The sequence below is a fragment of the Rhizobium mongolense subsp. loessense genome (assembly GCF_900099775.1).
Lineage (GTDB): Bacteria > Pseudomonadota > Alphaproteobacteria > Rhizobiales > Rhizobiaceae > Rhizobium > Rhizobium loessense.
Map to the genome: position 1 here is coordinate 56,467 of NZ_FMTM01000004.1, position 57,671 is coordinate 114,137.

The 57,671-nt window shown below is 59.7% G+C and carries 44 protein-coding genes and 5 pseudogenes (2 of these 49 only partly in view); 30 read left to right on the forward strand and 19 right to left on the reverse strand.

Going from position 1 to position 57,671, the window contains the following annotated elements:
- The 7 genes from BLP23_RS15200 to BLP23_RS15240 form a co-directional block, all read right to left on the reverse strand.
- Positions 1-593, reverse strand: the 5' portion of a protein-coding gene (locus BLP23_RS15200; RefSeq protein ID WP_092585645.1) for an LLM class flavin-dependent oxidoreductase. It extends 511 nt beyond the left edge of the window; only the first 593 of its 1,104 coding nucleotides appear in the window; the start codon lies at positions 591-593; the stop codon falls past the left edge of the window.
- Between the two features lie 131 nt (positions 594-724).
- Positions 725-1,816 carry an LLM class flavin-dependent oxidoreductase gene (locus BLP23_RS15205; protein ID WP_092585646.1) on the reverse strand — a complete coding sequence of 364 codons (1,092 nt, stop codon included), beginning with the start codon at positions 1,814-1,816 and terminating at the stop codon, positions 725-727.
- Complete coding sequence (locus BLP23_RS15210; protein ID WP_092585647.1) at positions 1,813-3,534, reverse strand: dipeptide ABC transporter ATP-binding protein; 1,722 nt, start codon at positions 3,532-3,534, stop codon at positions 1,813-1,815. Before BLP23_RS15210 ends, BLP23_RS15205 begins: the two co-directional genes overlap by 4 nt.
- Positions 3,513-4,361 (reverse strand): ABC transporter permease, encoded by an 849-nt coding sequence (locus tag BLP23_RS15215; RefSeq protein WP_092585648.1) that lies wholly within the window; start codon positions 4,359-4,361, stop codon positions 3,513-3,515. The genes BLP23_RS15210 and BLP23_RS15215 overlap by 22 nt, the downstream gene beginning before the upstream one ends.
- On the reverse strand, positions 4,358-5,368 hold the full coding sequence (locus tag BLP23_RS15220; protein ID WP_092585649.1) for an ABC transporter permease: 1,011 nt from the start codon (positions 5,366-5,368) through the stop codon (positions 4,358-4,360). The genes BLP23_RS15215 and BLP23_RS15220 overlap by 4 nt, the downstream gene beginning before the upstream one ends.
- Positions 5,369-5,401: 33 nt before the next feature.
- Positions 5,402-7,048, reverse strand: coding sequence for an ABC transporter substrate-binding protein (locus BLP23_RS15225; protein WP_092585650.1), 1,647 nt, complete (start codon positions 7,046-7,048; stop codon positions 5,402-5,404).
- Between the two features lie 1,401 nt (positions 7,049-8,449).
- A complete protein-coding gene (locus BLP23_RS15240; protein WP_092585652.1) occupies positions 8,450-9,421 on the reverse strand; it encodes an acyltransferase in 972 nt (323 codons plus the stop codon).
- Here BLP23_RS15240 and BLP23_RS15245 point away from each other — a divergent pair.
- Both BLP23_RS15245 and BLP23_RS15250 read left to right on the forward strand, forming a co-directional pair.
- Positions 9,413-9,628, forward strand: coding sequence for a hypothetical protein (locus tag BLP23_RS15245; RefSeq protein ID WP_092585653.1), 216 nt, complete (start codon positions 9,413-9,415; stop codon positions 9,626-9,628). The two genes, BLP23_RS15240 and BLP23_RS15245, sit on opposite strands and share 9 nt — an antisense overlap.
- 343 nt (positions 9,629-9,971) lie before the next feature.
- Positions 9,972-10,178 (forward strand): hypothetical protein, encoded by a 207-nt coding sequence (locus BLP23_RS15250; protein WP_092585654.1) that lies wholly within the window; start codon positions 9,972-9,974, stop codon positions 10,176-10,178.
- 685 nt (positions 10,179-10,863) lie between these two features.
- Here BLP23_RS15250 and BLP23_RS34545 read toward each other — a convergent pair.
- Positions 10,864-11,177, reverse strand: a pseudogene (locus BLP23_RS34545) (IS5/IS1182 family transposase); the annotation flags it as partial.
- A 288-nt stretch (positions 11,178-11,465) separates the two neighbouring features.
- Here BLP23_RS34545 and BLP23_RS15265 point away from each other — a divergent pair.
- Complete coding sequence (locus BLP23_RS15265; protein ID WP_167363897.1) at positions 11,466-12,656, forward strand: aminotransferase class I/II-fold pyridoxal phosphate-dependent enzyme; 1,191 nt, start codon at positions 11,466-11,468, stop codon at positions 12,654-12,656.
- Positions 12,657-13,164: 508 nt separating this feature from the next.
- Here the strand turns inward: BLP23_RS15265 and BLP23_RS15270 are convergent.
- The 3 genes from BLP23_RS15270 to BLP23_RS15280 form a co-directional block, all read right to left on the reverse strand.
- Positions 13,165-16,014, reverse strand: coding sequence for an ATP-binding protein (locus BLP23_RS15270; protein ID WP_092585657.1), 2,850 nt, complete (start codon positions 16,012-16,014; stop codon positions 13,165-13,167).
- A 95-nt stretch (positions 16,015-16,109) separates the two neighbouring features.
- Entirely contained in the window at positions 16,110-16,529 is a 420-nt protein-coding gene (locus BLP23_RS15275; RefSeq protein ID WP_208603158.1) for an Ohr family peroxiredoxin, read from the reverse strand.
- 78 nt (positions 16,530-16,607) lie between these two features.
- A complete protein-coding gene (locus BLP23_RS15280; RefSeq protein ID WP_092585659.1) occupies positions 16,608-17,915 on the reverse strand; it encodes an epoxide hydrolase family protein in 1,308 nt (435 codons plus the stop codon).
- 330 nt (positions 17,916-18,245) lie between these two features.
- Between BLP23_RS15280 and BLP23_RS15285 the strand changes: the two genes are divergently transcribed.
- The 3 genes and pseudogenes from BLP23_RS15285 to BLP23_RS15295 form a co-directional block, all read left to right on the forward strand.
- Positions 18,246-18,641 carry an Ohr family peroxiredoxin gene (locus tag BLP23_RS15285; protein ID WP_092585660.1) on the forward strand — a complete coding sequence of 132 codons (396 nt, stop codon included), beginning with the start codon at positions 18,246-18,248 and terminating at the stop codon, positions 18,639-18,641.
- 100 nt (positions 18,642-18,741) lie between these two features.
- Positions 18,742-19,764 (forward strand): DUF3095 family protein, encoded by a 1,023-nt coding sequence (locus BLP23_RS15290; protein ID WP_092585661.1) that lies wholly within the window; start codon positions 18,742-18,744, stop codon positions 19,762-19,764.
- A gap of 532 nt (positions 19,765-20,296) precedes the next feature.
- Positions 20,297-21,074: pseudogene (locus BLP23_RS15295) on the forward strand (adenylate/guanylate cyclase domain-containing protein); the annotation flags it as partial.
- A 362-nt stretch (positions 21,075-21,436) separates the two neighbouring features.
- On the opposite strand, the gene BLP23_RS15300 reads toward BLP23_RS15295, so the two are convergent.
- Both BLP23_RS15300 and BLP23_RS15305 read right to left on the reverse strand, forming a co-directional pair.
- Positions 21,437-21,940 (reverse strand): SRPBCC family protein, encoded by a 504-nt coding sequence (locus tag BLP23_RS15300; protein WP_092585662.1) that lies wholly within the window; start codon positions 21,938-21,940, stop codon positions 21,437-21,439.
- The gene (locus BLP23_RS15305) at positions 21,924-22,280 is read right to left on the reverse strand and encodes an ArsR/SmtB family transcription factor (RefSeq protein ID WP_092585663.1); all 357 of its coding nucleotides are present in this window, start codon (positions 22,278-22,280) and stop codon (positions 21,924-21,926) included. The genes BLP23_RS15300 and BLP23_RS15305 overlap by 17 nt, the downstream gene beginning before the upstream one ends.
- 111 nt (positions 22,281-22,391) lie before the next feature.
- On the opposite strand from BLP23_RS15305, the pseudogene BLP23_RS15310 reads away from it, so the two are divergent.
- The 8 genes and pseudogenes from BLP23_RS15310 to BLP23_RS35300 form a co-directional block, all read left to right on the forward strand.
- Positions 22,392-22,523: pseudogene (locus tag BLP23_RS15310) on the forward strand (ATP-binding protein); the annotation flags it as partial.
- A gap of 231 nt (positions 22,524-22,754) precedes the next feature.
- Complete coding sequence (locus tag BLP23_RS15315) at positions 22,755-23,765, forward strand: LacI family DNA-binding transcriptional regulator (protein ID WP_092585664.1); 1,011 nt, start codon at positions 22,755-22,757, stop codon at positions 23,763-23,765.
- Positions 23,766-23,812: 47 nt separating this feature from the next.
- On the forward strand, positions 23,813-25,105 hold the full coding sequence (locus BLP23_RS15320; RefSeq protein WP_092585665.1) for an ABC transporter substrate-binding protein: 1,293 nt from the start codon (positions 23,813-23,815) through the stop codon (positions 25,103-25,105).
- A gap of 71 nt (positions 25,106-25,176) precedes the next feature.
- Positions 25,177-26,109: a carbohydrate ABC transporter permease gene (locus BLP23_RS15325; RefSeq protein WP_092585666.1), complete on the forward strand. Its 933-nt coding sequence runs from the start codon at positions 25,177-25,179 to the stop codon at positions 26,107-26,109.
- Positions 26,102-26,995, forward strand: a complete 894-nt coding sequence (locus tag BLP23_RS15330; protein ID WP_092585667.1) for a carbohydrate ABC transporter permease — start codon at positions 26,102-26,104, stop codon at positions 26,993-26,995. Before BLP23_RS15325 ends, BLP23_RS15330 begins: the two co-directional genes overlap by 8 nt.
- Positions 26,996-26,997: 2 nt before the next feature.
- Positions 26,998-28,698, forward strand: a complete 1,701-nt coding sequence (locus tag BLP23_RS15335) for a beta-fructofuranosidase (protein WP_092585668.1) — start codon at positions 26,998-27,000, stop codon at positions 28,696-28,698.
- A gap of 13 nt (positions 28,699-28,711) precedes the next feature.
- Positions 28,712-29,758, forward strand: a complete 1,047-nt coding sequence (locus BLP23_RS15340; protein ID WP_092585669.1) for an ABC transporter ATP-binding protein — start codon at positions 28,712-28,714, stop codon at positions 29,756-29,758.
- Positions 29,755-29,949, forward strand: a pseudogene (locus tag BLP23_RS35300) (integrase core domain-containing protein); the annotation flags it as partial. The gene BLP23_RS15340 and the pseudogene BLP23_RS35300, both read left to right, overlap by 4 nt.
- Before the next feature lie 602 nt (positions 29,950-30,551).
- On the opposite strand, the gene BLP23_RS15355 reads toward BLP23_RS35300, so the two are convergent.
- A complete protein-coding gene (locus BLP23_RS15355) occupies positions 30,552-30,785 on the reverse strand; it encodes a hypothetical protein (protein ID WP_092585671.1) in 234 nt (77 codons plus the stop codon).
- A 140-nt stretch (positions 30,786-30,925) separates the two neighbouring features.
- Between BLP23_RS15355 and BLP23_RS34550 the strand changes: the two are divergent.
- Positions 30,926-31,088: pseudogene (locus BLP23_RS34550) on the forward strand (IS110 family transposase); the annotation flags it as partial.
- Between the two features lie 193 nt (positions 31,089-31,281).
- On the opposite strand, the gene BLP23_RS34960 reads toward BLP23_RS34550, so the two are convergent.
- The 4 genes from BLP23_RS34960 to tauA form a co-directional block, all read right to left on the reverse strand.
- Complete coding sequence (locus BLP23_RS34960; RefSeq protein ID WP_267890083.1) at positions 31,282-31,407, reverse strand: hypothetical protein; 126 nt, start codon at positions 31,405-31,407, stop codon at positions 31,282-31,284.
- A gap of 37 nt (positions 31,408-31,444) precedes the next feature.
- Positions 31,445-32,230, reverse strand: a complete 786-nt coding sequence (locus BLP23_RS15360) for an ABC transporter permease subunit (protein WP_092586095.1) — start codon at positions 32,228-32,230, stop codon at positions 31,445-31,447.
- A gap of 65 nt (positions 32,231-32,295) precedes the next feature.
- Positions 32,296-33,084, reverse strand: coding sequence for a taurine ABC transporter ATP-binding protein (locus tag BLP23_RS15365; protein ID WP_092585672.1), 789 nt, complete (start codon positions 33,082-33,084; stop codon positions 32,296-32,298).
- A 60-nt stretch (positions 33,085-33,144) separates the two neighbouring features.
- A complete protein-coding gene (gene tauA / locus BLP23_RS15370; RefSeq protein ID WP_092585673.1) occupies positions 33,145-34,161 on the reverse strand; it encodes a taurine ABC transporter substrate-binding protein in 1,017 nt (338 codons plus the stop codon).
- Between the two features lie 381 nt (positions 34,162-34,542).
- Here tauA and BLP23_RS15375 point away from each other — a divergent pair, with 381 nt between their 5' ends.
- From BLP23_RS15375 to BLP23_RS15410, 8 genes are all read left to right on the forward strand, one after another.
- Complete coding sequence (locus BLP23_RS15375; RefSeq protein ID WP_092585674.1) at positions 34,543-35,016, forward strand: Hsp20 family protein; 474 nt, start codon at positions 34,543-34,545, stop codon at positions 35,014-35,016.
- A gap of 85 nt (positions 35,017-35,101) precedes the next feature.
- Positions 35,102-35,611, forward strand: a complete 510-nt coding sequence (locus tag BLP23_RS15380; RefSeq protein WP_092585675.1) for an Hsp20/alpha crystallin family protein — start codon at positions 35,102-35,104, stop codon at positions 35,609-35,611.
- 71 nt (positions 35,612-35,682) lie between these two features.
- Positions 35,683-36,105 (forward strand): NADH dehydrogenase ubiquinone Fe-S protein 4, encoded by a 423-nt coding sequence (locus BLP23_RS15385; RefSeq protein WP_092585676.1) that lies wholly within the window; start codon positions 35,683-35,685, stop codon positions 36,103-36,105.
- A gap of 659 nt (positions 36,106-36,764) precedes the next feature.
- Entirely contained in the window at positions 36,765-38,111 is a 1,347-nt protein-coding gene (locus BLP23_RS15390) for a Do family serine endopeptidase (RefSeq protein ID WP_092585677.1), read from the forward strand.
- A gap of 620 nt (positions 38,112-38,731) precedes the next feature.
- Complete coding sequence (locus BLP23_RS15395; protein ID WP_092585678.1) at positions 38,732-39,826, forward strand: glycosyltransferase family 4 protein; 1,095 nt, start codon at positions 38,732-38,734, stop codon at positions 39,824-39,826.
- An 11-nt stretch (positions 39,827-39,837) separates the two neighbouring features.
- Positions 39,838-42,039: an amylo-alpha-1,6-glucosidase gene (locus BLP23_RS15400; RefSeq protein ID WP_092585679.1), complete on the forward strand. Its 2,202-nt coding sequence runs from the start codon at positions 39,838-39,840 to the stop codon at positions 42,037-42,039.
- Positions 42,040-42,734: 695 nt separating this feature from the next.
- Positions 42,735-44,495 carry a polysaccharide lyase family 7 protein gene (locus tag BLP23_RS15405; RefSeq protein ID WP_167363898.1) on the forward strand — a complete coding sequence of 587 codons (1,761 nt, stop codon included), beginning with the start codon at positions 42,735-42,737 and terminating at the stop codon, positions 44,493-44,495.
- 338 nt (positions 44,496-44,833) lie between these two features.
- Positions 44,834-45,097, forward strand: coding sequence for a hypothetical protein (locus BLP23_RS15410; RefSeq protein ID WP_092585681.1), 264 nt, complete (start codon positions 44,834-44,836; stop codon positions 45,095-45,097).
- Between the two features lie 39 nt (positions 45,098-45,136).
- Here the strand turns inward: BLP23_RS15410 and BLP23_RS15415 are convergent, their stop codons facing one another.
- Positions 45,137-46,114, reverse strand: coding sequence for an alginate lyase family protein (locus BLP23_RS15415; RefSeq protein WP_167363899.1), 978 nt, complete (start codon positions 46,112-46,114; stop codon positions 45,137-45,139).
- Between the two features lie 1,030 nt (positions 46,115-47,144).
- Here BLP23_RS15415 and BLP23_RS15420 point away from each other — a divergent pair.
- The 7 genes in view from BLP23_RS15420 to BLP23_RS15450 are tightly spaced (at most 48 nt apart) and all read left to right on the forward strand, a layout consistent with a single transcriptional unit that may run on beyond the window.
- Positions 47,145-48,461: a nucleotide sugar dehydrogenase gene (locus BLP23_RS15420; protein WP_233426717.1), complete on the forward strand. Its 1,317-nt coding sequence runs from the start codon at positions 47,145-47,147 to the stop codon at positions 48,459-48,461.
- A gap of 6 nt (positions 48,462-48,467) precedes the next feature.
- Positions 48,468-49,997, forward strand: coding sequence for a glycosyltransferase (locus BLP23_RS15425; protein WP_022713803.1), 1,530 nt, complete (start codon positions 48,468-48,470; stop codon positions 49,995-49,997).
- A complete protein-coding gene (locus BLP23_RS15430) occupies positions 49,997-51,040 on the forward strand; it encodes a PilZ domain-containing protein (RefSeq protein WP_092585684.1) in 1,044 nt (347 codons plus the stop codon). The genes BLP23_RS15425 and BLP23_RS15430 overlap by 1 nt, the downstream gene beginning before the upstream one ends.
- Before the next feature lie 48 nt (positions 51,041-51,088).
- Entirely contained in the window at positions 51,089-52,579 is a 1,491-nt protein-coding gene (locus BLP23_RS15435; protein WP_167363900.1) for a mannose-1-phosphate guanylyltransferase/mannose-6-phosphate isomerase, read from the forward strand.
- 44 nt (positions 52,580-52,623) lie between these two features.
- Positions 52,624-53,595: a hypothetical protein gene (locus BLP23_RS15440; protein ID WP_139187068.1), complete on the forward strand. Its 972-nt coding sequence runs from the start codon at positions 52,624-52,626 to the stop codon at positions 53,593-53,595.
- Positions 53,596-53,607: 12 nt separating this feature from the next.
- Positions 53,608-57,357 carry a right-handed parallel beta-helix repeat-containing protein gene (locus tag BLP23_RS15445; RefSeq protein WP_092585687.1) on the forward strand — a complete coding sequence of 1,250 codons (3,750 nt, stop codon included), beginning with the start codon at positions 53,608-53,610 and terminating at the stop codon, positions 57,355-57,357.
- 4 nt (positions 57,358-57,361) lie between these two features.
- Positions 57,362-57,671, forward strand: partial view of a tetratricopeptide repeat protein gene (locus tag BLP23_RS15450; protein ID WP_167363901.1) — the 5' portion only. Its footprint extends 2,708 nt past the window's final position; 310 of the gene's 3,018 nt are visible here — the first part of the coding sequence; the start codon lies at positions 57,362-57,364; the stop codon falls past the right edge of the window.

The following is a 57,671-nucleotide window of genomic DNA, read 5'->3' on the forward strand; positions in this document are numbered from 1 at the left end:
GGCTCTCCCCAGAGCCCGAAAATGTCGCACAGCGAACCTCCGATCCGGTAGGCGGCGTCCGACGAGCCGCCGAGCGAAATGGGAATAAGCCCATGCGTCGGGCGCACGGCGCTGCGGAATTGCTTGAACTGATAGTACTTGCCGTCAAAATCGAAGGGGTCTGTGGACGTCCAGGCGAGACGCAGAATGCGAATATACTCTTCCTGCCGCTCGTAGCGCTCCTCCTTGTTGAGGAAGTCACCTTCACGAGCCTGCTCGTCGTCACTGCCGCCGGCAATGAAGTGGACGACGACCCGGCCGCCGCTCAACTGATCGAGTGTTGCAAGCGACTTGGCTGCGACCGTTGGATAGACGGTGTTTGGCCGGAGTGCGACGATGATCTTGATGTTCTTCGTGTGCGCCAGGACCGTGGCGCCGATCGTAAACGGGTCGAACGATGACGAGGAATAGGGGATAAGCGTGTAGTTGAAGCCGTAGTCATCGAGCGCGCGGGCGTATCGTTCAAGGAAACGCGGATCCACCGGCGCGTCGGGAAGAGGGTTGAGGTCGCTCGAAGCGTTGGGAAAGCTGACGCTGATGAATTCCGCGGGCATGCGAGCTCCTTTGAACTTTTCGACGATTGGAGTGACGATAGGACGCGCCCTGTCGGTGAGGAAGACAGGTCTTTTCTTTTTACAGTTAAACTATAGAAAATATAAACTAAGCTCGGTGCTTCGCGACGCAGTTAGGATCCAGGCGACCAGCCGAGGCTCAGAGCCACAGTGTCCGTAAAGTCCGTCAGCAGCCGCACGTTCTCGGCAAGGCCGAAGGCAGGCGGCAGGAAGAGCACGACCTCATCGGTGGCGGCCAGGCCCGGATCGTTCAAAACTGCCTCGATTACCTGGTCGGGAGTTCCGTGGAAGACAGGGGAGATCTGACTTCCCGGTGGCTGATTGGTCCGCGCCGTCGGATCGAGCGCACCCTTCGGCCGAGAAGCGGCAATACCCAGGGTGCGGCGTTCGAGGTCGTAGGTGGCGTATTTCTCCCGAAGCTCGGCCGTGGTGCCGACGAGGACCGAGGCGGCGACGGCGACCGGTGGCGGCTCCGTGACCCACGTCCGGCGCCAGGTGCTGCGATAGGCTTCGATGATGCGCGCCTGGTATGCGCCAAAGGTCTCGCCTTCTGCGTGGTCGTGCTGGACGGTGCCGGAGATAAGGCCGATCCCGAGTTCCGCGGCCTGCACGGCCGAGCCGAGGCTGGCGGAACCCTGCCGGATACGGGAACGCAAGGTCGGGCTATGCGGCGTCACGCGGAGGCCGGTGCCTTCCGGGGCGCCTTGGCCGGACCCTGCGACGGTGTGAAGGATCTCGCCGGAGATCGCGGCGAGGAAGCGGGCCTGCCGTCGCTTGGCCTCTGTGCGCGCGTCTGTATCGACCGCGCCGAAGACGGCGTCGAACGCCGCGTTGGCGCCCGTCGAGATCGCGAGCTCCAGCCGACCGTCGATCAGCAGGTCCGTCGTGCCCGCCGCTTCCGCGAGCAGAATGGGGTCCTGGTAGCGCATCGGGATGACCGCCGAGCCGAGCGTGATATCCTTCGTATGCTGGCCGGCCGCCGCAAAGAACGGGAGCGGCGAAGACAAATAGTGGTCAAAGTGCCGCTGATAGGCCCAGCCCGACTGGTAGCCTAGCCGCTCGGCAACCTTGAACAGCTCGATTCCGTCGCGCAGCCCCTGTGCCGGTCCCGCCTCATCATTGAAGGATACCCGGGTGTTGAAGCCGATCCGACGCTTGGCCCGAAACGATGCAGGTAACGCACCGGCAGGCGCGGTGATGGTCATGCGATCTGTTCCTGATTGATGATCCGCCGGGCCTGCCGATTTGACAGGCGGGCGCTGGGGGCGGCGCCGGACGGGATCGATTTCAGCAGCGATACGGTATAGGGCTGCTGCGGGTTGTCGAATACGTCGGCAATCGTCCCCTCTTCGACAATGCGCCCGCGCTGCATCACCGAGACGGTGTGGGCGAGTTGACGCACCAGGGCCAGATCGTGGGAGACGAACACATAGGTCAGGCCAAGGTTCGCCTGCAGCGACAGCAACACTTCGACGATGTCGGCCTGGACGCTGACGTCGAGCGCGGACGTGGGCTCGTCGAGCACGATCACATCAGGCTTGAGGACCAGCGCGCGGGCAATGGCGACGCGTTGGCGCTGGCCGCCCGACAAGGCTTCCGGTTTGCGGGAAAGCAGATGCTCGCCGAGCCCGACATTGGCGAGCGCCTCGCGAACCCGCTTGACACGCTCTTTGGCGGCTCCGATCTTGAACCGGTCAAGCGGCTCACGCACCAGTTGCTCGACCTTCCATGTCGGGTCGAGCGAGGTGAAGGGGTTCTGGTAGACGAGCTGAAGATGGCGCCACATCGAACGCAGCGACTGGCGCGAGCGACCGGTAACCTGATCTCCGGCGACTGTGATTTTTCCGCCATCGGGCTGCTCGAGCCCAAGAAGCAGCCGAATGGCCGTCGTCTTGCCGGAGCCCGATTCACCGACAAGCGCATGCGTGGTGCCGGCTGCGACGGTGAATGAGACGTCGTCGACGGCCGTCAGCACCTTGCCATCGACCGCGAAGGTCTTCGTGACGGCACTGACATTGATCTTCGGTGGCTTGCCGCCGGTATTTAGGGAACGGAAGCCGGGGTCGCGCAATCTGGCGTATCGGTCCGGGTTCAGGGCCGGAACGTCAGCGTGGAGTTTCCTTGCATAGTCCGACGCAGGTGAGGAGAAGACGGCCGAGGTGCTGCCGGACTCCTGGACGACGCCATTCTTGAGAACCACCAGCGAATCCGTCCGCTCGGCGGCGATCGCCAGATCATGCGTGATGAGAAGCAGGCTGATATCGAGTTCCTGCTGCAACCGGGAGAGCAGGTCGAGAATCCGCTTCTGGATCGTGACGTCCAGGGCGGAGGTGGGCTCGTCGGCGATGAGCAGCGATGGCCGCGGAAGTACAGCAAGCCCGATCAGCACGCGCTGCAGCATGCCGCCCGACAGCTGGTGCGGATAGGAATCGTACACGCGCTGGGGATTGTCGAGCCCGACCTGCGCGAACATCTCCAGAATGAGCCTCTTGCGGGTTGCCTTGTCAGCCTCGTCGAGGAGTACCGCCGCTTCCATCGCCTGGGCGCCGATCGTCCGCACCGGATTGAGAGAATTGCCTGGGTCCTGTGGGACGAAGCCGATGGCCCGTCCCCGAAGCGGCCGGAAAAGACGCTCCGGCAGCCCCAGCACGTCCTTGTCGTCGAAGGTGACGCGACCGGTGGCATGCGCCCCGCCGGCCAGCAGCCGCAGCACCGCGCGGGCGATGGTCGATTTGCCCGAGCCGGATTCGCCGATGAGCGCGAGGCTCTTGCCGCGGCCGAGTTCGAACCCGACGTCGCTGACGACCTCCTGCGGCCCGTAGCGGACCGACAGGCCGTCAACCCGGAGAACTGGGGCCGGCCGCTGCGGCGCATTGATTTCGAGGCGGGTGAGAGTGGAGGTCAGTCTGTCTTGCGGAGCCATCTGCTGATCCTGTTCACTGAGAGGACGGTGGCGATCGTGACGAAGGCGGGCGCGTAAACCAGCCATGGCCATTTGAGGTAATCCTTGCCGATCGCGATCAGCAGGCCCCAGTCGGAGGCGGGCGGCGGGTCGCCATAGCCGAGGAAAGCGAGGCTGGCGATAATCAGGATCGAGTCGCCGAACTGCAGCACTGCAAGCGGCAGCACGGAGCGCGATGCGTTCGGCAGCACGTGGCGCGACAGGATGTGCCAGCGCGAGCCCCCGAGGAGAAAGGAAGATTCGACGAATGTCGCCTGCCGGGTCTTGATCACTTCCGAGCGCATCACCCGGGCGAAGAGGGCGACAGCCGAAACACCCGTCGCGATGGCGGCATTCGTCGTGTCGAAGCCGATCGCGGTTACGACGATGACGGCGAGCAGGAATTTCGGAATTGCCAGCAGCACGTCGACCAGGCGGGCAAAAACGGTATCTACCCAGCCGCCCAAGAAGCCTGCCAGCAGGCCGATGAGGCCGCCGGCGAAGACACCGATGACGACGGCGATCAGCGCGCTCGCCACGGAGGAGGCCGTGCCGTAGACGACGCGGGCGTAAAGGTCGCGCCCCAGGTGATCGGTGCCGAGCCAGTGTGCGGCACTTGGGCCGAGCAGCTTCTGGGCGGGAATGCCGCTGACCGGGTCGTAGATCGTGAACAGCCCCGGCGCCAGCGACCAGGCGATCGCCAGCCCCACGATCGCGAAGGAGAGTGCGACCACCGGCGGCACGCGCAGGGTCGTCAGCCGGCCGGCCGGCCCCAGGCGCGACGCAGAATGGATAGAGCCGAGGGTCATGACGTCACCGCCTTGGAAATGTCGACAGAGCTTTCGTCGGCCGCGGTTGGACGACGCTCGGGCGCGCCGAGAAGTTTCACGCGCGGATCGAGGAGCGGATAGGTGAGATCGGCAATCAGATTGACGATCACGAAGACCATTGCTGCGAGCGAGACGACCGCTTGAAGCACGGGCAGATCCTGAGTGCTCACCGACCGCTGCACCAGGCTGCCGAGGCCGTTGCGCCCGAAGACCGTTTCGGTGATCAGCGAGCCGCCGAGCAGTTCTCCGATCGTCAGCGCGATAACGGTGATGACCGGAAGCGATGATGGCTTGAGCAGGTGCTTGGCGAACAGGCGCATCTGCCCGAGCCCGCGGCCGCGCGCGACGGCGGCGTAATCTTGGCCGGACTCATGATCGAGATTGGCGATGAGAACTTCTGCGATCTGCGCCGAGATCGGAATTCCCAGAGCAATCGCCGCAAAAAGCGTCGCCCAGAAACTGTCGGGCTCGATGACGCGGAAGACGCCAAGCTGGAAGCCGAACAGATGGATCAGCACCAGGCCGATGACGAAGTTCGGCACCGACAGGAATAGCGATGGGAAGGCTCGCAGCAGCCCCTGACCAAATCGCTTTGGCAGAAATTGCGTGCCATAGGCGATCACCGCCGACAGCAGAAGCGCGACGACAAGGCCCGTGGAGGCAAGGATCAGCGTCGATGGGAGCACTTCGGCGATCAGCGTCGCCACCGGTCGATTGGTGCGCATCGACAGGCCCAGATCGCCGGTCACGAAACTGGAAAAAGCCGTCCACAATTGAACCGGGACCGGCTTATCCAGGCCCTGCGCGGCGATGATTTCCTTGATCTCCTCCGGTGTGAACCCATTCTGAGGATTGTTCAGCACGTTGGTGATCGGGTCGCCGGGCAGGATGCTTACGACGACGAAGGTGAAGACATAAGCCAGCAGGATGACGACGATCGCCTGGACAAAACGCTTTCCGGCGTAGTTCAGATAGGCCTTGCTCATTCCAGCCACCTTCTCGCGGTTCTCGGATGCGGGTTAGTCGGTTTTCGTGGCCGTGTAGTAGCTGGCATAGGCAACGCCGTTGTAGACCTCGCCCTTGAGCTTGGGAGACTGCACATAGATCCGCTGAACGATCTGCGTACGCGGGATGAAGTAGCCCTGTTCCAGGATGTATTTCTGCAACTCGTCCAGCAGCGGTTTGCGGATTTCGGCAGAAGCGGCGCCAGCGATCTTGTCGCGCAGCTCGTTGAGCGTCTTGTCGCTCTCGTCGAGGGCGAACCAGTTTTCGCCGTTGTTGGCGTTCGTCAGGATACTGGCGACGGTCCCGGCATCGATGAAGCTGCGCGTCACCTCGTAAGCCGGGACAGCTGGACCGCCATATTTCACCTTCTGGCCAAAGGTTACGACATCATAGGCGCGGATGGCGACTTTCCAACCGATCTTGCCAAGCTGCTGGGCGATGAGCTCGTCGACCGATTTCGAGGTTGCGAGGTACGGGTTGGAATGCAGTGTCAGCACCAGCGGCTGGCCATTCTTCGTGCGTATGCCGTCTGCCCCCTTGGTCCAGCCCGCCTCGTCGAGGAGCTTCTCGGCCTTTTCGGGGTTGTAGGCGAGCAGGGCGCTTTGGTCCGTCGCTCCCGGCACGTTGCTCTGGATGAATGACGTCGCGAGCTTCCAGTCGGGCGTATAGACGGTGTCGATGATTTCGGCGCGGTTGATGCCGGCCTGAAGGGCCTGGCGGACCCTTACGTCGTCATAGGGCGCGAGCTTGGTATTGATCGCCCAGCCATTGACGAAGCCGAGGTAGCGCGGCGTTGCGACGGCAAATCCCTCCGCCTTGAGAGACTCCAGCTCCTGCGGCGAGGCGTTGTAGGCGACGTCGGCCTGCCCGGACTGGACGGCGGCGACGCGCAGCGACGGCTCGGAGACCAGCTTGTAGGTGATGGTATCGAGATAGGCTGGACCGGTATGTCCCACTGCCGCCGGACCCCAATTGTAGTCCCTGCGTTTGACCAGCTTGACGAAATCCCCTTCCTTCCAGGAATCGACCACGTAGGGGCCGCTGCCGGAGGTCTTGCTGAGATCAGCCTGATCGCTGGCGGGCTGTGCGATGGTCTTGGGGGAAATCAGGATGGAGCCATGGTAGCCGAGGGTCGGGATGAAGCCGAGCGTCGGCGCCTTGAAGAAGACCTTGACTGTGGTCGCGTCGATCGCCTTGGCATGGTCATAGGTTTTCGGGAAGAGACCGATCGGGTTGATGCCGTCGCTCTTGCGGCCAGCGTACCAGATGTCGAGATTGGCGACCACGGCCGACGCGTCGAGCGGCGTGCCGTCGGAGAAAGTCACGCCGCTTTTCAGATGCAGGGTGAATTCGGTGGCTTTGTCGTTCTGCTCCCAGCGCTCGGCGATCCAGGGACTGACCTTGCCGTCAGCATCGACGTAAAGGAGCTTGTCGGTCACATGGCCCCAGATGTGACCCTGGAAGCTGGAGATCGCGCTGTTGTTCGGGATCCAGGTGTCGCCCAGCGAGTCGATCAAGAACGTGATGTCACCGCCGTTGCCGTCAGCGCCCTGAGCCGGGGAGACCCCTACTGTTGCCACCATGGCGGCGGTCACGGCGATGGAAGCCGTCATGATAAGATGGCGTCTGGTCAAGGAGAGCAAAGATGAGCGTTCGGTCATAGAAGTTCCTGATGGTTCGCGTGGCTGCGGTTGCCGGCAGGCTCTTGCCGTATCGGCATGAATTCAAATGGCTTGCGGAGCCGGATGGTCTGTTACCGATGCTTCGCCAATGCTTGCGATTGCTGCGTTCTGGCTCGCGCCGGAAAGTCCATGGTCATGAAGCGGTCCTGTTGTTCGACAAGAAGATCATGACGCCAGCGTAGGGGAGGGAGGTTCGAGGGAGAAAGACCAGCTGTTCTTTTTCTACTATTTTTATAGATTATTTTCTTTTGTTTTTGCGTTCTCTGGGTTCAGCTTTTCGGGCCGGGCAAACTCGCCCTCAGCGAACAAAAGCCGACCCGCCGGCTAGCGGCTCGATCCGCCACGATCGCCCAGGAAATGCATTTCCTCGAAGATCCGCACCGGAGGCGGCTCGTCGCCATACCGTTCGACCTCCACGCGGCCAAGCTGTCCAGTCGAAGCCTGAGCCGGCTGCGAGGTTCCAATGTCGCGGGTGAGTGGATGCACATGTCCCACTCGGCGCTCGGGTCGTCCGGCTCGAACCATGCACCCGTCGCGAGCTGCAGAACGCCCTTTCGGACATCCTCGCTCGTCACGGCTGCTAAACAGCCCTGACGACATCGCCATCGGCAATGTGGCGGGCGCTAACATCCCATCTTCATGTCGACCATTGCGGCTGGAACACACGATTGGTGGACGGGCGTTTGATACCGACATTCCCCAACGCCCGCTACATCATGGCGCGGCGTGAGTTCGAGGCCGCACAGGCGGCTCCGGCGATGCCAACAAGCGGACCTATGAGGACAATGTACGGCCAGTCGTCGAGGCCGGTCGCGCTGTGCTTGTCGGTATGGACTATGAACTCGATGACGAAGCGTGGCTGGAGCCGACGCCGGGCCACACCCTTGGCACGTAGCCAGCGGACTGAGATCTCAGAGCGTAAGGGCAGTCTTTTCCGGCGGCCTTAAAACGGCAGCGATCTTGCTGCCGAGGGCGGGGCACGAAGCAGCTGGCACAAGCACGAGCCGTGCGCCGAACCTGCGTGACCAGATGAAGCAAGACAATCCCGCTGTCTTGTGGCGGCGTCATGGTCCAGTCCCGGATCTTCCACGATCAATCCGGAAACGGTCCGCTGGAAAGCTGCGGCCGCCTCGGCTTCATTATGAATCAGTCCACTCGCGCGAGTTCGTTGTTCAGCCGAGCCTGACAGGCAAGCAGCTGTGGCGAGTGAGATGACTATAAGAGCACAAGCCATCACACCCGCAACTTTTGGAGGCAGAGAAGTGGCGTTCTCGATGCCTTTCGCATATCTCCCCCAGTCCCAGCCTTACTTCCCCTCGGTGGGGCCAACGGCTGCTCGGGCCGACAGGCGACGGTGGCCTCGGCTGCATTGAGCGGCAGTTACTCCACGAGCAGGGACAAAAGCTTTATCTTTGACATCAGGTTGCTAGCAATGAGCGAAGCGATGCTGACGATGGTAATGGTGATTAAAACGCGCGCGATGGAAGACGGTGCAAACATGGTCTGAACCATCCACAGGAACAAAAGGTGGATACAGTACGCTCCGAGCGTCTTCTCTCCAAGTTTTGCGACGGTGCCCGGCACGCGGCTTTGACAACCAAGAGCCAGGAAAAATATCCCGACGGCGTAAGGGACGGTCGATATGAAATAATCGATGTCACTTGTGGGCGGCACCTGGAAAAAGCGCCACAATAAAAAGCTCTCGAGGCACTGCAGCAGAAATCCGGCCGATGCGATTGAGACAGACTGCTTTATCGTCAGCGATGGGCCGGACTTGCCGATCCAATAGCCGATCGCGATGAAGATGCAGCCAAAAAACGGTCCGTCGCGGAAGTTCCAGTGTAAGGGCCCCTCCATATTCAGCTCCACGAAGGGCACTCCCAGGCAGTAGAGCAATATCCCGGCGACGAGTGCTCCCCTGATTCCTGAGACCTTCAGACAAAGGGCGAACATAACGGCGCTCACACCCAAAGACGGCAGGAACCAAAGATGGTAGGCAGGAACACCTTCAACGAGAAGCTGTCGGACGCCCATAATCCCGCTATCGCCAAAAATAAGTCCATGCGCCAGAAGGTATATGAGCAGCCATCCCGCAAACACAGGGAGAAGCCGGGTTAGATAAAGCTTGGCCATGGAAACCAAGGACAAGGTTTTCCGGCTGAGAAAATATCCGGCCACAAGAAAGAAATAGGGGACAGCAAAACGTGGAACGAGCAAGAAGAACTCCGTTGCTCTCGGCCCGAGGTAAAAGCCGCGCGCATGAACTGCGACAACGGCAACAAAGGAGACGACCCGAAACAGGTCGATGCCCATATGGCGTTTGGGACTCAAAGCATCCGTTGGTTGGCTCATCGGCAGAAGCTCCTTGGAAGCCGATATCGCATCACCCGCAATCGGCCCGGTCAAAACATCAAGGTTGCGATCGACTGCAGCGCATTTGCTTGGGTCTCGGTCGGCGCCCTCGACGCCGCGGAGACCTTCAGTTCGCAGGTGCAAAAACTACCGGAATGGCGCACCGGTGTCGAGCGCGGCTACAACGCTGAGGCGATCTTTGCGTAGCATGCGCTTTCATGCCGGTTGATGAAAATTAAGGCGCCGGCGGACTAGGAACATTCGACCGCCTCGCATGTTCGGCGGAATGGATCGTGCGGCCAATTTCTCCTGTAACCGTGCTTTAGCCCCTGAACGTGGCCGCGCGATCCGCTTCAGTTCTTCGCGTATCGTACGTGAGCTTGGATGCCTGTCAGGCGTTCATTTTTTGAACGTCTTTCCGACAGCCTCTGCGTCGTCAACCACTAGCGCCGATTTCGTCGAGGCCCCCTTTTGTCCAAAGCGGTACTAATACCTTCGGGTTAGTTTGAGGGCAGATCGTCCTGCCCATCTTTTAAGAGCCGCCCACCCTATGAGCGATGTTCGTCATTTTGCCTTTGCCCCGCCGATCGACAGCGGGGCTCTTTTTTGGGAATCGTCCTTCACGAACGCTGCGCAAGTCCCCGCTGATACGAAGCTCGTCGCGGATCCGATCGAGTTCCGTCGCGCCGCGGAGTTTGAAGCGAAGCCGGTGAAGCACTGCTTCGAGCCAGGAACATTTGTCTGTCTGGAATGTTAGGATAACGGGTCGCGTGGCCGCAGCCCTCCTGTGACGTGCAATGATCGTTGCACTGCTGCGCGATCCACCTCGCCAGGTTGAATCTGCCTTGGACGCCGCGGTCGCTAGGGTGACGCTATCAGGTCGCGGCCGGCGGGCCGGCGCCGCCATGTCGAGTGCCTCAATGGCAAGTTCCGCTTTCAGATGGGTTGCAATAGCCCGATAACCTTACGACTGAAAGCGTCGAGGACGATCGCCTCGTGTCGGCTATGCTGATCAGCAGCACTATTGCAAAGTGCGGGCTCGGTAGTAGCTGACCTCCCCCATCGACGATGTCGGGGTGGTTTCCGTTAATTGGGCGCGCTTATCTAAGCTCGATCTTTATTTAACAACTGGCCTTGTCATTGCCCGAGTGTTGTCATACCAGATCGACGACTTGGTGAACTCGGGCGCGCTCGTCACATTGCTGGAGGCGTATGAACCCTCCGCTATACCGGTCAGCTTCGTCTATCCCAGCCAACGCCAGGTGCCACTGAAACTGCGCGCCTTTCTGGACTTTTCGGTCCCGCGTATCAGAGAACGGTTTGGTTCGTAACCAGCTTAGACCATTCGTCCTCCCGTATTTGGCACTCGACCTCGACAAACCATCTGGGGCACACAAGCCTTCCTCGTGGAAAAACTGATCGAAAGTGCTGCAAGGCTAGGCGTCCGTTTTGGCGATATCGCGTGCCATGCCCCGGGCCCCCTCATGGATTGATCGCGGAACCTTCCGTGCCTGTTCTTTTGGGCAGCATCTCGTTTTGAGTTCGCAGACCTCGCAATCGTATTTGCTCGCGCGGTACGGAAGCTGGTTGTCGTTGACGATAGTGCCGCTGGTGGTCAACACCTTGTCTGCGGGGCAGCGGTAAACGTCGTTCTGCCGATCCCAAGTAAAGTCCTTGCGGGAGATGTGCCATCTGTTCTGCCCGACTTATCGAAGACCGGAATGTGCGGCTTGATGCCTTGCTCGTGCACCAGCCAACCGTTTCTGCGCAGCACTGCTTCACGGATGCACGCAAACCGTTGTCCTAAATCTCTGCGAGAATCAGCGTCCTCTTTTGCCGATCCTGCGCCGGAAACCTGCCCATCCGTTCCCGGCCCCAAAGCGGCCATTGGTCCTACCACGGTTGCGTGCGTCGGTCCTCTGCAGATTGCGCATCGGAAAATACACAAGAACTTTCTGCTACGCGCATGCCGCCAAAAATGGTAATGCAGGCAAGGGGCGGTTTCGTCGAGGGACATGCGCCGCCTGCAGCAGGGGGGTGCGTCGTGCCAATCGCCACCGTGTCCAGCCGGATGCTCTCCGTCACCGAGGAAATGCGCACGGTCATGGATTTTGCGCGAAACGTCCTGGAGGGCGACGGCCTGGGGCCTGATGCCTGCGATTTCATGTTCGGCAATCCGCAGGAAACGCCGTTGCGTGGATTTGTCGATGCATTGATCCGCCACGTCGAGCCCCAGGATGTTCACTGGTTCGGTTATAAAAAGTATGAAGCGCTGGCGCGCGAAACGGTGGCCCGTTCGCTCAGTCAGGCGCGAAGCCGTGACTACAAGCCAGACGACATTGCGATCACCGCCGGAGGGTTCGGCGCGATAGCGGCCGCGCTGCTCGCCGTGCTCGAGGTGGGAGAGGAGGTCATCTATCCGCGTCCCGGCTGGTTCGCCTATGGTGCCCAGATTCGCGGCGCGGCAGGGACACCCGTCGCCGTCGACCTAGCACCGGGAACCTATGACCTCGATCTCGAAAGGATCGAGGCAGCGATCACCCCGCGCACCCGCGTGGTAGTGGTCAACACGCCGCACAACCCGACCGGCCGCATCTTTCCCCGCGCTCAACTCGACGCGCTCGCCGACAAGCTCGTGGCCGCGTCCGAAAGATTTGGCAAGGTGATTTATCTCCTTGCCGACGAGCCCTATGCGCGACTGGTGTTTGACGGCAATGCGCATATCAGTCCGGCCGAGAGCTACCCGCACACGCTGATCGCCTATTCCTTCGGCAAGACCTTGCTCGCGCCCGGCGAGCGCCTGGGCTGGCTCGCACTCGGGGCGGACATGCCCGAGGCTGATCGCATAAGGCTGCGTGAGGCTGTCGACATGGCGCAGGTTTCGCACGGTTGGGCTTTTGCCGGCCGTACCCTGCAGCGGGCACTGCCTGATCTCGAGAAGCTCAGCATAGATGTCGCAGCCCTCGCGCGACGCCGCGATCGCATGGTCGAAGGCTTGAGGGCAGCGGGATACGACCTGCCGGTGCCTGAAGGTACCTTCTATCTCATTCCGCGCTCCCCGATACCGGACGACATGGCCTTCGCGGCACGTCTCGCAACTGACGGTGTCTGGGTGCTGCCCGGCAGCGTCGCCCAATTGCCTGGACGTCTGCGGATCAGTTTGACTGCAAACGACGGCATGGTGGAGCGCTCTTTGCCCGTCTTTGCGCGAGCGATAAGGGAAGTCGCAGCCTAACTCCTGGCGAGCAGTAGCCCACACGGGGGCTCCTGACGTCGGATCGGACACATTTAGTCCGCTTGTGGCGCGAAGCGGAAGATCCTGTTGTAGGAAACTGGGTCCCCAGCTAAATTATTGTACAATCGCAGATTGCAATCCTCACTTGATAATGGAGCGGGTGATCCGCCGAGAAAAGGTGGAAGTAATTGCAAGATCGGAGGAATCCGGAAGACGTCGGTGATCCAGAAAATCGAGCAGCTACAATCCCAGATTGTGCATGCCTGGGGACCTTGGATTCTCACATGATTTCAAAGGCTTAGAGAAATCGCCTTGAAATTTCCTCTGTTTTTCCATCGCGAGCGACCGTGGATGCCACCTTTGTGCCCTGGGTTTGGGCCTCAGTCAACCGGAGGGGTATAGCGGCAATTATTTCCGCTATGACCCCCAAAGCAGACATTGCCGAAATACGGCAACAATGCTTTCCCGACAGAAAAGCCACGGGTTTCTCGCCAACGTCAGCAGAAGGTCAGTACAGTTTTTCCAACAGTCGTTCGGCGGCCATCACGTCCGCAGTGTCCAAGCCTTCGCCAAATCGTTCGAACACTGGCTGTAACAGTGCCCGCGCATCGCGCACCCGTCCGTCGCCGACCCAAAACGCAGCGAGATCGGTCGCAGTTCGTAGCTCCCATGCGCGTGCGCCCGTGTTCCGGCTCTGCTCAAGCGACCGCGTGAAGCATGCCTCGGCATCAATGGCCAGAGAACCCGGCATCGACAAAAGCAGGTTCGCTCTGATGCGTAATAGCTCCGGCAGGTAGCAAAGGTCGCCGTTCTTCTCGACGAGCTCGATGGTTCGGTTGATTCTGCTCAGGCCTTCGTCAAATTCGCCGATTGCCACCAATCCCTTGACCAGCGATATCTCGAGCATGGTCGTGAACACCTCGTAGGTCGCGGAGTGAAGCTTCTCGATGCATCGACGCAGCGTCTCGATCCCGGCTTTCACGTCTCCGCGGCGGATGGCTACTTCGCCCTGAAAACCTTGAGCTACGGACACGTACGGTGAGAGGAAATGCAGCCCTGCGCGCGAGATCAACCATTCGATATGCTCCTCGGCACTCGGCAGATCATCCCGCCACAGGAAGACAGCAATTCCGCCCAGAAGTGCGATGCATAGGGTCAGGGAATGATCCAACTTGGCTGCATCGCTGATCGCCTGGCGCGCCCGGCAGTCAGCTTGCGCCGGATAGCCTTGCAGCCACAGATTCCGGGCCAGAATCCCCCCGGCGAGATGTCTCCCTTCGAAGCCAACATAGCTGGCAGGGGTTCTCTGCGACCGCGGTTCGCTTCTCGCTGCCGCCTCGAGTTCGATCCGCGCATTAATCAGATCACCCGTGAAATGCAGCGAATTACCGAGAAAAAAGCGACCCAGTTCAACCGTGGCAGGATCGTCCACCGTCATGGCGATTGCAGAGCAACGACGCGCGTAGCGAAGGGCAGCGTTGAAATCGCCGATGCGCAGGCTCAACATGCTCAACGGGCCCAAGATACGCAATTGGTCGAGCGCATTGCCCCGCTCTTCTGCGATTTGCAGGCTGCGAACGAGGGCGGCCTGCGAGGTTTCGCGGCCGCCTTGAAGATACATTCGGGAAATTCCAAGACCCGCTTGCAGGTGCATCTCCTCGATGCTTCCTTTCGACGCGTCATCCAGCGCAAGGAGCGCGCGTTCCGACCATCGCTGGCACTCGGGAAAGAGCGACATGACCTGGAAAACGGACGCCGCGGCAGCAGCAAGCCTAATGCCGACATCAATGTCGCCGTGTTCTCCGAAGCACCACTCCAGTGCCGCGCGAACATTGTTGATGCTCACGAAGTACGGCAACCGCTCAAGCCCTGTCGACAACGTCGGCCAATCCGGGCCGAATTGCTCGAGCCAACGTCGATAATAGGTCGCGTGACGCGCCCCCAGTCCGGCGCGCTCCGCTTCGGTCTGAGATTGGAGCGCATAGGCCCGTGTCGTGTCCAACAGGCGGTAGCGCATCATCGCGCCCAGGGGATGGGTTGCGAGCAACGATTTGGCGACAAGATTGTCGATCGCTTCGAAGACGGACGGCGGATGCATCTCGGAGGTGGAAATCACTTCCAGTGCGGCATCAAGTGTGAAGTCGCCGACGAAGACTGCCAATCGCCGAAGCACGAGGCGCTCCACTTCTGTAAGGAGCCCGAAGCTCCAGTCGAGCGTTGCCTGAAGCGTTTTTTGTCGCGGCGGTGCTGCCCGCGATCCTGTCCATCCCAATGTCAAATGCCGATCGAGAAGCGTGGCAGTCTGGGTGAGCCCATAGCTCTCGACGCGGCGGGCGGCGAGTTCCAGAGCGAGCGCCATGCCGTCGAGTTTCCGGCAGATGCCCGCAACGACGCGAACTTCCTGGTCGCTGAGATTAAGAGACGCCCCGCTCGCCGCAGCGCGTTCGATGAACAGCCGCGTTGCCGGAAAGGAAAGAACTGTCTCGATGGAAAGTTCCGGATCATCCGGCGGGCAAGCGAGGGTGTCGAGCCTGTAAACGCTTTCAGCTTCGATCCTCAGCGCTTCCCGGCTCGTTGCGAGGAGAAACACCTGCGGCGCGGCGTCGACAATCGTTGCCACTAGATCCGCGATGGCATCTATCAGGTGCTCACAGGTATCGAGGATCAGCAGGATTTGCTTGTCGCGCAGGTAGGCGATCAGGCTAGGACGGACATCGTCGGATCCAACTGGCAGACCGAGCATCGAGGCTATACCGGCCGCGACCAGACCCGGATCGCTCAACATGCCATAGTCGGCAAACAGGACCGCCCCGTTGAAGGTGGGGGCGAGGTGATGCGCAACCGCGGTGGCGACGGTGGTCTTTCCGACGCCGCCGACGCCGACGATAGTAACCATCCGCGACGTCATCAATTTCTCGGCCAGACGCTGAACGTCCTGCTCTCGTCCGACCATGCGGTCAAGTCGGCCCGGCAGCAGGGCGTGTGGGAAATCAGGGGCGGCGGAACCTTGTCGCAAGCGGCCGGATCGCGAGATTGGCGCTACGAAACAATAGCCTCTTCCGGCGATAGTCGTGATGTAGCGCGCGCCGTCCTGCCCATCGCCAAGCGCCTTCCTCAGCCCCGTCATGTGAAAACGCAGGCTGCCTTCGTCCACAATGACATCAGGCCAGACGCGGGAAATCAGGTCCTTCTTGGCAACGACCACATTGGGCGCAAGAGTCAGAGCAATCAGCAAGTCGAGGGCACGCGCACCCAGATCGATCCGAACGCCATCCTTCGTAAGAAGTCGTTGGCCGACACTCAAGCGGAACGGACCGAAGGATAGCTCGTCCGCCGTAGTGTCGCCGACATTGCTCATGGCTTTTGCCCCAGGTGCTGCAATTGGCTCCTTATACTCCAATGGCCTCGGTGCCGCCATTGTGGACTATTGGCTGTTCCCAACCGTCCGTTCGTTCACACGATCGTAATAGCGACCTCGACATTGCCCCGTGTAGCCTTCGAAAAGGGACAGATCCGCCGTGCCTCTTCGATCAACCTCGAAGCGACGTCGCGTCCCACACCGGGAAGTTGGATGATAAGCCGAACGCCGATGACAAATTCATCGTCGTCTGACGAAAGATCCACTTCGGTATGGATCCTGACGTTGGCGGACAGAGGCACTCCAGTCTCGCGAGCGACCTGTGCCACAGAGCTTGCGAAGCTCGTCGACCATCCCGCTGCCATGAGCTGTTCGGGATTAGTCCCAATGCGGGTCGAACCGGGATCCGAGAGCCTAATGTCGAGAACACCATCCGTGCTGCGGGCGACGCCGTTGTCGCGTCCACCGGTGGTTTCGGTGGTGGCCGTGTAGATCAGATGCATGGTCTTTTTCATGGAATTGTCTCTTGAGCGTCGAGCTCCCGTTGGAGAAATCGGCGCGTGCAGTGCACGCGCCGAGGCTTCAGCCTATGTTCAGCCGGGTTTGCGAAGGCTGCGGAAGCCAGAGCGCACCTCGTCGGTGAAAAGCTTCGGCTGCTCCCACGCTGCGAAGTGTCCACCCTTGGGAAGCTTGTTGTAGTGCACGAGATTTGGGTACGCCTTTTCGGCCCAGGCACGTGGTGTCTGGTAGAGTTCGTCCGGGAAGACGCTGACCGCGGCAGGCACTTTGACGCCCTTCGCAGCGAAGAATGCCAGCTTGTTCTCCCAGTAAAGGCGCGCAGCCGATACGCCGGTGTTTGTCAGCCAGAACAACGTCACGTTGTCGAGTACATCGTCAGGGCTGAGGCCTTCATCCTGGCCGTCGAACGATCGGGCGATCATTTCCAGGCTCGCCCCGTCGTGATCGAGCATGTAGGTCGCAAGAGCGATCGGAGAGTCCGTCAACCCGGTGAGGGTCTGCGGACGGGTTCCCATCAGAAATGCGTAGGAGACATGCTTGTAGAAGAAGACGAGCTGATCGTATGAATGTTTTTCTTCACCCGAGAGATTTGCCGGGGCCGGCGCCCCGGCGAAGGCTGCGTTATTGATGGCGTCGGGAATCGCGCCCGGCATGTTGGTATGGATGCCGAGCAGTTCCGGGGGAGCCTGCACGCCGATCATGTCGGTCACGACCGCACCCCAATCGCCTCCTTGCGCAACAAACTGGGTGTAGCCCAGGCGTCGCATCAGGGTTGTCCAGGCGGTTGCGATGCGTTCCGGTCCCCATCCGGTCGCTTCGGGCTTTCCGGAGAAACCGTAGCCCGGCATCGACGGGATGACGATGTGGAATGCATCCGAGGCGCTGCCGCCATGGGCTGTCGGCTCAGTGAGCGGGCCGATGATCTTCAACTGCTCGATGATCGAACCAGGCCATCCGTGCGTCACGATCAGGGGCAGGGCGTTTTCGTGCCTGGAGCGGACGTGGATGAAATGGATGTCCAGCCCGTCGATCTCGGTGATGAAATTCGGCACGGCGTTGATCCGAGCCTCGACCTTGCGCCAGTCATATTTGTTCTGCCAGTGATCCAGCAACTGCCTGGTCGTCTTCAGCGGTACCCCTTGGGTAAAGTCGCCAACGGTCTCTTTTTCGGGCAGCCGCGTGCGGGCGAGGCGGTTGCGAAGGTCATCGAGATCCGCTTCGGGAATGTTGACCCGGAAGGGGCGGATGGTATCGGATCCCGTCGCTGCCCTCGAATATGTGGGAAGCAAACTCACGATACCCAGGGCGGCGATCCCGGATGCTGCGGCACCCAGCAGGCGCCGGCGGTCCTCGTTGATAACGTCAGTCTTGATTGCGGTCATGATCATTCTCCTCGGAAACATTGGGTTGATCGTCTGCACCCCTGTGCTGCTCCAAGAGGTACGCCGAGGTCGTCGAATGCACACGTTAGGCGTTGTTAGATGATGATAGTGGCCCGATGCTCACCGGAAGCCGCGTCTCCGGTTGCTTCCAAAGCCCCGCCGGCTCAGCGTTTCGTATGCTACCCACGGCGCACGTTGGCAGAGGGCGCTCATCGCAGCTAATGACGTCTAACAACGCATAACGTGCGGTTCCTGTCGCGGTGGCGTACCTCTTAGGTCAGCACAAGGTGCAGACGATCAATCATCAAAACCTAGGACAGGATATTCGCTATGACCCACAAGGTTCTCTTTACTGGCAAGACGCACAACACCAACGGCCGCGACGGTGGAGCCCGCAGCAGCGACGGCTTTCTCGACGTCAAGATGAAGCAGCCGCATCCGGCTGCCGAAAACCTCTTCGGTGCCGCCTGGTCGGCCTGCTACATGGGTGCCATCGAGGTCACCGCCTCCCAGAAGCAGATCAAGCTCCCGGCCGGGATAGCGGTCGATGCTGAGATCGATCTGAACGTCGATGACGGCAATTACTTCCTGAGCGCCCGTTTCAATGTCAGCGTGCCCGGCGTCGATCCTGGGATCGCTCGCGAACTGCTCGACGCCGCGCACAGCATTTGCCCGTACTCCAAGGCAACGCACGGCAACGTCAACATTGTGACCAACCTCGTCTGAGCACAATCTCTCGGGCCTGCCCGCACATGGCGGGCAGACCCGGCAAATATTTTGGCGCTATCGATCACAAAAGCAGTGCGAGAAACCCGGAGGCAATCCAATGTTGAAGTTCGACACGCAACGTGCCGCATACCGTGACTTCGCCGACCTGCTTGACACCGATCTCTACCAACCATTGCCGGATGACTGGTTCGTCGGAATAACCGATGTTATCGATTCAACCTCGGCGATCGCTTTGGGTCGCTACAAGGATGTCAATTATGCGGGTGCATCCGCTATCGCCGCCCTTGGGAATGCATGGAACAGTTTCGACTTTCCATTCGTCTTTCGCGGCGACGGTGCAGCGTTCGCCGTCCATCCCGGCCAACTGGCATCCGCGACGACTGTTCTCCAGCAGACTACGGCATACGCCCGAGACGTTCTCCAACTTGGCCTGCGTGCCGGGCTGGTCTCGGTGAGGGAAATACGGGCAAGTGGAAGCGATGTGAGGACGGCCCAGTTTGCCGCGTCCGACGCTGCCACCTATGCGATGTTCGCTGGAGGCGGCCTGAACTGGGCTGATCGGCAGATAAAGGCGGGGAAATATACAATCTCGCCGAGCCCATCAAGCACGCCGCCGGACCTGACGGGACTGACCTGTGAATGGGCACCGATCCCTAGCCAACGCGGAGAGATCCTCTCTCTTCTCGTTGAACCCAGCAATCATAGCCAATCACAGCATTTTGCAATTCTTGCGCGACAGATACTCGCAATTCTTGAAGCGGGCGAGGGACGTTCGCGCCCCGTGCCGGACGATATCGCCATCACGACTGAAGTCGCAGACTACCTCGGTGGCAGGGGCTGGTCCGACGTTGTTTCGAATTCGGACTATCGCAGGTACGACGATGTGTTGCGTTTGACGTTGGACTGCACGACAGCACAGATCCGCAAGGTTGAGGCACTTCTCGTCGCAGCCAGGGATCGCGGGGAAATCAGCTTTGGTCTGCATCGGCAGTCCCACGCTCTGATGACCTGCTTAGTGCCTTCTGGCAATCGCGCTTCCCACCTTCATTTCCTGGACGGCATGGGCGGCGGATATACGAAGGCGGCCGCGATGCTGGAGGCTCAAAGTTCGGATGGTTAAGCGCGCGTACCGTCGTGTCCGACCGAATTTCCCAACCAGAAACGAGATAACAAGTAGAATACTTGTGTAAGGAGCGCGCGGTTCGAATCCCATCAAGCGAAGATCTGTTGGTTCGCGTTCGGCGCGAAGCGGACAATGGAATGATCGCTAACGTAACAATTGGGTCCCCAGCCAGTTTTCGTGCGGCTATGAATTTTGTTTTCGGTTCTACGAAATCGCTGAGCCGCCTGCTGCAAAAAGTCGGTAAGTAGCTGAAAAAAATACATTTTTCGTCAGGATATTTGCCTACCAAAAGGCGGGGTCTGCAGGCATAAAATTCGCCTGCCTGGAGACCTTGGATTCTCACATGATTTCAATGGCTTATCGAAATCACCTTGAAATCCCTCTATTTTTCCGTCGCGAGCGACCATGGATGCCACCTTTGTGCCCTGGCTTTGGGCCTCAGTCAACATGTGCTTGGAGCGGCAATAATTTCCGCTTCTGGACCCAAAACGGACGTCGTCCTTTCCTCCGTATCATAGAACCCTCTGGACCTTGTAAGGCCACCTCTGGCAAACTGCGGCTGATCGAGAAGTTCGAGCTCGATGCCGTCCGGCATCGTCCAACACTGCTGACCGAGCTCGACGATCTTTCCCTGGCGCTGAAACGCATGTCGAACGGTCTTTCCGCCTTCGCGCGTTTCATGCCAGTTGATGTCGTCCGTCCCCCTAGTTGACGGTCGCATCGAGCCTAAGCCTGGGGGTGAGCTCCGGGAGATAACCGTGCTGTTTGCGGACTTGCCAGGATTCACCGAGCTCACGGAAGAACTTGGTGTCGGTGTCGAGCCAAGCCTGACACGCTTTCTGACGCTATCGATTGCCGCCATTCATGCCGAGGGCGGTACCGTCGATAAATTTATCGGCGACTCGGTGATGGCGATCTGGAATGCACCACATGACGAGCCGGATCACGCTCTGCGCGCCTGCCGCGCGGCGGCCTCGATCCGCGACGCCATGCATGCCATACCGCAAATCTCGCCCAAGCATAACGCAGTTCGTGTGCGGATCGGCCTCAACACTGGCGTGGCGCTGGTCGGCAATATCGGTTCGGCCGAACGCCTGAGCTACACGGCGATCGGCGATGCGGTGAACCTTTCCAGCCGTCTGGTGGGCGTCGCCAAGGAGCATGGTGTGGAGATCGTGTTGAGTGGCGAGACGCTCGCCCGGACGGACGGAAAACTGCGCACACGATCGCTCGGAGAAACGCCCATTCGTGGCAGGTCCAAGCCGGTTGCGATCTTCACCATTAACGACCCATCGGCCATGGACTAAGGCATAAGATACCATGCATGACACATCACCTCTTTGCCGATTCTGTCCTGCAGCCCTGAATGACCGCTCGACTGGGTTGCTCATCGCGCCGACCAACTGCTCCATTCGCTGGCGTACGCCGAAATCCATTACTCGTGAATCAGTGTCCGCTGTTGGCGCGCATCCCGGTCTCACAAGGGAATTCGTCGAGCGACCGCTTTCCCCCTGTTGGAGACACTGGCTGGTTTGGCACGAGAGCGGCCGCTTCGGGCCGACAGGCGACTTGGACCATGTCCGGAACGCGCCCCCGCTCCGGCCGGAAAGGCCGGTGGAGTCACTTCCCAAGAGCAGACGTTCCCCCGAGGCGAGTTTCCCGATCCGCGCTACTCGCCTATGCTGGAAAGCAATTCGCCGAGCTGTTCCAACTGCTCCGGCAATGCGGCCGCCCCGCCCTGTAGTGCTTCCTCAAGCGCCTCCTTGGACGGATAGACTTCGTGGAGATTCAGCAGCGTTTTCCCGCCCTGGTCCTCGAAGGTCACGGTCGTGACCGCGCCCTCTTCGCCCTCGTCGTTGGTCCAGACGATGCGCTCGTTCGGAACCACCTCGAGATACTTGCCGTAGAAGGCCATGGTGTCCGAACCGCCGGCGCCGAATTCCAGCCGATATTTGCCGCCGGTACGGACGTCCATATCGCACGATACGAGCGAAACGCCGGATGCCGATTTTGGCACCCACCAGCGCTGGAACAGCTCGGGCTGGCTCCACGCCCTGTAAACCGTGCTCGGCGGCGCATTGAATGTCCGCGTTACAACGAGTTCGCGATCCCCTTTGCGCTCGACTGACGTGCGGTTCTGAGCACCACCTGCACTGTTAACTTGCTGATTCATCGCTTCCCTCCTGTTTCATCTCGCTGATGATTTCGTCCAATGCTTCGAAGCGGGCCTCGAAGAGCTTGCGATGCGCCTCGATCCACTCGGCCTCTGCCTTGAGGCCGCGTTTCCCAAGCTTGCAGGTTCTCACCCGTCCGACCTTCTGCGTGACGACGAGCCCCGCCCGCTCGAGAACCTGGACATGCTTCTTCATGCCGGTCAGCGTCATCTGGAACGTATCCGCGAGACTGGTGATCGACGCGTCCCCTCGCCCGAGCTGATCGATGATCCCGCGGCGGGTCGCATCGGACAGCGCCGCGAACGAGAAATCGAGGGGAGGACTTGCATACTGAACCATATAGTTCAGTGTTTATCTTGCTCGCGCAGGAAACGCAAGCGTCCCGAACTTTCCCTGTCGTAGATCGGTCATTCGAGATCACACCCCGCGGCGGCGGCAGCGAAATCGTCTGCTTTCGGCGAATGGCCGTCGGTGTTCGGCGATGCGAAGATGACGACGACGCTACTCGACCGCCTGCCCCCCATTGAGATCGTTGAAACCGGAAGCGAATCCTGGCGTTTAAAGAACCGCTCTCAAAGTTAAAGCCGAAAGACCCCAGTCACCCGTACTTGGCCTACCCTTTTGCAACCCTGATCAGCGCCGGGCAGGCCAAGCGCTGATCGTCTACAGGGGGTGGAGATCGCACGCCGATAAGGGGTCAGTTTTGTGCGCCGATTGACAGATAGGCGTTCGTCACGCCGAGCAGTGCGCGTGAAAAGCCGCTTGACAAAACGCGTCGGCTGCCACTATTGGGTAATCGATCACCCAAGGAGGATGGTGAAGATCGTGGCAGTATCGCTTTCTGACATCGCGGAACGTGCGGGCGTCTCGGTAAAGACGGTTTCCGGCGCATTGCACGGCGGCTCCGCCCGCATGTCGGACGATACGCGCCAGAAGATCAAGGCCATTGCGGAAGAACTCGGCTACGTGACCAACCTTGCAGCGCGTGGCGTGCGTCAGGGCTGGCTGCCGCTGGTCGGCGTCGTCTCCGACGGCCTCATCACTTCGCCCTTCGCCACCGAGATCGTGCGTGGCCTCGACGGGGCGGCCCGCGGCGCCGGCATGGCGGTCTTTGCGGTCAACCACAGCAGCGGCCAGTCTATCGGCTCGGTGCTCGACGAGGTGCAGCAGTTCCGGCCGCGCGCCGTTGCTTATGCCGCCATGTACCACAAGGATGTCGCCCTGTCGGACAGGTTGGCGGGCGGCGTCGGCGTCATGATCAACTGCCGCGAAGCTGCCGGCCGCGTCACCGCGCTGGTGCCGGACGAAGAGGGCGGCGCGCGGGAGATCGTGCGTTATCTCCTCGTCGCCGGCCGCCGGCGCATCGCCTTCATCAACCTGCCGGGCATTCTCGCCGGCACGCTACGCGAAATGGGGTTTCGTGCAGCACTTGAGGAGGGGGGCATCGACCCCGTCGGCGTGTTACCGGCGGTGCGCCGCAGCGTCTACAGTGACCGCGCGCCAAGCCTTGTTGCCTCTCATGTGGAGGCGCTTTTGAAATCCGGTCAACGGCCGGATGCCATCTTGTGCGGCAATGACCGCGTGGCGATGGAAGTCTATGCGGCGCTTGCCCGCGCCGGCCTTCGCATTCCGGATGATATCGCGGTGGCAAGCTTCGACAACCAGGTCGAGCTAGCCTCGCGGCTGGACCCGCCACTGACGACGATGGCCCTGCCGCACCGCGCCATGGGCCGCCTCGCCATAGAGATCCTGCTGGCCGAGCAGCCCGAACCGCCGCATCTGCGGAAACTGCCGTTCCATCTGGTCGAACGGGCATCCGTCTGAACATCGAATAGTGTCCAACAGGAGGAGAATACCAAATGAGGGTTTCAATGGGTAATCGTTTACTTTCTGCACTCTTCGCGTCCGCCGCGCTGGTCGCAACCGCCGGTTTTGCCGAGGCGAAGACCGTCATCCACGTTATGCACCAGGGCGATCCCGGCTGGGTGAAGGCCTATGGCGACGTTGCCACCCGCTTCGAGGCCGCCAATCCCGATGTCGACATCGAGATGATCTACGCGCCGCACGATGCCTATAACGAAAAGTTCAGCGCCGCCGTCATGGCCAAACAGCTGCCCGATATCATGGAACTCGATGCTCCGTTCCTCGCCAATTATGTCTGGTCCGGCTATCTGCAGCCCGTCAAGCCGCTCATTGACAAGGATCTGCTCGATGACATGACGGATTCGAATATCGCCCAGGGCACCTATCCGATCGACAAGGACCTCTATGCGATCGGCCTCACCGACTCCTCGGTCGTGCTCTACGGCAACAAGAAATATCTTGAAGCCATTGGCGCCCGCATTCCGAAAACGGTCGACGATGCCTGGACCCGCGAGGAATTCGAAGGCTATCTCGAAAAGCTTTCCAAGTTCGAAGGCGTGAAGTGGCCAATCGACACCTTCCGAGGTTACGGCATCAAGACCGAGTGGATCACCTATGCCTACGGCCCCCTGCTCGAAAGCGCCGGCTGCGACCTGATCGACCGCAAGACTTGGACGGCCAGCGGCACGCTCGATGGCGAGGCCTGCGTCAAGGCGCTGACGATGATGCAGGACTGGGTGAAGAAGGGCTGGGTCGTACCGACTTCGTCGGGCACCAACCAGTTCTACGCCGAGGGACAGCCGGCCGCGCTCGCCGTGGGCGGCCACTGGTTCTACGCGGAGGCATCGGCAGCGATGAAGGACAATATCGTCGTCATGCCGCTGCCGAAGATCGGCGACAAGGGCGTGAGCCCGAACGGAACCTGGATCTGGGGCATTTCCGCGACCTCGGAAAACCCTGAGATCGCCGGCAAGTTCCTGAGCTTCCTGCTGAAGGACAAGGAGTACCGGGAGTACGCCAAGACCCAGTCCGCCTATCCGGGCCTGAAGAGCTTCGCCGCCGAATCCCCGCTCTATGCGGAAGGCGGTCCGCTCGCCATCGCCTTTGAGCAGGCTTCCAAGACCGCGGTCGCCCGTCCGCCGCACCCGGCTTATCCGACGATCACCTCGGCCTTCATGCAGGCCGTCGACAAGATCTTCAACGGTGGTGACGCGCAGGAAGCGCTGACAGCCGCTGCCAAGAAGATCGACGAGGATATCGAGGACAACTCCGGCTACCCGCCCTTCGACGAGCAGCAGTAAGGGGTTTTGACGGGGCCGGTTCTCCGGCCGGCCCTGGGCTATCTCGGGGGATGACCGATGAGGAGGAAACAATGACTTTGCAAGAGACCTCCACGCCCGCTTTGCGGCGTCCGGCGAAACGCCGCGACAAGCAGCGGCTCTGGCAGGAAATGGCGATGATCGCGCCTGCCGTTCTGCTTCTGGCCATATTCCTGATCACGCCGTTCCTCCTGTCCTTCTGGACGGCGATGACCAACCAGCCGCTGGTGCCGCGCCCGACCCCGGTGCGCTTCGTCGGCCTCCTGAATTTCGAGCGCGTCTTCACCGATCCGCTGTTCTGGACCTCGCTGTGGAACGTTACGCGCTTCACCATTTGGGTGCTGCCGGTGCAGTGCGGCCTCGCCTTCCTGACCGCGCTACTTTTGCATCAGAAGCTGCCGATGCAAAACCTGCTGCGCGGGCTGTTCTTCCTGCCGGCGATCACCTCCATGGTGGTGGTCTGCGTCATCTGGGGCACGCTGTTCCAGTATCCGAGCGGCCCGCTCAACCAGATCGTCGGTTTCCTTTCCGGCGGCACGATCCAGCCGATCGACTGGCTCGGCGATCCCAACTGGGCGATGTTCTCCATCGTGTTGCTTTCAGCCTGGCAGGCCTATGGCTTTCAGATGATCATCTACCTCGCCGGCCTGCAGGGCATTCCCGAAGAACTATACGATGCCGCCCGCATCGACGGGGCAAGCGTGCTGCGCCGCTTCTGGCACGTCACCATGCCCGGCCTTCGCCCGACCCATGTCTTCGTGCTGGTCATCACTACCATCCAGGCCTTCAAGCTCTATACGCAGGTGGCGATCCTCACCCAGGGCGGCCCGAAGGAAAGCACCGAAACCGTTGTCCACTACATGGTGCGCGCCGGCTTCGAGGAGCAGAAACTCGGCTACGCATCGGCCGTTTCCGTCATCCTCTTCGTCATCGTTCTTCTGATCGCGCTCCTGCAACGCAAACTCCTGAGGCGCTTCGATGTCTGATATCGCTTTGAGCCAGCCCGCCCCGCTGGCAATCGCAAGGGGCAGCGGCAAGAGAAGCCTGCGCATCGTGCAGAGCCTCTGCATCCTGGTCATCGCGCTGGTGATGATCTCGCCGCTGTTCATGCTGCTGATCGCCAGCCTGAAGGACGACCGCTTCCACATCCTCGCCGACATGGGCAGCTTCCGCGCCTTCTGGGTCAGCGACCCGACGCTGTCGAACTACAAGGAGATCGCCCATTTCTCCGGCGAGCTGGCCTATGGCCGATATCTCTTCAATTCGCTGGTGATCCTCGTCGCCACAGTCGTCTCGGGTCTGGTCATCAATTCCATGGCTGGCTTCGTTCTGGCCTGGGGCTCGCTGCGCGGCAAGGCGGCGCTCTTGGCGCTGGTCGTCGCGCTCTATGTCATCCCGCAGGAAAGCATCATCATGCCGCTCGTCGTCATGATGTCGCGGGCGGGGCTGACGGATACCTTCGCGGTGCAGATCCTGCCCTGGGTGGCAAGCCCGCTCTATGTCTTCCTCTTCTACCAGTTCTTCGCGCAGCTGCCGAAGGAACTCTATGAAGCGGCGGAAATGGATGGCGCATCGGCCTTCCGCATCTACCGGTCGATCTACATGCCGCTCAGCCTGCCGGCGCTCGCCACGGTCTCGATCCTCATGGGCATCGAAAGCTGGAACCAGTATCTCTGGCCGACGCTGGTCACCCAGACCGACTATGCTCGGCCGATTGCCGTCGCCATCGCCACCTTCTTCGGACAGGACAGCATCTACTGGGACCGTGCCATGGCCGCCTCGGTGCTGATGATGATCCCCGTCCTCATTCTCTATCTGGCTTTCCAGCGCTGGTTCGTCAGTTCATTCGTCGGCTCCGCCGTGAAAGGTTGATTATGTCTCTGCAGGCAAAATGCGAAACGTCAGCACCTGAAACCATCGAAGCGGAGCTCCCCGAAGGCACGGTGCTGCATCTCTGGCTGAAGGCGCGCCGTGCCGGCGGCGAGGCGAAGCTCTTCGTCGCGGTTGATGGCAACGACATCGGCGAGCCCTCGACCCGCCGCACGGGGGAATTTGAGTTCTTCGCTGTGACGCTCGCGAAAGGCGGTCGTGCCACGCTGTCTTATGATGCGACAACCACAGCGCTTTCCGTCGCTTATGCCTTCCGGCCGGAAACCGTGATGAAGGAGGGCATCCGCGTCCTGCACAGCGACGCCCGCACCGCCGCCCCCGACGTGCCCGACAGCTACCACTTCCGTCCGCCCTTCGGCTGGATGAACGATCCGAACGGTTTTGGACGGTTCGGCGGAAACGCTCACCTCTTCTACCAGCATTATCCTCATGAGCCGCGCTGGAACACTATGCACTGGGGCCATGCTCTCTCGAAGGATTTCGTACGCTGGACACATCTGCCCATCTTCCTCTTCCCGACAGCGCATCTATCGGAAAAGGACGATGGCCGCGGCGGCGCCTTCTCCGGCTCGGCGATCCCCGGCACCGGCCCAGAAGGCGAGGAAATCCGCGTCTTCTACACCGAGCATGTGCGTGATCGGCAACCGGAAGAGCAAATCCAGCTTTCCGCCGTCAGCCGCGACGGCATCGTCGCCGGCCCGTCGGAAACCGTGATGCCGCTGCGACCGGAAGGCTTGAACCTCACCACCGATTTCCGCGACCCCTATGTCTTCAAAGGCCCGGACGGCCGCTGGAAGATGCTGCTCGGCAGCCGCGACAGGCAGGGCGGCGTCGTACTGCTCTATGAAACCGCAGACGCGCAAGGCGCCGATGGCTGGACCTTCCTCGGCGTCATCCATCGCGAGGACGGTTTCGGCATGACGGCGGCGGAATGCCCCTGCATGGTGCCGCTTTCCGGCAAAAACGCAGAAACCCGCTGGGCGCTGATCTTCGGTCTACTCACCAGCCGCGACCCGGCCACCGGCCGCCGCAACCTCACCTCCGTCATCGTTGGCGGTTTCGATGGCCGCACCTTCACGGCGGAGTTCGAGCAGGAGTTGGATTTCGGTTCGGATGCCTATGCCTTCCAGGCCTTCGTTGATGGCGACGAGCCGGTCGGCATCGCCTGGCTCGCCAACTGGACGGATTTTTCCAAGAAGGACGATTTCCCGACGACCATGACCCTGCCGCGCCGCGTGCTTCTCGACGGCGACGCCGTGCTGACCCCGCCGGTCGCAGCCGTCGAAAGCCTGCGCCATCAGTTGCTGGACGATACCGCGCTTGCCGCCGGCAAGACCGTGCCGCTCGGCACCGGCGCCGTCGAGATCGTACTTGATCTCACCGAGCCGGGCGCCGCCTTCGATCTCACCTTCGATCATCCGGATGTCGATCTAGGCGTGAAACTCGATACCGATGGTCTGGCGATTGTCTTCGATGCTCGCACCGATAAGACGCCGCCACGGTACGTCGCCACCGGCGCGAAACCGTCGAGCCTGCGCATCTTCCTCGATGCCGGCTCCATCGAGGTCTTCGCTGACAACGGCCGCTGGACGGGGTCCAAACGCATTCCGGGCTTTGCCGCCGCACGTTCGGCAACGCTCACCGGCGCCGTCGCCGAGGCAGGCGTCTGGCAATTGAAACTGTGAGGGAGGACAGACAATGGCATCGGTAGCAATCGACCGGGTTCTGAAGCAATACGGCGCGGCCTCCGTTATCCACGGGGTTTCCGCGGATATCGAGGACGGTGAGTTCGTCACGCTCGTCGGGCCGTCCGGCTGCGGCAAGTCCACGCTTCTGCGCATGCTGGCGGGGCTAGAGGATATCAGCGGCGGTGAAATCCGCATCGACGGCCGCGTCGTCAACGACGTCGCGCCGAAGGAGCGCGATATCGCCATGGTGTTCCAGTCCTATGCGCTCTATCCGCACATGACGGTGCGCGAAAATATGGGCTTTGCCCTGAAGTTGCAGGGGCGCGATAAGGCGACAATCGACAAGCTGGTGAGCGAAGCCGCCGGCATTCTCGCACTTGAACCCCTGCTGGAGCGCCTGCCGAAACAGCTTTCCGGCGGCCAGCGCCAGCGCGTCGCCATGGGCCGCGCCATCGTACGCCATCCGAAAGTGTTCCTCTTTGACGAGCCGCTGTCCAACCTCGACGCCAAGCTGCGGGTGACCATGCGCAGCGAGATCAAGGAGCTGCATCAGCGCCTTGGCACTACCATCGTTTACGTCACCCACGACCAGATCGAGGCGATGACCATGGCCGACAAGATCGTCGTCATGCGCGCCGGCCGCATCGAGCAGATCGGCAAGCCGCTCGATCTCTACGACCGCCCAGATAACACCTTCGTCGCCGCCTTCATCGGCTCGCCGTCGATGAATCTCTTCGAGGGTGGCGTCAGCGACGGCGGCTTCCGTATCGAAGGCGGTGTTTCCCTGCCGCTTCCGCCACAATTGATCCAAAGCGCGGCGCGCACCTACGGCATCCGCCCGGAAGACCTCGACATTGCGGAGACGGGCATTGCGGCCACCGTGCTGACTGTCGAGCCGACCGGTGCGGAGACCCATCTTTCGGTGCGTGTCGGCACGCAGACGGCAACCATCGTGCTGCACCGGCGGGTGGATTTAAAGCCCGACCAGCAAATCCACCTCGCGCCCAAATCCGAGAAAATCCACCTCTTCTCCGCCGAAGGCAATCGCATAGATTGATCCCCCGGCGCCTCCCGCTGAGCCGCGTCGGCAATCCCTACGATAATGCGAAGGCCGAGAGATTCATGAGGACCCTGAAGGAAGAGGAGGTGGATGGTCAGGCGTATCGCAGCCTGGACGATGCAAGGACCAGGATCGGCGAATTTCATCGAGGTCGTTACAACAGGCAGCGCCTGCACTCGGCCCTCGACTATCTCGCGCCAGACGCTTACGAAGCCAGTCTCCCGGAACAGCGGCAAGAGACAGCAGACGCAATTCACAGCAGGGAGAACTGGCAAAGGGTCGCGAACTCGTTGCCCCGCCCATCTTCCCTTCCCTGGCGTCGGTCATATTCGCGCCGAAGGCCTGGGCTCCTTCTCCTGGCATCCCAGCGAATATCGGAACCGCGCGGGCCAATAAGCCTGACGAAGCGTGCCGCCCCGGACTGGTTCATAGGCTTGATCGTTGCCAGCCCATTGGCAAGGGTTGTCAACCTCGAGCACTTTGGACGCGCAGGCGCATCTCCGGCAGGTTCATTCACGACCTCGCCGATTGAACGAATAACGACAGCCGCACGACCACCATTGCGGCCAAGAATGTTATTGCTGCAAAAAGAACCCATCGTCGTTGGCGAGCGAGAAGCTGTAGTTCTTGCCGCCACTGCGATGGCAGAACTCGGATGCTGGCACTCGCCGATCGCAGTCAAGCGCCGGCCGGCCAGTTCGATAGGCTCGCCATGTCATAGACACTGGGCGGCGGACGAAATTTGGATGGCGCCATTCCCGGCCGCTGTCCCCTTGCTGCGATTCGATGCTTACTCGGCGGCCTGTGATAGGGGAATGATATTGGGCTCCGGCAAGGCAACCCTCGTCAGAAATTCGAAGTCGTCCACCATGTGGTGGACATCCGATCCGGTTATGGCGACCGTCCAATAGTCGCGGCCGGCGCCGAAAACCGTTGAAATCTGCACGACCTCCCAGGCGCCTCCGGTTTCCCTGCGTCTTGCCCAGTAGAAGCATTCAGGCTCCAAGGCCAACAACTCAAGCATCCGCGAACTCCCACATTGCCCAACTCGCATGCCACAATTGAACCGTGCACCGGGCCGAAATCCTACCGAGTGCCGGTACCCCACCGGGCGGCGACCATACATGAGGATCCCTCGGTTGTCATCGGCGTTGATGCCTGGGGATCGCCGACGCCAAGATCAAAGACGGGCAAGATCGATGGGTCGGTGCTGCGCATCTGCTTCGAGCCGACCTGGTGCCGGAAGCCTGGGCACTAAGCGAAGGCCCGAGAGCTTCGTGCCGCGCTCCGTGAGCGGATATTTTACGTGCGGCTGCGCAGGACCGTCTATCCGGCGACCACCGGCGTTCCTTGCAAAGGATTGCGTATCCCTATTTCCAGCGGCAGTGTGAGCGACGCAGACGCGGCCAAGCGTCCTGCGACAACGGACACAATCTGACCCCTGTGAACCATCAGTCAATTCCGGCGTTTCTCAGGTCGGTTAAGGTGGGAGCGCCGTCAGGCAGCAAGCTCTCTGAAAACTAATCCGCCCAGATCCAGATGATAACGACCGGCAGCGCAATCAATGCCGCCCAAGCGAGCCAGAACGCTCGTGGCCAGCGCTTTTCTGATGGGCCGTCCGAATGATCCGGAATATCGTCTGTCATTCCGTGGCTTTCTCACCCGCGGTCCATCTATGCTTCATCAAAGTTTCCCTTTCCAAGGCACCAGCAGAGCCTCCAAAAACCGGATCGCGGCGGAAAATGCGAAAGCGCAGATGGCGATAATGCCGATGCCAACGAAGACGACGTCGGTTGCGAGGAATTGGGAGGCCGACATGATCATGAAGCCGATACCGCGTGTGGAGGCGATCAACTCGGCAGCGACAAGGGTTCCCCAACCGATGCCGACGGCGATTCGCACTCCAGTCAGAATTTCAGGCAGTGCCGATGGCAGTACGATATCTATGAAAAGCTGCAGGCGGCTTGCGCCGAGCGAGCGGGCCGCGTTGACGCGCTCGATCGGCAATGATCGGACACCGGCCTGGGCCGATAGGCAGATGGGAGCGAACATTGCGAGCACCAGCAACGTGATTTTCGATGTCTCGCCAATACCGAGCCAGATGATCATCAAGGGTAGATAGGAGAGGGGAGGAAGCGGCCAGTAGAACTCGATGGGCGTATCGAGAATGCCCTTTGCCCAACGATTGAGCCCCATCAGCAGGCCCAGCGGAATGCCCGCGGCAACCGCGACGATCCCGGCAACGACGATGCGAAACAGGCTGGCGCGAATATGCTCGAACAGGGACGCACCCGCATAACCATCGCGATAGACGACGCTGATCTGAGCAAGGACCTCGTCAGGTCGCGGAAGGAAAAGACGTGGGACGAGACCGAGTTCTGAGACGAGCCACCAGAGAAAGACGATCGCAACCCCCGTTGCGATGCTGATCGAAACCGTCGGCTGTTCGCCGACCCCGAAACTCGCCATTTTCACGACCTTGACCTGCGGCTTCGAAGGTACCGTGGCGAGTGACGATGTATCTGTTACCTCACTCACGCGGCGCTCCTGAAATCGTTGCCTCGGTGAAGAATGCTGCGGATCTCCTCGCGCAACTCCGCGAACTCCGGCGAGGCCTTGATGGAGCGCGCATCGCCGGTTTCGGCAAAGCGCTTTACGAAATCGAGATCGAAATGCGCTACGACGCGGCCTGGCCGCGGCGACATCAACAGGACCTGAGTGCCGAGAAACAGCGCTTCTTCGATCGAGTGGGTGATGAAGAAGACTTTTTTGGCCGTTTTCGCCCAGACAGAAACCAATAGTTCCTGCATCTGCTCCCGCGTCAGGCTGTCGAGCGCGCCGAAGGGCTCGTCCATCAACAGGATGTCCGGATCGGTCGCGAGAGCACGCGCGATTCCGACGCGCTGGCGCATGCCGCCGGAAAGCTCGTAAGGAAAGGATTTGGCGAATTCGGCAAGGCCGACGAGGCGGAGCAATTCCAATGCTTGGTCATTTCGCGCCTGTCTCTTGACGCCAGCGAACTTCAAACCGAGAGCCACGTTTTCGATGACGGACGTCCATGGCAGAAGCGAATCCTTTTGGAATACGACGCCGCGATCGGCGCCAGGGCGCTGGACGGCGCGGCCATCGAGTGTGATCGCTCCTTCCGAGAGCGGAAGGAACCCTGCGATGGCGTTGAGCAGGGTGGACTTGCCGCACCCCGAAGCGCCGAGCGCGACGACGAAACCACTCTCGGGGATATCGAACGATACCCGATCCAGCGCATGAACGGTTCGGCCATCGCGGGCTGCAAAGAAAACGCTGGCACGATCGACTTTCAGCATCTGTCATTTCCATAAGGTTCGACGCCGGCGCACTGGATTGCGCGCCAGCGTCAGGGAGGATCAGTTCGTGGCGTTGTTCAGCGCATCGGCGGTAACAAAGTTGCCGTAGTTCGGCAGGACGTCCGACACTTTGCCCTGTTCTTTCAGGAATGTTGCGGTGTCCTTGAGGATCTTCGCCGCGCCAGACTTCTCGCCGCCGCCAAGCCAGGCGTCGGACGCCTGCACCTCTGGCGTCAAGAGCGTCAGGTTCTTGAGTGCCGCAGCCTGCTGTTCAGCGGTGCCGCCCAGGAGCTTGGCAAGCGACTTGGCATTGTCGCTATCTGGACCCCATGCCGCCTTGTCGGCTGCGAACGATGCATAGTTCTTCGTGATGACCGAAGCGAAGCTCTTCAGGAATTTGGGATTGTCTGCCGCAAATTGCGATGTCGCCACCCAGGCGGAGAAGGTCGGTGCGCCCTTGTCGGCGACATCCCTGGATGTAACGAGCACCTTGCCGTTCTTCTTGAGTTCGGTCAGCGCCGGATCCCAGACGAAGCCGCCGTCGATGTCGCCGCGGTTATAGCTCGCAACGATCTCAGGCTGGGGAATTGCGAAGACCTGAACATCCCTCTCGGACAGGCCGAGTGACTTGATCAGCGCGAGCAGTTGATAGTGGTCGGTGGAAACCGGCGCTGCGGCAAGCTTCTTGCCCCTCAGATCATTAAGGCTCTCAATGCCCGCGTCGTTGCGCACGACCAGCGCTTCGTCGATGCCCGAGATCGACGAGAGGTAGAAGGCCTTGACCTCCAGCCCGCGCGAGGCCGCAGCTGCAAACGGGCTCGAGCCGACATAGCCGATCTGTACGTCACCGGAGGCGATGGCGGCGAAGATCTCGGCGCCGGAGTTGAATTTGCGGAAGTCGATATCGTATCCGGTCTCCTTCGCAAAGTCGCCATTGGCGATGGCCACGGATGAGGGGAGGGCGTCGGTCTGATAAGCGACCACAACCTTCCTGTCCGCTGCATCAGCAGTGGCAGCGGCGATGGTCAGGCTGCCGACGCCGATCACGACTGCAGCCAGTAGATTTTTGATATTCATGGTGATGCCCCTTTTTTCCCTGGCCTTCGAGCCGAATAAAATCACGCTCAAAACCTAGCGTCGGAGAAAGGCAAGGAAGAGAAATACCAAACTATAATCATAGATTATGGGGATAAATATTTATCGTCGCTGGCGCCTCTGCGGATTGTTTTAGGGGTGCAGCGTCCCCACGCCCGGGCCAAACCCTCTACCAAACTTGGTCGGGGGCCGCAGACCGCGCGACAAAAATATCACACTTCCTCTTGCATGCCCTTGTCTTCGAATTAAATTTATAGATACCCGGTCGCCCAGTAATGGGGCCGGGCTGAGTCAAGCAGGCGTCAAGACGTCTTCGGCTTGGCGCTGTCTTGTATCCATGTTGCTTCGAAGGAGGATATGGCTATGAGAAGCACTTTCGATTTCTCCCCGCTCTTCCGGTCGAGCGTCGGCTTCGACCGAATGTTGAACGCGCTTGAGGCTGCGAGCCAAACGGTGCCAGCGGAAAACTGGCCCCCGTACGACATCGTGAAGTCCGGCGAGGACGACTATCGTATCGTCATGGCAGTGGCCGGCTTCTCGCAAGACGATCTGAGCATCACGCATGAGCAGAATATGCTGATCGTGTCGGGCGAAAAGGCCGACAAGGATGCTATCCAGTACCTGCATCGCGGCATTCCAAGCCATATGTTCGAGCGTCGCTTCGAGCTTGCCGACTATGTCAAGGTCACGGCAGCCAAGCTTGTCGATGGTCTGCTGACGATAGATCTGAACCGCGAAATCCCCGAGGAGATGAAGCCGCGCCGCATCGAGATCGCAGGCGAAACGGCACTCCAGCAGGGGAAGGTGCATCAGATCGACGCCGAGGCGGCCGCTTAAGCACCCCAAATCCAGCGTTGTAGGCAGGTGCCGGGCAAGTGCCCGGCACCAAGAGTGATTTCTGGGAACAGAAAGGAGAATCGTTATGACCGTCCGTGACTTGATCCCGTGGAGCCTGAACAACGGCTCGAAGGTTCCCTCACCGATCGGCGACAAAGAGCAAAATCCATTCCTGTCACTGCACCGTGAAATGAACCGGCTGTTCGATGACGTGTTCCGTTCCTTCGACAGCCGTTTTTCCGGCTTTGGCAGCTTAGCGTCCTTCAACGGCGGCTGGCCAAATGTCGAGGTGTTCGAGACGGATGAGAAGATCAAGGTGGCAGCCGAGCTGCCCGGTCTTGAGATAAAGGACGTCGAGGTCCTGCTGGACAACGGCGTGCTGACCCTGAAGGGCGAAAAGCGCTCGGAAACCGAAGATGGAGAACGGCAATTCTCGGAGCGCTACTACGGCCGCTTCGAGCGTCGAATACCGCTCGGCTGTGAGGTCGAGGAGGACAAGGTCGACGCAACTTTCCGCAACGGCGTGTTGAGCGTTTCGCTGCCAAAGACCGAAAAGGTGCAGTCGCGGGTCAAGCGCATTACGATCAACAGCTAAGGCACGCTTCAAGGCCAGCGGCATCCTAAGGGACCGCTGGCTGTCCTTCGCCAACTGCGGAGGGATGAAAGATGGAGGACCTTATCGCCGCAACTTGCCCACAAAAATCCGCGCTAAAACAGGCGCTGCCTGATGATGGTCTGGCCGCAATCACCTCAACCGATGTCCAAACCGACACCCGGGCAACGGGGTGCTCGCTATTTCCAGATGATGCCCTTGCGCACATCTTCAAGCCGGGCCGCAATGTGATGACGTCTGGTTCGACCCCCGCCAAAGGCTGGTGCCTTGCGTTCGAGCGCCGCAGGGCGCGCTTCATCGAGCCGTTGATGGGCTGGACGGGCGATAACGATCCGCTGACGCAAATCGAACTCCGCTTCCCGACATTGCAGTCGGCCATACGCTATGCCGATCGCCAAGGGTTGCGCTATGTCGTGCGGGGTGGTTTTTCGGGAAACTCCAGGCCCTCCGTCCCAAAGGATTCGAGCATCCGTTGATGAAACCAACCGTAAAGAAGCGATGCTAAACGCGCGGCCCTTCAGCAGACGATCGGCATTCGGCATCGTCAACCGCATTGCCGGTGTCGCTATTGCCCCGTCTCCCTTACATCTTGGTGTTCCGTCGGGACCTATGCAGCACTTAAGCGTCCGACCTGGCATCGCCCCTGTTGCGCTTGCGGCGCTCAAGACGTTGATCAAGCAGAGGAATGGGGCGAACCTCATTGTATCTGGCTCTCGTGGCGAGCCTTCGATTCTAGGCTTTTCAGCGCTGGCGACCACGGCATTTGGTGCATATGTTGCCGGCGTTGTCGATAGCGTTACGGCGCTGTGGTTTTGCAGCAATTGCCCACTGCGTAGCATACCGGAAGCCTCGGATTTCCCCAGGGGCTGCCTGAGCAGTAGGTCAAAGAAAACAAGTTTTGGCACTCGGTAGCATGGAGTGCTAAATTTTTCATCTCAACCTCTTGAAACCGATTTGCTCCCAAACCAAATCGATTTTCCGCATAGCCCAGAAGGTCAACCTTGAAGGCAGTTTTGTCTAAAAGAGGTGGCGTTTTGTTGGGGCATGGGGCGGCCTGAGACCGATTGTCGCCACGGGCACGGGACGACAACAGTCGGTGGCGCCAACAGGAGGATGAGAGAGGCGAGGGAGGAGGATGACTGCGCATTCGACCTTTGCAACACCCGCAATTGGTGCGTTCGTTTCATTCTTCATGATTTTGGTCCCACTGCCGGCCTTGCCGGCCGAGCCGCAGGCAGGGGCCGTTGCCGCCAAGGCGGGCAGTCTTGCCGATGTACTCGATGGAGTGACGCCGGCCGTCGTCAACATCGCCGTGAGATCTGGAACCCCCGGGGAAGCCAATCCTCTTTATAATGATCCTTTTTTCCGCCGCTACTTCAACCTGCCCGACGCGCAGCCGCGGATGAGCGCCGGTTCCGGCGTCATCGTCGACGCGGCAAAAGGCTATATCCTTACCAACCACCACGTCGTCGCGGGCGCCGACCAGATCATGGTAACGCTGAAGGACCGCCGCCGGCTTTCTGCCGAGCTGATCGGCAGCGACAAGGCGACCGATATCGCGCTGCTGAAGATTAGCGGTGACAATTTGACGGCGCTGCCCTTTGGCGAATCCGACAAACTGCGGGTCGGCGACACGGTCGTCGCAATCGGCAATCCCTTCGGGCTTGGCCAAACCGTCACGGCAGGCATCGTCAGCGCACTTGGACGAAGCGGCATCAACATCGAGGGCTATGAGGACTTCATACAGACGGATGCATCAATCAACCCGGGGAATTCCGGGGGCGCGCTGGTGAGCGCCGAGGGCCGTTTGATCGGGATCAATACTGCAATCATCGCGCCGGCCGGCGGGAACGTCGGCATCGGGTTTGCCGTCCCGATCGCGATGGCCTCAGCAGTGATGAAACAGCTCATCGAGCACGGCGAGGTGCGCCGTGGCCGCATCGGCGTTGCCATCCAAGATTTGACCCCTGATCTTGCACAGGCGCTTGGAATTGCCGACACCAAGGGGGCAGTTGTGAGCAGCGTCGAGGAGCGCTCGCCGGCTGCAGCTGCCGGGTTGCAGGCCGGCGATGTGATAACTAATGTCGGCGATCGCGCAATCGCAGGCTCAACCGATCTTCGCAACCGAATTGGCCTTGCCGAGGTAGGCTCCGAGATCGCAATTACCTATGTGCGCGATGGCGTACGCGACACGGCAAGGGTGCGCATCGAAGCCGATCGTGGCGCAGCAAAAGCTCAGATGCCTGATCGGTTGCAGGGTGCGCGATTTGACGAAGGGTCCGGCAGTGTCTCGGTGGTCAGTGTCGAGGAAACCAGCCCAGCCGCGCGTGCCGGACTTCGCCCCGGCGATGTGATCGTTGCCATCAATCGCAAGCCGATCTCGACGATCACGGATTTGAACGCGGCGTTTGAAGGAGCGACTGAAACGATTGCGCTCGAAGTCGTTCGCGGCGGTCAGAAACTGTTCCTCGTGATCCGCTGAGAGATCAAGGGTCCATGCGACACGTTCATCGGTTGGAAAAAGAGATGAGAAGATCTGCTCGATGGAAAATTGCAAGTTGGAACCGTAGTGTCCAGTCTGGCGTCCGTTCCGGCGCTTTCCCGGCGATCGTTTGTCGGCCTGACGAGCTTTTGGCTGACAACGCCGTACCTGCGAGCACTATCCGCCCGGCGGCGTTTCCAGGTTCAAGAGCACTTGGCCCCCAAATTAGCACTCTATGCAGCCCCGCTTCTTGGGCATCAGACAGGTTTGCTGTTGAATCGAACCCGGCGCAGCGCTGGCTTGCGGGAAGTCCGCGGCCCCTAGGCTGTGATGAAGTCATGTCAGCGCGCAAAGCGCTCGACGGTGACATGAAACCGAAAAGCGCGCGTGAATGCGCGGCCGCAAAAACTGCACCGGATCGACCACAGTCTCATCACGCCCTTGCCGGCATGCTCGATGCCGTTTCGGCTGACGCTATGTTATGTCGCCACAACGACCAGCACGAGAAAGGAGATAGTGCCTGCCAACCACCCTGATCTGCTGCCACTGACAAATACGCCGCGCGTCTGCGGGCGTGGTTTTTACCGCCGATTCTCTGCTCACATGAGGAGGTTTTGTCGATGAAGATCGCTCAGATAGCACCACTTGCGGAACGAGTTCCGCCAAAATTCTACGGAGGAACCGAACGGATCGTCTCGTACCTGACAGAGGAGCTCGTCCGGCAGGGACATGACGTGACCTTGTTCGCCAGCGGCGATTCCATTACGTCCGCTAAACTTGTTTCCTGCTCCGACGTCGCCCTTCGTCTCCATACCAGCATAAAAGACCCTTTGCCGTACCAGGTCGTTATGTTGGAAGAAATCCGCCGGCGCGCTCAGGATTTCGATGTGTTGCATTTCCACATTGATTTCCTGCATTTTCCGGTGATCCGGGAATTTGCTGATCGGACGGTTACAACGCTCCACGGAAGACTGGATCTGCCTGACCTGAAGCCCCTGTACAGAACGTTCGCCGACATTCCGCTTGTGTCGATCTCAAACGATCAACGCGTGCCAATGCCCGCCGTTGGTTGGGCAGGAACCGTCTATCACGGGTTGCCCACCGATGTTCTTCCGTTCGCCGAACGTCCATGCGGTGGATATCTCGCTTTTCTCGGGCGAATTTCACCTGAAAAGCGCCCTGACATGGCAATCGAGATTGCAGCGCGCGTGGGCATGCCGCTCAAGATCGCCGCCAAGGTGGATGCCGTCGACCACGTCTATTGGGACAGCGTCATCAAGCCGATGGTCGAGATGCATCCAAATGTGGAATTCATCGGCGAAATCAACGAACATCAGAAGGCTAGCTTCCTGGGCAACGCCAGTGCTCTTCTCTTCCCAATCGACTGGCCGGAGCCCTTTGGGTTGGTCATGATCGAAGCCATGGCCTGCGGGACGCCGGTGCTGGCCTTCCGTCGCGGCTCGGTTCCGGAGATAATCGAAGATGGCGTTTCGGGGATTGCCGTCGATAGCGTTGCGGAAGCCATTGAAAATATTGAGTGGCTTTTGAAGCTTGATCGTCGGCAGGTCCGCGCTGCATTCGAGCGCCGTTTCACTGCAGAACGCATGGCCAAGGATTATCTGGCAATCTATCGAGGATTGCCTGGTGTGCGCTTGAAAGCTGCGCCGCTACGCCGTGCTGCCGGAGGGACTACAGAACTACAGGTTGTCGCATAGGAGGATCCGTCATGCCGGTGCATAGCCAGGAGATCGCGTCGCCCGCTGTTCGGGGCGGCGGGCCTCCGGTCCAGTTCTTCATTCCCGCGGCTGCGTCTTTGCAGGAGAGGCGGCCGCGCACGTTGAAACATGGCGATACGTTTTGCGTTTTCGACCATAACGGAGATGCTCTGTCAGGCCCAGGGAGTCCAGAAGGACTGTTTCATCGCGACACGCGGCATCTTTCCCACCTCTACCTGACGGTCGGTGGACAGCGCCCCCTTCTCCTGTCGTCTTCGCTCAGGGACGACAATGCGACGTTGACTTGCGATCTAACCAATACAGATCTCTACGACCACGACCGCTTGGCGATCGCCCATGATCTGATTCATGTCCGCAGATCGCGGTTCCTGTGGCAAGGGAGCCTGCATGAACGAATGACAGTGCGCAATTTTGATGATGCGCTACATACGGTTTCCCTGGAGATCGCCTTTGGCGCAGACTTTGCCGATCTTTTCGAAGTGCGTGGTACAAGCCGCGCTCGGCGAGGAAAGATCGGCAGCCCGATCATCAACAGTGATTCCATTTTCCTGAGCTATGACGGTCTCGATGGCAGGAAAAGGGCCACACGCATCAGCTTCTCGCCTCCGCCTGCCGAACTGAGCGCAGGAAAAGTCCGATTTGAGCTCGATCTGCAGCCGCAGAGGACGCAGACCTTTTTCCTGCGCATCGATTGCAACCCGGCAGATGAGGATAAAGCGGGTTTGAAACCATTCTTTATCGCCATGCGTGACGCCCGTCGTGCCCTGCGCGCGTCATCGAAGCGAGCGGCTTCAATCATTTCATCAAACGAGATTTTCAATGAAATGGTCCAACGGAGCGTGTCGGACCTCTACATGCTCGTCACCGATACGGCGGAAGGACCTTATCCATACGCCGGAATTCCTTGGTTCAGCACCGTGTTCGGACGCGACGCGTTGATCACGGCGCTCGAGACATTATGGCTGGATCCGGCAATTGCCAATGGGGTTCTGCGGCATCTCTCTGCCAATCAGGCCACTGATTTTGATCCGATCGCCGACGCCGAACCGGGAAAAATTCTTCATGAAGTACGCTTCGGCGAAATGGCTGAGCTGAAGGAGGTGCCGTTTCGACGCTATTATGGCAGCGTCGACGCAACACCGCTGTTTGTAATCCTGGCTGGCGAGTACTTCAAAAGGACCGGCGACCTGGAAACAATAAGAAGTATCTGGCCAAACATTCGGGCGGCTCTTGATTGGATCGTTGAGCATGGCGACCGCGATGGTGACGGCTTCGTTGAATATGGTCGACAGACGCACGAAGGGCTGATCAACCAAGGTTGGAAGGACAGTCAAGACAGCATTTTCCATGCCGACGGCTCCTTGGCGACTGGCCCGATCGCGCTGGCCGAAGTGCAAGCCTATGCGTATGGTGCCTTTATGGCAGCAGCAGAGCTCTGCCGCAAACTTGGCGAACGTCCGCGCGCCATTGCCTTAACGGCACGCGCAGTTGCCCTGCAGAAGAGCTTCGACGTTGCATTCTATGACGAGGAATTGGAAACGTATGTTTTGGCCCTCGATGGGTCTAAACGCCCCTGCCGCGTGCGTACGTCCAATGCCGGACATGTCCTGCTGACAGGTCTTGCGCTTCCGGGACATGCCGCGGCCGTCGTCCGCACGCTTTTGAGTGGCACTTCGTTTCCGGGTTGGGGAATACGCACAGTAGCTTCGACTGAGGCGCGCTACAATCCCATGAGCTATCACAACGGGTCTATCTGGCCCCACGACAATGCGTTGATCGGGATCGGAATGGCGCGTTACGGACTTAAGAGGGAGGCAGCCAGAATTCTCGAGGGGCTGTTTGCCGCGGCGAGCTACATCGATCTCAGGCGATTGCCCGAACTGATCTGCGGCTTTCCTCGTCGGCGCGCTCAAGGACCGACTTTCTATCCGGTAGCTTGCGCGCCGCAGGCCTGGGCGGCGGCAGCCCCCCTGTCGTTAATACAGTCGTGCCTCGGCATTCTCTTCGATCCGATCGAAGGCCAGGTGACCTTCGATGAACCAGTGCTGCCGGCGTTCCTCGACGAAGTGATCGTCAGGAACCTTTCGATTCCCAAAGGAACAATCGACGTCGCAATTCGCCGGTCCAGAGAAAATGTGGTGGTCGATGTGCTTGACAGAAAGGGAGATGTCAAGATTTTAACGGCTGCATGAGAGAGGCGACGGCCTCAGAAAGAACGTCCCCAACAGGGTCGAACAGCAAGCGGAAAACTCGCCGAGACCGATGGGGACTTCCCTTCACCGCGAAGGACAATGCGTCTGACGCATCAGGATCCGCTCGGGACGGCAACGTCGAATGCGGCACCTTCGCATAGATCGTCGGCAAGCTGTATCGTGCCGCCGTGGGCTGCCAGCATGGCGCGGACGATATCCAGGCCCATGCACGTGCCGCCTTGCTCGCGGCGAGTGGAGAAAACCGTGTAAAGATAAGTTCCCGGTTTCCCGAGAGAATGGATAGCGGAATGCCACACATTGCTGCTGGGAAATTGCATTAAACGTTCGCGATGGCGTCCGTTCCCGACGCCTTGACTCAAGTGGCAGTCCTCGGGCGCGGTTGCGTTCACGTTTGATGGGGGCCGATCAATTGAGTTTCAAAGAGGAACCGGCCTTTCCCGACGGTGATATCTAATTTGCCACTGAACCCAGGGAGGCGACCAGCGCCTTTACGTTCCCGTAGCAATTCTTCCCGCATAGTAAGGTCAAGCAAAACGATAACGGGACGGTTCGGAAACTCATTCGTACCGGGTCCACAGGTTGTCTTAGCGTTTTCGGCGAACAGTCTACTCGGATTCGCAAGCATCCAAGTTCCTGATGAGACAAGATATTACCCTCTTGAGGATGAGTTAGTGGTGACAAATTCCGATAACTTCGATCTAACGAACTGGAAACTCTGCCTGCCGATCGACGAGGATGGTGGAGCCATTGGTACGGCTTTGGAGATCCTGGAACTCACGGGCTTCGAACATTCGTCCTATTTCTACATGGCCGACGATGGGGCGATGGTGTTTCGCGCGATCACTGATGGCGCCTTGACCAAGGGCACGACGTGCGCGAGGTCGGAGCTGCGCGAGATGGATGGTCACTCGTTAGCCTCCTGGAGCTTGGATGAAGGAGGCACGATGACTGCGACCTTGAAGGTCGATGAGGCGCCGCAAATGACGGACGGCGCGGATGGGCGTATCGTCGTCGGCCAGATTCATGGTTCGGAAGACGAACTGGTCAGGCTCTATTGGGAGAATGGTGAAGTCTATTTTAAGAGCGACAAGGGCGGAGACGGCAACGATTCCTTGAGATTCGACCTCACCAATACAAGCGGTGAAACGCCGCAAGTTTCTCTTGGGGAGCAGTTCTCCTACGAGATTGACGTTCACGGAGATACGCTGACGGTCATCCTCTATGCGGGCGGGGACACGTACACGTCGGTAACAACGGTCAGTTCCGCCTGGGATGGCGAACAGTTCTACTTCAAGGCGGGTGCCTACCTTGGAAGCAATGAGACGAACAGTACCGGCGCTGGGCAGGTATCATTTTATGGGTTTGATTTTTCTCACGTACCAGGCGACGGGTTGGGCGGGCTGGTGAGCACGGTGACAGCCGATGACGGGACGAGCGACTATGCGGCAGACTCAACCGGAACGATCGGCAATGATGTGCTTACGGGCGGTGAGCTCGCTGACGTCATCTACGGATATGGTGGCGATGACGTAGTTCGCGCAGGTGCCGGCGACGACAGGATTGTGGGTGGCTCTGGCGCTGACAAGCTGCTGGGGCAGGACGGCGCCGATGTGGTTTCCGCAGGGGCGGGCGATGATATCGTCTATGGCGGGGACGGTAACGATACAATCGATGGCGGTGCCGGCAACGACACACTCAAGGGCGAAACCGGCGCGAATACGATCACCGGCGGCGACGGAGACGATACCGTCTACGGTGGGGCAGGTACCGATGACCTGAGTGGTGACGCCGGTGCCGATACGATCGTCGCAGGTGAGGGCGACGATTTCCTCAGTGGCGGCGCGGATAATGATAGGCTCTATGGCGGTGAAGGCGCCGACCGGCTATACGGCCAAGCCGGTGACGACATGCTAGTCGGTCAGGGCGGCGCTGACCGGCTGGTCGGGGCAGACGGCAATGATACGCTCTATGGCTATAGCGATAGTGACAAACTTTATGGCGACGCAGGAGCGGACAAGCTGGTGGGCGGTGACGGCGACGACACGCTCTACGGAGGGGCCGGCGACGACCGACTTTATGCCGACGAAGGCGCTGACAATCTCTACGGCGGAACGGGCGCAGACACCTTCGTCTTCACTTCGCTCGATCCGTCGACGTTAACTTCCACCGGCCGCGACGACATCTACCAGTTTTCTAAGGCTGAAGGCGATATCATCAATCTCAGCTCGATTGATGCGAACATGACCATTAATGGTGGTCAAGCCTTCGATTTCATCGGGACTGACGCGTTTTCAAAGCAAGTCGGCGAATTGCGCTATGTCAATACCGGTTCGGAGACCTACATCTATGGCGATGTCAACGGTGACGGCGCTGCGGACTTCTCGATCCACGTCGATGGCGTCGTCCAGCTTCAGAGCAGCGACTTTATCCTCTGACGGACAACAGGTGGTCGCACTGTCCGCTTTCCCTCAAGCTCGCCACGGCACGAGGTGCTAGCTCGAAATTAGCGCCAAATGTGAAAAGACGTCACATATTGGTTTGACCGGCGAAGAGGTATTTACAGCCATTGACCGCCTTTTGATTTGGCACCCTGTGTGATTTTCCCACTCGCGTGAACTCACGGGTTTCATATTCGTACATTCGACATTACTTTTATATAAAAAGTTGTATGATCTTTCAGTTCGTGTAACAATTGAAGTTGTGGGGTGTTCACGCTTCTCTTGAATGGGCTTTTGGGGGAAAATTAGCTTAGGAACAAGGATGGGAGGATCCTGTGAACTTGCAGCAAAGAGCAATTTTGAAGGCGGCGCTTGCGGATATTGAAAATCTCGCAGCGCCCAGACATATCGATCGGGTGAGTGCGGCACTTGGTATGGACATGGTTCAATTCGCCAAGCTCGGCGCCGACGGCATGAAACAGATCATCTACAGCGCGCTACTGTTAGGCAGCACTGCTGCGACAAGCGCTTCCATTCAGAAAAGATGGCGCGACGCAGCACAAATCAAACTGCCGTCCGCTTCACCAACACGCAACTGATGTCTGTTTCCCGACCGTTTGCAGCGATTTCGGACTATCTCAGAGCAGCGGAAGCGCGTCGAGCTTCAATGCTGCAGAGTAGCTGGTTTCCGAGGAGATTTTCGATTGGCGCTGACCGGCGACACGCTCGAATTCCGTGGGATCTTGGAGGGCCTCGCGCGTCATCGCCGTGAGACGTTTGAACCTGTCGAGGCACTTTGACTGAAGCGGTTCGCCGCTGTCCGAGGCGAGCTTGATGATGGCGGCGAGTGGGCGCAACGCATAGACATGGTAGTCAAGGGCTTTCTCTCCACGCGCCAGTTCCGCCGGCAGGAAGCCGCGATCATCTACCTGGCAAGCGCCGATCTCGAAACTCGTTTTGCCCCATGTCTTGAAATCAGCATTATCGAGAAGAAAACCGACGGCAGCGACCGACAGGCCCGCCCAATAACGGTGATTATTCGTCTTCGACTTCGGGCCGAGGCGAAACGAATAAGCGTCCATGGTATCGCGGGCAAGTGTGCTGAACCATGTCGAGTAAAGCGCCTTACGCTCACTGGAGAGCTCAACCCGTTTGCTGGCCGACCGAACCGCAAGTGCGATTTCGGCTACCCAGCGGTCGCGGCTAAGATAGGCGTCAACAGTGCGCATGTCCGTCAGCGCCATCGCGGCCGCCCACCGATCGACATTATGCAGTACGCATTCTGCCCGCGCCTGGGCAACCAGCGAACTATTTGATCCGGCATAGGCAATGTTGGTCAGCAGCCGAATAGAGTTGCGTATTGGCTGTACGGTCCTATCGCGCGCTTCCAAGGCCTCCTCGTTGATCGAGGATTTTGACCTGTCGTCAGCCCTGTACTTCGATTGGGTCTGCAGCATTGCGGGCGGCGCAGGAATGCTGACGCAAAGAGGAACCTGTTCGGGTTCCGCGCCCGGTGTCCCGCTGCTAAAGCCGTTGGTGGAAAGGGAAGAAATACTGCCGGTTTGGATCGTATAATCCTTCTGGGCGGCGACAGCCGCGGTCGCTTCTGACGCCACGGTATCCTGCTGGTCAGAAGTGCCTAAAAGGCGGCCACTCAGATCTGAGAATAGGGTTGTCAGCCTCTCTGGAGCGGTTGGCGACTGGATTGTAAGCCTGTCGGACACGGCTGACGCTTCCTGAGCACCGCAGATGGTCGGGGAGAATATGTTGATTGCAATAATAGTCCCGACTTTGAACGCATTTACTCTCATCTTTATCTCCCGCGTTTAGGGAGAAAATAGAGGACACGAAGCAATATTCTCTTTTGGGAATGTATAAAATTTTATGCAACCTAATTTTTATTTAGCATTGAAGACGTTGACTTCAGAGATTGCAATTTACGGAATGAGTTAAGTAAATTTTTACTATAGATGGATTCTCCATATTTGGCTGATCGTTGTGTCCGTTTTTGGAGCGTTCTCCATGAATGTCAGCAGCAATGATCAGCTATGCGAGCGCAAAAGCGTTTGGATGACCGGACTAATTGTGGTCCATAGATTGGCATCGTGCTGTCCGCGATATGTGTAGGTCCGCGGGTAGACACGCGGCCTTGCGGTGGGCTTCGACTTGGCGTTGCTGGTCATTGCGCGTTTACGCTTGGCGCGTGCCTTTGTCTGGCGATTCTCTCTTGGTCGTGCAGTTGACGGAGCGTTGCGCCGTTGCCTCAGTCGTCGAGAACTCACATAAATCAATTTTCGGTTAATGCTGCAGTGCACAAAAAATGAGCGCCATGTGCACAAATTTTGATCAAGTTATAACATGTTGATATTGTTAATAAAATTATAAAGCGGACGCCACGCCTATGTATAGGGTTACCTAATACTGGCTCAAAACGAGTGTGCCTAATTTTGATGCAAATATAAGCTTTCGATTATGTTGATAACCGAGTCTCGTTATGTTGACGTCATAAAGAAATGCTGTATTGCAAAATCGAAAGGGGCGCTCTTCGTACATCCAACATATAGATCTATTTGAATTTATTGTGGCGGTTAGGAAAGCGACATTTCTATTCTTTATTGATCGAAAATTGTGGGAAAGGGTGCAGTGGTGGGCAAGAAAAATTGGCGTGTAAGTATTTTTGGTGCGGGTTATGTTGGGGCCGTATCGGCCGGTTGTCTTGCAAAAGACGGCTTCAAGGTTGTGGCTGTCGATCCGGACCAGTACAAGGTCAAGTGCATCTCCGAAGGCCACTCTCCAATCTACGAACCAGGCTTGGCTGACCTGATCGAAACGGGTGTCGAGAACGGCCTCTTGACGGCGACCAGCGACTATATCGCCGCGATCAACGAGACCGATATCTCGTTCTGCTGCCCGGGTACGCCGAGCCGTGAAGACGGTTCGCTGGACACGAGCTATGTCAAGCTGGTCTGCGAGCAGATCGGTGTTGCATTGCGCGACAAGAGCGAATTCCACATGGTCGTTATGCGCTCGACGATCCTTCCAGGCACCGTCGAGGACGTGGTCATCCCGGCTCTTGAAGGCGCCTCCGGCAGGAAGGTCGGAATGGACTTCGGCCTGGCCTACTACCCGGAATTCCTGCGCGAAGGTACGGCAATCGCCGACTACTACAGCCCAGGTGCGATCGTCTTTGGCCAGTACGAAGGCGATGAGAAAACCGTTCAGGCCCTGCATGACCTCTGCGCCTCAGTCGAAGTCAAGCCGCACGTCATCCCGATCCGCAGCGCCGAAATCGTCAAGTACACCAACAACTGCTGGCATGCGGTAAAGATTTCCTTCGCCAACGAAATCGGCAATCTCTGCAAATCCGTCGGCATCGACAGCCACGTCGTGATGGATGTTGTCTGCGCCGACACGCGACTCAACATTTCCCGCGCCTATATGAAGCCCGGCTTCGCCTATGGCGGCTCCTGCCTTCCGAAGGACCTACGGGCGCTGCGTCATTTCGGCAAGATGCAGAACGTGTCGACGCCTGTTCTCGACGCCACTGTCGAGGCGAACCAGTATCAGCTCGAGCGCGCCTTCCGCCTCGTCAATCGATCCGGCGCCAAGAAAATCGGCCTTCTCGGCCTGACCTTCAAGTCGGACACGGACGACCTGCGTGAGAGCCCGCTAGTGCTTCTGGCCGAACGCTTGATGGGTAAGGGTTACGAGCTGTCGATCTATGACTCCAACGTCTCGGTCAATGATCACGGCGGCCGCAACTACATCTCGCACCTGGCGAGCTTCATGCGTTCGTCGCCCGAGGAGGTCGTGTCGGAGAGCGAGGCCATCGTGGTTGGCATCAACGGCCAGGGCACCAAGGATGCCCTGAAGGGCGCGCGGGAAGGCGTTAAGGTCATCGACCTTGTCCGTATCCCCGTCGAGATGCCGTCAGGCGTGCACTACGAAGGTCTCGTCTGGTAAACCCTGATGTTGGGCGTCCTCAAGCATATCATTTTCGTCCTGCTGTTGGCTCTGTGTGCCGCGCTGCTGCCGCAGCAGGCATTCGACGAGAAGGCACGAGACGCCGCATTGGTTGTCGGCGTCATTGGGCTGTGGCGTTGGTCTTGGGGACTGCTCCATCTGCTGCGCAGCGTCTGGTTCCGGCTCGTCCGGTTCCCGGCGATGCGTCGAGTGGCGGAAGCGGCAGCGAAGTCGCAAGGGTTGGGGCATGCCTACTTCCTGATCACGAGCTTCAGGATCGATGCCCCGACCACCACCAAGGTCTATAGCGGCGCTTTCGTCGCGGCAGCCAATGCGCCCGCCGGTGCAACGATCGTCTGCTCGATCGTTGAAATCGGCGACGAGCGGCTCATTCGTCGCCTTGCCGAAGTAATGTATGGCGACAGCCTGCCGTTCCGGCTGGAAATCGTCCGCATTCCCGGGACGGGCAAACGCGATGCGCTGGCCGCCGGCTTCCGTGCCATCGCGGCGCTCAACCCGGCTGGCGACGATACCGTCTCGGTGATCGACGGCGACAGCATTGTGCCGCCCGATCTCGTCGAACGGTGCGCCTGCATGTTCCTGATCAATCCGAATCTGGGCGCGCTGACCACCGATGAGGTGTGCACCGTCGAGGGCGCGGAAATCTTCAAGCAGTGGTATTCGATGCGTTTTGCGCAGCGCCAGATTCTGATGTCGTCGCATGGACTTGCAGAGCGCGTGCTGACGCTGACCGGGCGTATGTCGATGTTCCGCGCGCGGCTTGCCTGCGATCCGGATTTCATCGATCACGTGCAGAACGACTATATCGACCATTGGCGCCTCGGCCGTATCCGCATGCTCACCGGTGATGACAAGTCGAGCTGGTTCTGGCTGCTGAAGAACGGCTACAACATGTATTACGTGCCGGACGTTCAAGTGGAGACAATCGAGCAGCCGCCGAGCCCGAGCTTCATTAGCTCCGCCTATGTACTGATGACCCGCTGGTTCGGCAACATGCTGCGCACAAATGCTCGTGCCCTTAATCTTGGGCCGATCAAAATCGGCGCGTTTACTTGGTGGTCGATTCTCGATCAACGCATGTCGATGTGGACCAGCCTGTCGGGCATCACGCTTGCCCTTCTCGGGACCGCGATGATCACACCGTGGACGGCCGCCTTTTATGTCCTATGGGTCATCGTCTCGCGTTACATTCTGGCGCTGACCTTCCTGACCGTGCGTCCGTCGATCAATCTGGTCTATATCCCGCTGCTCTACTTCAATCAGATCTTCGGCTCGGCAGTGAAGGTGCTGATCTTTTTCCGGCTCGACCGGCAGAAGTGGACGCGCCAGAAGACCGCCTTCAAGCGGACGGATTCCCGGTTCGACGCGGCCTTCAAATTATGGTCGTCCCGGCTGGTCAATACCGTTGCCGTGCTGGTCTTCGTCTCGGTTCTCGTCTTCCTCGCCAATCTCGGTAGCTATTTCACGGACGAAGTGCCGGAACGCTTGCCGAAAATCACTGACAGGGTGTTCTGATGACTGCGGTTGCTGTGCCCAAGCGTCGCGAACGGGAGTTCCCGCGCTTCAAATTGCCGCTGGCAGCGCTAATCGACGGAAAGCGCACCGAGGTATGCGACTGGTCGGTGACCGGTCTTGGGCTCGCCGAGGTCGCGCTCACGCAGGCTCCAGGCGAACACCTCGCCGTAACCCTGCTCGTCGAGACCGAAGGCTCCTGCCTCGAGCTGGCCCTCAGCACGCGCGTCGTCTGGGTGAATCCAGACGAACGACGCGCCGGCCTACAAATTCTCGACCCTGCGGAGAAGACGGCGCCCTTGGCGCATTTCGCCGACCTCTATCTCGCCGGGCGGGTCGTTCAAAGCGGTTCAAAAATATACGTATTGGGAAATCAGATGGCAGAAATGGAAAATGCTAAGGCTGCGGTGGTCGGTGTGACGTCGTCGACCGGGAACGGTCTTGCAGGTCGTATATTCGGGCTATTGATATTCGTCATCATCGGCTTGGCCGCTTTCTCGTTCCTCTCCAATATCGTCTACAAGAGGCTGTTCACGTTCGAAGCTGTTTCGGCGAGCATTGCTGCGGAGACGGTCACGGTTTATCAGCCACGCGATGGCGTGGTCGAATTTGCCGACCTGCCGCAAAAGGTGAAGCAGGGGGACCGTCTGGCGACGATCGCCCTCGATGCGCCGACCGCCGACGGCAGGTCGACGGTGGAAGTTCTGTCTGCCTGCGACTGCTATGTGTTGTCGGTCGACCATCCGGGCTCGACCTATGGCCGCGCCGGCGGCCGGATGCTCTCGCTCGTCCGCCAGGATGCGAGCCTCTACGTGTCGGTTCGCGTGCCGTTCCGCCGTCTCGCCAATATTTCCGAGAAGCCGCAGATCTCGCTCAGCTATCTCGACGGCGTCGAGGCGAAGAACGTCGACATCGTCTCCATTCCCAAGGTCACCGAATACACCGCCACACAGCTTGAGATTCAGGTGCAGCCGGGTCGCAGCTTGGACCCGTCCATGGTCGGACAGCCGGTGCTAGCGACCTTCGACACGGCGCCTTGGCACTGAATTGCAAAGATTGAGATCCATTGCGCTGACGAAGCTGGGGGCATGACAATGAGCATACCGACAAAGTCTGTAAAAATAACGCCGGCGATCATGATCGGCGGAAGCGGTACGCGGCTTTGGCCGTTGTCGCGCAGTAATATGCCGAAGCAGTTCCTGCGACTAGTCGACGACCGCAGCCTGTTCCAGAACACACTGGCACGCGTTAACGACGCGATGTTTTCGGCGCCCTGGCTGCTGACCAGCCGTGCCTTCATCGATATGGTCAATGCCCAGGCGCGGCAGATGGAGCAGGAATTCGCCGGCATCGTTCTGGAGCCGCTCCAGCGCGGTACGGCCGCGGCGCTTGCGGCCGTTGCGGTTGCCGCGAGTGAGGGCGACGCGGACGCACTCGTGCTGGCCATGCCGGCTGATCATGTCATCGACGACCCGGCTCTCTTCCTGGAGGCTGTCAAGAAGGCGGTGCCGCTGGCCGAGAGTTCCAAGATCGTCACTTTCGGCATCGTGCCGACCGAACCGGAAACCGGCTTTGGCTATATCCGTCCCGGCGAGCCCTATGTCGTGGACGGCGAGGAGCTCGGCGCGCTGGTCAACCAACCTGGGGGATTCCTCGAGAAGCCGGATCTGGAGCGAGCCAAGCAGTTCGTCGAGATGGGATACCTCTGGAACGCGGGAATTTTCCTCTTCCGCGCATCGGCGCTGGTCGAAGAACTCAAGCGGCACGCCCCGGCCGTCTATGAAGCCGTTGCGGCCTCGATCGCCGGCGGCACGAGCCGTGACCTCGGCAGCCATATGCTGCTGATGCCCGCGGAGGAGCACTTCGCTCGTTGCCCGCTCGACATTCCGATCGACACGGCGGTGCTGGAAAAGAGCGCCAATGTCGCAGTGGTACCTTGTGATGACATTGGCTGGGCCGACATCGGCTCGCTGTCCGCCCTCTGGGATATCAGCGACAAGGACGAGAACGGCAATGTGCTGCGCGGCGACAGTTTCGTCTCGCAGTCGCGTAATTGCCTCGTGCATGCACAGTCCGGCCGTCGCGTCGTTCTCAGTCACATCGAGGACATCATGGTTATTGACAGCGAGGATGCTGTCGTCGTGCTGCCTAAGGCTCAGGCCCAGCGGGTGAAGGAAATCGTCAACTCGCTGAAGAAGATGGACGCCCCAGAGGTCAGCTTCACCCGTAGTGCGCTGAAGAGCTGGGGAGCGGTCAAGATCGACCGCAGCTACGGTGACAGCCAGGTCTGCGCAGTGAGTTTCCAAGGCAAGAACTCCGTCACCTACATGGTCTCCGGTGCCGAGCGTGAGACATGGCTCCTGCATGGTGACCAGCGTGCCGAGTACGGCGTGGACGGGCATTTCACACCCTTCGTGTCTGGCAATCCGGTTTCCTTCAGCAGGGGACAGGTGGTGACGATCCGCAACGCTTACGGACTGTCCGAGTTCACTTATGTCCGCAAGGACCCTGATCTCAACTGGAAGATCGACGACTGGTTCCCCCAGGTGGCCGAGGTCGAAGCACCGAAGGTCCGTCTGGGCTGAGCACGAGGGATAGGAACGAGATGAACGCGCCTGCGGATATAACAGTGGAAATTTCTGACCGAACGTTTCTCGTGCTCGGCCTGAGTTCCAGTGGTCTGATCGTGCCGCTGGTGCAGGAACTGCTGGGCTTTGGCGGGATTGCGCGCGTTGCCATGGTTAAGGGCGGGATGGCCTGGAAGGGGGATGTTCTCGTTCGCGCCGAGCAGTCAGGCGACGAGATTAACCTGGCTCTTACCGGCGGGCCCGAGCAATATCTAAGGCTGGTCAGTGCGCTCAACTGGTATGGGGGACGCAACCCGTCCTTTGCCGATCGGTTCGCCGACACGATTCCGCCTGATGTTCGCAGTGCTTCCGCAGGCCTTGGCCGGTTCGCCAAGCTGGCCGGCCTCGGCGTGGTCGCAATCGTATTGATCGGATTGATCTTCCAGCTGACTTCGCAGCGCAGCATGAGCGCCGCCTCGCAGATGGCCTATGTCGCCATGCCGGGCGCGGAGCTCGATTCCCATACTGCGGGCGAGGTCGTCTATGTGAAGAATGCCGGCAAGGTAGCGAAGGGGGAATTCTTTGCTGCACTCAAGACCTCGCAGGACTACACGAAGTTTCTTGAGGCCAGCAATGGCGGTGAAATAAGTGCCCAGGCCGTCGCGCCACAGGACTATGTGCGCAAGGGTACGCCTGTCGTGCGCCTCTCGGATGAGGGCGCGAGGCCCTATGTTGCAGCCTATGTCAAGCTGACCGATGTGGTCATCGCCCTGAACGCGGCAGAAGCCCGGATCGAGTTCCCCAAATCCGGGCGGACGGTTTCAGTTCCGATCGATGCACGAAACTATGTCAACAGCACCAAAGTCTTGACTGACGAGGACGGCAAGGCCTTAGCGGAAATTAACGTCAGGATCCCGGACGGCGTCGACATTCCTGTCGATGAACCGGTGATCGTCAAGTTCCAACGGTCGGTATGGAGCCCCTCGGTGATGTTGCCGCAGTGGCTGAAGACCGTCTCCTCGCTGCTGTCGTAAGGATCGAATGGCATGCGCACCTCTTTGACACTGATTGCAACACCTGTGGTCAAGGGCCTTGTTGGCTTGACCACCCTGGCAACGCTCCTATCGGTTGTACCAACGGGCATGAGCCTCCACGCCGTCCATGCGCAGGAATTGACGGTCGGCGAGCAGAGCCCGCAGTTGGACCAGCTCGCTCCGGCTGAACGCGAAATCACTGAGGACAGCCTGAAATATGGGGCGGAGCTTGCGCTGACGCGCTGGCAGGCCCTGCGCGACGACGAGAAGTCACGCAGTTTCGACGGTTATTTCGAGATCTTCAAGGAAGTGGCTCGCATCGAGAGCCTCGATCATGCGACCCAGATCGCCGGCGTTGACGTGCGCAGCCGGCTGGCCGTTGTGGCCTCCGAGCTGCACAAGCAGATGAACGCGCAAGGACTGTCGGCACGTGACGCCGGCCTCAGCGCGCTGAAGACCCTTATCGACAGTTCAGGCCAGTCGTTGTCGACGACGGATCCGGATTCGTTCAAAGTGCGCTACACGCTCATTCTCGACTACATGTCCGGGATGGATGCAGCCAAGCTCAGCCTCGATCTTGCTAAGCGGCTGGCTCAGTCGAAGCTGAACGAACTTGCCCTCGATATCTATGTCGATTTCCTGCCGCTCTATTTCCACGGTCTGACCTCAGCAGCTGATCGGCAGGAGCTGATGAAGCTCGCCAGCGCGAATGCGGGCGCGGTCGCCGACCCGGCTGTCTTCCGGGTGCTAACTGATCTGCTGCGCATGTCGCCGCGCGCCGAAAAGGTCGAACTCGCCCAGCTAGTATTCGACCAGATCGATGTCGACGTCATCCGGCATGCCCGCGATACTGCCTCCGACTCCGTCAGCCTCGTCCTGTCCGCATGGGTCGATGCTGTGGAACGTGCGCACGGCGTCAAGGCAGTGGGCGATATCGCGGCACTTCACGAACGTGCGCGGCTCAGCCTCGATACGCGTGCCTTCGAGCTTCTGACCCTGGCGGAAAGGGACGAGGCGATTCGCAACCGGCTGGTGTCGGATGCGGTTACTGCCGACATCCGGGATGAGCGGCCGCTGGTGGGCTATGACAGGGCGGTCAATCTGGCGCTGCCGCCGGCCGTCGCCGTCGATAGCTATCTCGCGCTCATCCACAGCTTCTCCATAGCCGGCTACGACAATTACGTGAAGGTCCTGGTGGAGCTCGTTGCTGGTGCCGTCAAGTCGAGACAGCTGCAGCTCAGCGATGGGCAGGTCGTGGCGTTGTTCCGCGATATTGAAATCGTTCGTGATCCCGCTTTCATCCTGGCGCAGGGACAGGACATACCGGGTGCGGCAAAAATCTCGCAGATCACCGCACTGCGTGCCGACATCAGGACAATCTTTTCCCTTCCCGTCGACCAGCCGATCGGGGCGAAAACGATCGCTAGCGGGCCGGCCGCGACGAAGGCCCTGCAGGTGGCTGCGAGCTTGACCAACGGAGAACTCCCGAATGCGGCGGCTCTCGCGAAGCTCGATGCTTCAAGCGACGACGACGTTGCCTTGCTGACGCAAGTGGCGACACGGCTCTGGCAATATGCCGGCCGTCGAGAACTGCTTGCCGAATTCGTCCGTGGCGGATCCGATGCCGATCTTAGGCAGGCGGTCGCGCTCGGCGTAACAGACTTTGCCGGTTTCCGTGGTACTGAGGGCAGCGGTGCCGGCTTTGTCGCCGCTATCGGCGACCTGTTGACTTCGACCTCGGGCGAGGGGCAGGCGCTGCTTGCTGCCTCCTTAGGTCGGGTAGCCGAGCCCGCAAACCTGCGGGGCGAGGCGCTGGCGCGCTATGCGCGTTATCTGGCCGCGGGCGGCCAGTCCGGGGCTCCGCTTGCCACCGCCGCCGATGCCGACAAGGTCGCCGTCGACGAGGCGGACGCCATCTTCGGCAATGTCGACGTCGCGACCACCCGCGTAAAGGCAGTATCTGATTACAAGGCACGGGTCGGCGAGTTCCGCCGCTTGGCCGAAGCCCGCGCCAGCGTGCTGGACGACAAGGGCTGGCTGAACAGCGCCATCGCGCCGGCAAAGTCTGTGCCCGCTACGCTCGACTTCGGTGGAGCATCAACCATCAGCGATGGGCGCATCGCCCTGTCCTCATCAAAGGAAAACAACCTGCCGACGGCCGGCCGGCCCTTCATGCCCAACCTGCTGCTCGGGCGCGAAGCGGTCACCTCGAGGATTCCTGTGCCGCCGCTGCGGGAGGCGAACGAGGCGCTTGCCGACATTTCCAAGCGCGGCGAAACGCGCGCCACCCGCCTGATCCGCTTCTCGTCTGAGCATTTCGACGAGATCATCAACCTCGGTGTCCGCGAATATCTCTACCTCAATTCTGAATCGACCGTTCCACGCATCATCTTCGTCACGCGTGGAGTGCTGACCATGAGCGAGCTCATCGCCCAGGTGCGAGCGACCGATCCGGATGCGATCTCGCTGGACGGCAACGAGGTTACGCTGAACGTGCCGCTCGCCGTCAACGACGGTGCCTCGCTGGTCGTCAGCGGCCAGGAAATCAAGTCGCTGAAGCTTAATACCAAGGCCGGCGCCTTCATCGTCAACAGCGGCAATATCTATTTCGATGGCGTGACCGTCTCATCGGTGGATGTAACGACGGGTCAACCAAGCTATGTCTACGACCACGAGAAGGGCATCTTCTTCCGTCCCTTCATCCTCAGCTGGAGCGGCAGCGAGACCCTCGCCGTGGATTCCCGCTTCGTGGCGCTGGGCTATGCCGGCGGCCGCACCTACGGCATGTCGCTGTCGTCCGGTTCGACCGACACAGTGGCCCGCAAGGTCCAGGCGGCCGCGCCAACCGGCTATTTCATCAACAATTCGTTCGAGAACCTCTATTACGGTTTCTACGCGTTCGAGGCGGAGGACATCGTCTTCGTCGGCAACGAACTGGTCAACGGCGTGATCTATGGCCTCGACCCGCACGACCGGTCGAAGAACCTGATGATGGCTTACAACACGGCCTACGGGACGCAGAAGAAGCACGGCATCATCATTTCGCGCGAGGTCGACGACAGCTTCATCCTCGGCAACCTCTCGTTCGAGAACCACGGGTCCGGCATCATGCTTGACCGCCAGAGCTACGGCACGATCGTCTATGCCAACGATGCGAGCCGCAACGAAGGCGACGGATTCGCCGCGATGGAAAGTCCTTGCGCTCTCGTCGACAGCAACATGTTCTATGGCAATGGCCGATCTGGCGTGAAGGTACGCAATTCCTGGGACGTTCATGTGGAGGGCAACCAGATCCGTCACAACAAGGCGGCTGGCATCGAAGCCTATATCGACAACCTCAAGGTCGCAGAGCAGAGTGAGTTCCGCGATTTCGTCGAGGACCCGTATTATCCCATCGCAACGGTAGCTGCCCGTGACAACCTCCTAGAGAATAACCGCGTCGGTCTGATGACCCGCGGAGCGTCCGAGGCGATGTTCTACGGCAACAAGTTCGTCGACCAGCTGCCTCGCTACGTTTCGGGTGATCTCAAGCCGCTCGGGCTCGACGTCGTCACGCGCAATATGAAGACGGGTGTGCTGGTGCGCTCGGTCTGCGTGCCGCGCATTCCGGTGAAGAAGCAGTGCGCGCTGGCGGAGAACGGCATCATCATTCCGCAGTCCCTGCAACCGGAATTCCGCGCCGACGAGGCCTCGACCAATTATTGCATCAACGCTGCGGGCTCGCCGCAATCGGATGCGTTCAACGCGCAACAAGGGGAGTGAGAGGATGAATCTCGCAACGAGAAAATCACGCCTCTCTGCGACGCTGCTCACCGTATTGGCGTCTTCGGTGGTGATCTTTGGCGTGGCGCCGGCTACGACGGCTTCTGAAATGCCGCGACAGTTGGCGGCCGAGGCGAAGAAGGCCTATCAGGCCGAGCAGAAGATACTCGCCGACTACAGGACATCGACGGAGGCGGGCGCGCTCCTAGACTATGCCCGACTGCTGGCGCGCGGCCGGATCGCCAACGATCACAACCCCCTGAGGGTTGCCGACATCGACGCGGCCATCGCCGTCTATCGCAGCCTGTTGGCGG

Bases quoted from the DNA above. Each gene is read 5' to 3' on its own strand.
- BLP23_RS15365 (WP_092585672.1), bottom strand. From the start codon at position 33,084: ATGCTGAAAGTCGATCGTGCCAGCGTTTTCTTTGCAGCCCGCGATGGC.
- BLP23_RS15430 (WP_092585684.1), top strand. From the start codon at position 49,997: ATGACTGCGGTTGCTGTGCCCAAGCGTCGCGAACGGGAGTTCCCGCGC.
- BLP23_RS15330 (WP_092585667.1), top strand. From the start codon at position 26,102: ATGTCTGATATCGCTTTGAGCCAGCCCGCCCCGCTGGCAATCGCAAGG.
- BLP23_RS15425 (WP_022713803.1), top strand. From the start codon at position 48,468: ATGTTGGGCGTCCTCAAGCATATCATTTTCGTCCTGCTGTTGGCTCTG.
- BLP23_RS15390 (WP_092585677.1), top strand. From the start codon at position 36,765: ATGACTGCGCATTCGACCTTTGCAACACCCGCAATTGGTGCGTTCGTT.
- BLP23_RS15275 (WP_208603158.1), bottom strand. From the start codon at position 16,529: ATGAAAAAGACCATGCATCTGATCTACACGGCCACCACCGAAACCACC.
- BLP23_RS15340 (WP_092585669.1), top strand. From the start codon at position 28,712: ATGGCATCGGTAGCAATCGACCGGGTTCTGAAGCAATACGGCGCGGCC.
- BLP23_RS15355 (WP_092585671.1), bottom strand. From the start codon at position 30,785: ATGCTTGAGTTGTTGGCCTTGGAGCCTGAATGCTTCTACTGGGCAAGA.
- BLP23_RS34960 (WP_267890083.1), bottom strand. From the start codon at position 31,407: ATGACAGACGATATTCCGGATCATTCGGACGGCCCATCAGAAAAGCGC.
- BLP23_RS15435 (WP_167363900.1), top strand. From the start codon at position 51,089: ATGAGCATACCGACAAAGTCTGTAAAAATAACGCCGGCGATCATGATC.
- BLP23_RS15445 (WP_092585687.1), top strand. From the start codon at position 53,608: ATGCGCACCTCTTTGACACTGATTGCAACACCTGTGGTCAAGGGCCTT.
- BLP23_RS15380 (WP_092585675.1), top strand. From the start codon at position 35,102: ATGACCGTCCGTGACTTGATCCCGTGGAGCCTGAACAACGGCTCGAAG.
- BLP23_RS15305 (WP_092585663.1), bottom strand. From the start codon at position 22,280: ATGGTTCAGTATGCAAGTCCTCCCCTCGATTTCTCGTTCGCGGCGCTG.
- BLP23_RS15205 (WP_092585646.1), bottom strand. From the start codon at position 1,816: ATGACCATCACCGCGCCTGCCGGTGCGTTACCTGCATCGTTTCGGGCC.
- BLP23_RS15240 (WP_092585652.1), bottom strand. From the start codon at position 9,421: ATGAGCCAACCAACGGATGCTTTGAGTCCCAAACGCCATATGGGCATC.
- BLP23_RS15360 (WP_092586095.1), bottom strand. From the start codon at position 32,230: ATGGCGAGTTTCGGGGTCGGCGAACAGCCGACGGTTTCGATCAGCATC.
- BLP23_RS15300 (WP_092585662.1), bottom strand. From the start codon at position 21,940: ATGAATCAGCAAGTTAACAGTGCAGGTGGTGCTCAGAACCGCACGTCA.
- BLP23_RS15250 (WP_092585654.1), top strand. From the start codon at position 9,972: ATGAGCGATGTTCGTCATTTTGCCTTTGCCCCGCCGATCGACAGCGGG.
- BLP23_RS15270 (WP_092585657.1), bottom strand. From the start codon at position 16,014: ATGAGCAATGTCGGCGACACTACGGCGGACGAGCTATCCTTCGGTCCG.
- BLP23_RS15395 (WP_092585678.1), top strand. From the start codon at position 38,732: ATGAAGATCGCTCAGATAGCACCACTTGCGGAACGAGTTCCGCCAAAA.
- BLP23_RS15375 (WP_092585674.1), top strand. From the start codon at position 34,543: ATGAGAAGCACTTTCGATTTCTCCCCGCTCTTCCGGTCGAGCGTCGGC.
- BLP23_RS15325 (WP_092585666.1), top strand. From the start codon at position 25,177: ATGACTTTGCAAGAGACCTCCACGCCCGCTTTGCGGCGTCCGGCGAAA.
- BLP23_RS15220 (WP_092585649.1), bottom strand. From the start codon at position 5,368: ATGAGCAAGGCCTATCTGAACTACGCCGGAAAGCGTTTTGTCCAGGCG.
- BLP23_RS15290 (WP_092585661.1), top strand. From the start codon at position 18,742: ATGTTGAAGTTCGACACGCAACGTGCCGCATACCGTGACTTCGCCGAC.
- BLP23_RS15385 (WP_092585676.1), top strand. From the start codon at position 35,683: ATGGAGGACCTTATCGCCGCAACTTGCCCACAAAAATCCGCGCTAAAA.
- BLP23_RS15225 (WP_092585650.1), bottom strand. From the start codon at position 7,048: ATGACCGAACGCTCATCTTTGCTCTCCTTGACCAGACGCCATCTTATC.
- BLP23_RS15400 (WP_092585679.1), top strand. From the start codon at position 39,838: ATGCCGGTGCATAGCCAGGAGATCGCGTCGCCCGCTGTTCGGGGCGGC.
- BLP23_RS15210 (WP_092585647.1), bottom strand. From the start codon at position 3,534: ATGGCTCCGCAAGACAGACTGACCTCCACTCTCACCCGCCTCGAAATC.
- BLP23_RS15315 (WP_092585664.1), top strand. From the start codon at position 22,755: ATGGTGAAGATCGTGGCAGTATCGCTTTCTGACATCGCGGAACGTGCG.
- BLP23_RS15320 (WP_092585665.1), top strand. From the start codon at position 23,813: ATGGGTAATCGTTTACTTTCTGCACTCTTCGCGTCCGCCGCGCTGGTC.
- BLP23_RS15215 (WP_092585648.1), bottom strand. From the start codon at position 4,361: ATGACCCTCGGCTCTATCCATTCTGCGTCGCGCCTGGGGCCGGCCGGC.
- BLP23_RS15280 (WP_092585659.1), bottom strand. From the start codon at position 17,915: ATGACCGCAATCAAGACTGACGTTATCAACGAGGACCGCCGGCGCCTG.
- tauA (WP_092585673.1), bottom strand. From the start codon at position 34,161: ATGAATATCAAAAATCTACTGGCTGCAGTCGTGATCGGCGTCGGCAGC.
- BLP23_RS15285 (WP_092585660.1), top strand. From the start codon at position 18,246: ATGACCCACAAGGTTCTCTTTACTGGCAAGACGCACAACACCAACGGC.
- BLP23_RS15335 (WP_092585668.1), top strand. From the start codon at position 26,998: ATGTCTCTGCAGGCAAAATGCGAAACGTCAGCACCTGAAACCATCGAA.